This window comes from Weissella viridescens, assembly GCF_003862435.1.
GTDB classification, from domain to species: Bacteria; Bacillota; Bacilli; order Lactobacillales; family Lactobacillaceae; genus Weissella; species Weissella viridescens_A.
Window position 1 is genome coordinate 57,672 of sequence record NZ_RHGY01000004.1, and the last position, 57,671, is coordinate 115,342.

At 43.0% G+C, this 57,671-nt stretch carries 55 protein-coding genes (2 of these 55 cut by a window edge); 2 read left to right on the forward strand and 53 right to left on the reverse strand.

Annotated features, from left to right (window positions below; all coding sequences use genetic code 11):
• Positions 1–48, reverse strand: partial view of a hypothetical protein gene (locus tag D3P96_RS04730; protein ID WP_124943234.1) — the 5' portion only. 168 nt of this gene lie to the left of the window's left edge; 48 of the gene's 216 nt are visible here — the first part of the coding sequence; it begins with the start codon at positions 46–48; the stop codon falls past the left edge of the window.
• 184 nt (positions 49–232) lie between these two features.
• Between D3P96_RS04730 and mscL the strand changes: the two genes are divergently transcribed.
• Both mscL and D3P96_RS04740 read left to right on the forward strand, forming a co-directional pair.
• On the forward strand, positions 233–655 hold the full coding sequence (gene mscL / locus D3P96_RS04735) for a large conductance mechanosensitive channel protein MscL (RefSeq protein ID WP_124943235.1): 423 nt from the start codon (positions 233–235) through the stop codon (positions 653–655).
• A gap of 156 nt (positions 656–811) precedes the next feature.
• Complete coding sequence (locus D3P96_RS04740; RefSeq protein ID WP_124943236.1) at positions 812–1,456, forward strand: deoxynucleoside kinase; 645 nt, start codon at positions 812–814, stop codon at positions 1,454–1,456.
• A 32-nt stretch (positions 1,457–1,488) separates the two neighbouring features.
• On the opposite strand, the gene D3P96_RS04745 is transcribed toward D3P96_RS04740, so the two are convergent.
• The 52 genes from D3P96_RS04745 to rsmH all read right to left on the reverse strand — a co-directional run.
• Positions 1,489–2,535 (reverse strand): NlpC/P60 family protein, encoded by a 1,047-nt coding sequence (locus D3P96_RS04745; protein WP_124943237.1) that lies wholly within the window; start codon positions 2,533–2,535, stop codon positions 1,489–1,491.
• A gap of 277 nt (positions 2,536–2,812) precedes the next feature.
• Positions 2,813–4,330 carry a glycerol kinase GlpK gene (gene glpK, locus D3P96_RS04750; protein ID WP_124943238.1) on the reverse strand — a complete coding sequence of 506 codons (1,518 nt, stop codon included), beginning with the start codon at positions 4,328–4,330 and terminating at the stop codon, positions 2,813–2,815.
• Between the two features lie 67 nt (positions 4,331–4,397).
• Positions 4,398–4,583, reverse strand: coding sequence for a 2-hydroxymuconate tautomerase (locus D3P96_RS04755; RefSeq protein ID WP_057746224.1), 186 nt, complete (start codon positions 4,581–4,583; stop codon positions 4,398–4,400).
• A gap of 148 nt (positions 4,584–4,731) precedes the next feature.
• The gene (rplS, locus tag D3P96_RS04760; protein WP_057746219.1) at positions 4,732–5,085 is read right to left on the reverse strand and encodes a 50S ribosomal protein L19; all 354 of its coding nucleotides are present in this window, start codon (positions 5,083–5,085) and stop codon (positions 4,732–4,734) included.
• Positions 5,086–5,205: 120 nt separating this feature from the next.
• Positions 5,206–5,952 carry a tRNA (guanosine(37)-N1)-methyltransferase TrmD gene (gene trmD / locus D3P96_RS04765; RefSeq protein WP_124943239.1) on the reverse strand — a complete coding sequence of 249 codons (747 nt, stop codon included), beginning with the start codon at positions 5,950–5,952 and terminating at the stop codon, positions 5,206–5,208.
• Position 5,953: 1 nt separating this feature from the next.
• Positions 5,954–6,460, reverse strand: a complete 507-nt coding sequence (gene rimM / locus D3P96_RS04770; protein WP_124943240.1) for a ribosome maturation factor RimM — start codon at positions 6,458–6,460, stop codon at positions 5,954–5,956.
• A 111-nt stretch (positions 6,461–6,571) separates the two neighbouring features.
• Positions 6,572–6,844, reverse strand: coding sequence for a 30S ribosomal protein S16 (rpsP, locus tag D3P96_RS04775; RefSeq protein WP_057746211.1), 273 nt, complete (start codon positions 6,842–6,844; stop codon positions 6,572–6,574).
• A gap of 98 nt (positions 6,845–6,942) precedes the next feature.
• Positions 6,943–8,391: a signal recognition particle protein gene (gene ffh, locus D3P96_RS04780; RefSeq protein ID WP_124943241.1), complete on the reverse strand. Its 1,449-nt coding sequence runs from the start codon at positions 8,389–8,391 to the stop codon at positions 6,943–6,945.
• A gap of 4 nt (positions 8,392–8,395) precedes the next feature.
• The gene (locus tag D3P96_RS04785) at positions 8,396–8,737 is read right to left on the reverse strand and encodes a putative DNA-binding protein (RefSeq protein ID WP_124943242.1); all 342 of its coding nucleotides are present in this window, start codon (positions 8,735–8,737) and stop codon (positions 8,396–8,398) included.
• Complete coding sequence (gene ftsY / locus D3P96_RS04790) at positions 8,738–10,096, reverse strand: signal recognition particle-docking protein FtsY (protein ID WP_124943299.1); 1,359 nt, start codon at positions 10,094–10,096, stop codon at positions 8,738–8,740. It lies immediately after the preceding gene.
• A 452-nt stretch (positions 10,097–10,548) separates the two neighbouring features.
• On the reverse strand, positions 10,549–14,073 hold the full coding sequence (smc, locus tag D3P96_RS04795; protein ID WP_124943243.1) for a chromosome segregation protein SMC: 3,525 nt from the start codon (positions 14,071–14,073) through the stop codon (positions 10,549–10,551).
• Positions 14,074–14,088: 15 nt separating this feature from the next.
• Positions 14,089–14,796 (reverse strand): ribonuclease III, encoded by a 708-nt coding sequence (gene rnc, locus D3P96_RS04800; protein WP_124943244.1) that lies wholly within the window; start codon positions 14,794–14,796, stop codon positions 14,089–14,091.
• 109 nt (positions 14,797–14,905) lie between these two features.
• Complete coding sequence (locus D3P96_RS04805) at positions 14,906–15,148, reverse strand: acyl carrier protein (protein WP_124943245.1); 243 nt, start codon at positions 15,146–15,148, stop codon at positions 14,906–14,908.
• A gap of 12 nt (positions 15,149–15,160) precedes the next feature.
• Positions 15,161–16,201, reverse strand: a complete 1,041-nt coding sequence (gene plsX / locus D3P96_RS04810) for a phosphate acyltransferase PlsX (RefSeq protein ID WP_124943246.1) — start codon at positions 16,199–16,201, stop codon at positions 15,161–15,163.
• 80 nt (positions 16,202–16,281) lie between these two features.
• Positions 16,282–18,321, reverse strand: a complete 2,040-nt coding sequence (recG, locus tag D3P96_RS04815) for an ATP-dependent DNA helicase RecG (RefSeq protein WP_124943247.1) — start codon at positions 18,319–18,321, stop codon at positions 16,282–16,284.
• Between the two features lie 69 nt (positions 18,322–18,390).
• Positions 18,391–20,073 (reverse strand): DAK2 domain-containing protein, encoded by a 1,683-nt coding sequence (locus D3P96_RS04820; protein ID WP_124943248.1) that lies wholly within the window; start codon positions 20,071–20,073, stop codon positions 18,391–18,393.
• A gap of 26 nt (positions 20,074–20,099) precedes the next feature.
• Positions 20,100–20,462: an Asp23/Gls24 family envelope stress response protein gene (locus D3P96_RS04825; RefSeq protein WP_057746184.1), complete on the reverse strand. Its 363-nt coding sequence runs from the start codon at positions 20,460–20,462 to the stop codon at positions 20,100–20,102.
• A 138-nt stretch (positions 20,463–20,600) separates the two neighbouring features.
• The gene (rpmB, locus tag D3P96_RS04830; protein WP_057788503.1) at positions 20,601–20,801 is read right to left on the reverse strand and encodes a 50S ribosomal protein L28; all 201 of its coding nucleotides are present in this window, start codon (positions 20,799–20,801) and stop codon (positions 20,601–20,603) included.
• A 142-nt stretch (positions 20,802–20,943) separates the two neighbouring features.
• Positions 20,944–21,597, reverse strand: a complete 654-nt coding sequence (locus D3P96_RS04835) for a thiamine diphosphokinase (RefSeq protein WP_124943249.1) — start codon at positions 21,595–21,597, stop codon at positions 20,944–20,946.
• A complete protein-coding gene (gene rpe, locus D3P96_RS04840) occupies positions 21,597–22,256 on the reverse strand; it encodes a ribulose-phosphate 3-epimerase (RefSeq protein WP_124943250.1) in 660 nt (219 codons plus the stop codon). The genes D3P96_RS04835 and rpe overlap by 1 nt, the downstream gene beginning before the upstream one ends.
• Positions 22,257–22,279: 23 nt before the next feature.
• The gene (gene rsgA, locus D3P96_RS04845; protein ID WP_124943251.1) at positions 22,280–23,194 is read right to left on the reverse strand and encodes a ribosome small subunit-dependent GTPase A; all 915 of its coding nucleotides are present in this window, start codon (positions 23,192–23,194) and stop codon (positions 22,280–22,282) included.
• Positions 23,195–23,242: 48 nt separating this feature from the next.
• Positions 23,243–25,024: a Stk1 family PASTA domain-containing Ser/Thr kinase gene (pknB, locus tag D3P96_RS04850; RefSeq protein WP_124943252.1), complete on the reverse strand. Its 1,782-nt coding sequence runs from the start codon at positions 25,022–25,024 to the stop codon at positions 23,243–23,245.
• A complete protein-coding gene (locus D3P96_RS04855; RefSeq protein WP_124943253.1) occupies positions 25,024–25,764 on the reverse strand; it encodes a Stp1/IreP family PP2C-type Ser/Thr phosphatase in 741 nt (246 codons plus the stop codon). Before D3P96_RS04855 ends, pknB begins: the two co-directional genes overlap by 1 nt.
• A 23-nt stretch (positions 25,765–25,787) precedes the next feature.
• A complete protein-coding gene (gene rsmB / locus D3P96_RS04860) occupies positions 25,788–27,161 on the reverse strand; it encodes a 16S rRNA (cytosine(967)-C(5))-methyltransferase RsmB (RefSeq protein WP_124943254.1) in 1,374 nt (457 codons plus the stop codon).
• Positions 27,154–28,107: a methionyl-tRNA formyltransferase gene (gene fmt, locus D3P96_RS04865; protein ID WP_124943255.1), complete on the reverse strand. Its 954-nt coding sequence runs from the start codon at positions 28,105–28,107 to the stop codon at positions 27,154–27,156. Before fmt ends, rsmB begins: the two co-directional genes overlap by 8 nt.
• A 53-nt stretch (positions 28,108–28,160) precedes the next feature.
• Positions 28,161–30,581, reverse strand: coding sequence for a primosomal protein N' (gene priA / locus D3P96_RS04870; protein ID WP_124943256.1), 2,421 nt, complete (start codon positions 30,579–30,581; stop codon positions 28,161–28,163).
• A 120-nt stretch (positions 30,582–30,701) separates the two neighbouring features.
• Positions 30,702–31,718: a class I SAM-dependent methyltransferase gene (locus D3P96_RS04875; RefSeq protein ID WP_244919064.1), complete on the reverse strand. Its 1,017-nt coding sequence runs from the start codon at positions 31,716–31,718 to the stop codon at positions 30,702–30,704.
• A 72-nt stretch (positions 31,719–31,790) separates the two neighbouring features.
• A complete protein-coding gene (locus D3P96_RS04880) occupies positions 31,791–32,030 on the reverse strand; it encodes a hypothetical protein (RefSeq protein WP_124943257.1) in 240 nt (79 codons plus the stop codon).
• A gap of 80 nt (positions 32,031–32,110) precedes the next feature.
• A complete protein-coding gene (locus D3P96_RS04885) occupies positions 32,111–32,533 on the reverse strand; it encodes a hypothetical protein (protein ID WP_124943258.1) in 423 nt (140 codons plus the stop codon).
• A gap of 167 nt (positions 32,534–32,700) precedes the next feature.
• Positions 32,701–33,087, reverse strand: coding sequence for a type II secretion system protein (locus tag D3P96_RS04890; protein WP_124943259.1), 387 nt, complete (start codon positions 33,085–33,087; stop codon positions 32,701–32,703).
• On the reverse strand, positions 33,087–33,407 hold the full coding sequence (locus D3P96_RS04895; RefSeq protein WP_185696093.1) for a competence type IV pilus major pilin ComGC: 321 nt from the start codon (positions 33,405–33,407) through the stop codon (positions 33,087–33,089). The genes D3P96_RS04890 and D3P96_RS04895 overlap by 1 nt, the downstream gene beginning before the upstream one ends.
• A complete protein-coding gene (locus D3P96_RS04900; protein WP_124943261.1) occupies positions 33,407–34,366 on the reverse strand; it encodes a type II secretion system F family protein in 960 nt (319 codons plus the stop codon). Before D3P96_RS04900 ends, D3P96_RS04895 begins: the two co-directional genes overlap by 1 nt.
• On the reverse strand, positions 34,363–35,214 hold the full coding sequence (locus tag D3P96_RS04905; RefSeq protein WP_124943262.1) for an ATPase, T2SS/T4P/T4SS family: 852 nt from the start codon (positions 35,212–35,214) through the stop codon (positions 34,363–34,365). Before D3P96_RS04905 ends, D3P96_RS04900 begins: the two co-directional genes overlap by 4 nt.
• A gap of 97 nt (positions 35,215–35,311) precedes the next feature.
• Entirely contained in the window at positions 35,312–36,766 is a 1,455-nt protein-coding gene (locus D3P96_RS04910; RefSeq protein WP_124943263.1) for an NCS2 family permease, read from the reverse strand.
• 245 nt (positions 36,767–37,011) lie between these two features.
• The gene (locus D3P96_RS04915) at positions 37,012–37,734 is read right to left on the reverse strand and encodes a YebC/PmpR family DNA-binding transcriptional regulator (RefSeq protein ID WP_124943264.1); all 723 of its coding nucleotides are present in this window, start codon (positions 37,732–37,734) and stop codon (positions 37,012–37,014) included.
• 111 nt (positions 37,735–37,845) lie between these two features.
• The gene (recD2, locus tag D3P96_RS04920; protein ID WP_124943265.1) at positions 37,846–40,341 is read right to left on the reverse strand and encodes an SF1B family DNA helicase RecD2; all 2,496 of its coding nucleotides are present in this window, start codon (positions 40,339–40,341) and stop codon (positions 37,846–37,848) included.
• Complete coding sequence (locus D3P96_RS04925) at positions 40,322–41,041, reverse strand: tetratricopeptide repeat protein (protein ID WP_124943266.1); 720 nt, start codon at positions 41,039–41,041, stop codon at positions 40,322–40,324. The genes recD2 and D3P96_RS04925 overlap by 20 nt, the downstream gene beginning before the upstream one ends.
• Before the next feature lie 21 nt (positions 41,042–41,062).
• Positions 41,063–41,725 (reverse strand): histidine phosphatase family protein, encoded by a 663-nt coding sequence (locus D3P96_RS04930; protein ID WP_124943267.1) that lies wholly within the window; start codon positions 41,723–41,725, stop codon positions 41,063–41,065.
• Between the two features lie 118 nt (positions 41,726–41,843).
• On the reverse strand, positions 41,844–44,639 hold the full coding sequence (gene ileS / locus D3P96_RS04935) for an isoleucine--tRNA ligase (RefSeq protein WP_124943268.1): 2,796 nt from the start codon (positions 44,637–44,639) through the stop codon (positions 41,844–41,846).
• A 273-nt stretch (positions 44,640–44,912) separates the two neighbouring features.
• A complete protein-coding gene (locus D3P96_RS04940; protein WP_124943269.1) occupies positions 44,913–45,557 on the reverse strand; it encodes a DivIVA domain-containing protein in 645 nt (214 codons plus the stop codon).
• Between the two features lie 11 nt (positions 45,558–45,568).
• Complete coding sequence (locus D3P96_RS04945) at positions 45,569–46,366, reverse strand: RNA-binding protein (protein WP_124943270.1); 798 nt, start codon at positions 46,364–46,366, stop codon at positions 45,569–45,571.
• Positions 46,367–46,380: 14 nt separating this feature from the next.
• On the reverse strand, positions 46,381–46,641 hold the full coding sequence (locus D3P96_RS04950; RefSeq protein ID WP_124943271.1) for a YggT family protein: 261 nt from the start codon (positions 46,639–46,641) through the stop codon (positions 46,381–46,383).
• A gap of 14 nt (positions 46,642–46,655) precedes the next feature.
• A complete protein-coding gene (locus tag D3P96_RS04955) occupies positions 46,656–47,093 on the reverse strand; it encodes a cell division protein SepF (protein ID WP_124943272.1) in 438 nt (145 codons plus the stop codon).
• A gap of 10 nt (positions 47,094–47,103) precedes the next feature.
• Positions 47,104–48,360, reverse strand: a complete 1,257-nt coding sequence (gene ftsZ, locus D3P96_RS04960) for a cell division protein FtsZ (protein WP_124943273.1) — start codon at positions 48,358–48,360, stop codon at positions 47,104–47,106.
• Between the two features lie 25 nt (positions 48,361–48,385).
• Positions 48,386–49,789 (reverse strand): cell division protein FtsA, encoded by a 1,404-nt coding sequence (gene ftsA / locus D3P96_RS04965; RefSeq protein WP_124943274.1) that lies wholly within the window; start codon positions 49,787–49,789, stop codon positions 48,386–48,388.
• A 123-nt stretch (positions 49,790–49,912) separates the two neighbouring features.
• Positions 49,913–50,968 carry a cell division protein FtsQ/DivIB gene (locus D3P96_RS04970; RefSeq protein WP_124943275.1) on the reverse strand — a complete coding sequence of 352 codons (1,056 nt, stop codon included), beginning with the start codon at positions 50,966–50,968 and terminating at the stop codon, positions 49,913–49,915.
• A 27-nt stretch (positions 50,969–50,995) separates the two neighbouring features.
• Positions 50,996–52,093 carry an undecaprenyldiphospho-muramoylpentapeptide beta-N-acetylglucosaminyltransferase gene (murG, locus tag D3P96_RS04975; protein WP_124943276.1) on the reverse strand — a complete coding sequence of 366 codons (1,098 nt, stop codon included), beginning with the start codon at positions 52,091–52,093 and terminating at the stop codon, positions 50,996–50,998.
• Entirely contained in the window at positions 52,093–53,445 is a 1,353-nt protein-coding gene (murD, locus tag D3P96_RS04980; RefSeq protein WP_124943277.1) for a UDP-N-acetylmuramoyl-L-alanine--D-glutamate ligase, read from the reverse strand. The genes murG and murD overlap by 1 nt, the downstream gene beginning before the upstream one ends.
• Positions 53,446–53,542: 97 nt before the next feature.
• Positions 53,543–54,538 (reverse strand): phospho-N-acetylmuramoyl-pentapeptide-transferase, encoded by a 996-nt coding sequence (mraY, locus tag D3P96_RS04985; RefSeq protein ID WP_244919065.1) that lies wholly within the window; start codon positions 54,536–54,538, stop codon positions 53,543–53,545.
• Between the two features lie 12 nt (positions 54,539–54,550).
• On the reverse strand, positions 54,551–56,737 hold the full coding sequence (locus tag D3P96_RS04990; RefSeq protein WP_124943278.1) for a penicillin-binding protein: 2,187 nt from the start codon (positions 56,735–56,737) through the stop codon (positions 54,551–54,553).
• Position 56,738: 1 nt separating this feature from the next.
• Positions 56,739–57,113 carry a cell division protein FtsL gene (gene ftsL / locus D3P96_RS04995; protein WP_124943279.1) on the reverse strand — a complete coding sequence of 125 codons (375 nt, stop codon included), beginning with the start codon at positions 57,111–57,113 and terminating at the stop codon, positions 56,739–56,741.
• A 15-nt stretch (positions 57,114–57,128) separates the two neighbouring features.
• Positions 57,129–57,671: the 3' portion of a 16S rRNA (cytosine(1402)-N(4))-methyltransferase RsmH gene (gene rsmH, locus D3P96_RS05000; protein ID WP_124943280.1), read on the reverse strand. 402 nt of this gene lie beyond the right edge of the window; 543 of the gene's 945 nt are visible here — the last part of the coding sequence; its start codon lies beyond the right edge, outside the window — the gene reads right to left on this strand; the stop codon is at positions 57,129–57,131.

Sequence of the window (57,671 nt, forward strand, 5' to 3'; positions counted from 1 at the left end):
ACTTAGCAAGGTTAGGATACAAAAACCCGCATAAATCAATCCACGCATGTGTTCCCTCTTTTCTTTTTTCAATTATCTCTTCTATTTTACATGAACCTTTCATAAAACCATAACGATTAACAAACCGATTTTTTCTTTTAACAGAATATTAAAATCTGATGATTTCACTGGTTTTGTGTCATAGGCATGCTAAAATAAAACGATTCATCAAATCTTATTGAGGGAGTTTATTATGAAAGCATTTATTAAAGAGTTCCGTGAATTCATCACGGATGGCAACATCGTCGACATGGCCATTGCCTTTATTATGGGAGGCGCCTTACAAGTTCTCCTAAAAGCATTGGTTGATGATATTTTCATGCCCATTATTGGTATCTTTACCGGGGCCGTTTCCTTTGCCGATATTGTCTGGAAAATTGGGCCAGCCCAAATTAAAATTGGTAGTTTCATCTCAGCTGCAATTACTTTCCTCTTAACTGGTCTAATTATCTTTATTATGGTTAAAGCCATGAACAAGGCCCGTGCCTTAGCTGGTAAAACCAATGATGATCAAGAAGCCGATGAAGAAAGTGAACTGGATGTTTTGCAAGCAATTCGTGATGAACTAGCTGAACAAAACAAGGCTTTAGCCGCAACAAAAGCTGATCAATCATAACCAATCCCCATTAGCGAATCCGAAATTCGGATTCGCTTTTTTAACCTCCTCTCAACAAAAATTGTCAAGAATTGCATTCCACGATTTTATTAGCTAAGATAGTTAACGGCAAGTTAGTCGAACAACTAACCAAATCCTAAAGGAAGAAGGACAATCATGGTGATTATCACAGCTGGAATGATTGGCGTTGGTAAAACAACATTAACAGATTTAATTGCAAAGCATATGGGAACGGAGGCCTTTTTTGAACCCGTTGGGGATAACCCTGTGCTCCCACTTTACTATGCAGATCCTAAACAATACGGTTTCTTACTCCAAATTTATTTTTTAAATAAGCGCTTTGCAATGATAAAGCGTGCCTTAGCCGACGATAATAATGTTCTTGATCGTTCAATCTATGAAGACGCGTTATTTACCCAAGAAAACCATCGGGAAGGTAATATTTCTGACGCTGAATTAGACGTCTACATGCAACTACTCGACAATATGATGGCAGAATTACAAACGATGCGTAAAAGCCGCCCTGATTTGATGGTATTTGCAAATGCTGATTTTGATACCATTCTGTATCGGATTAAAAAGCGTGGACGTGACTACGAACAATTTGAAGATAACGCTGAATTACGTGACTATTACTACAAGATGTGGTCAGCCTACCAAGACTGGTATGAATCATATGATGCATCCCCTAAGATGATGGTTGATTTACAAAAATATAATTTAGAAGATCCCGAAAATCAAGCAATTGTCTTAAAGCAAATTGATGATCGCCTTGCTGAATTAGATGCACAAAACCAATAAAAAAAGTCTCTCAATTGAGAGACTTTTTTTATTTAGTCAATTGATCCGACAAAACTAGGTGCCGTATCTGGATTAGCTTGGGTTCCCGTTACAACTTGATCTTGACCAATGTAAACACCCGCTTGATAAGAGGTTCCATGATCACCCCAAAAGACTACATCACCTTGCTTGGCCACATCATGCAATGGTGCCCCATTTAAATCTTGAAGGTTGAAATAAGCTTCTTGTTGGGTCGTGTTATCGGGAATACTTTGCCCCGTGGCTTGTTGATAAGCTTCTGCCACCAGTTGACCTGAAGTTTGGACATTGCCAGCTGCTTGGGTTGCAACAGCGGCTTGTGCCATCGCAGCGCCGGTTGCTGTTGTAGGATTTACAACATTGGCCTGACTTTCCGTTACAGCTTGAGCCACATCACCAGTTTGATCAAGACTTGCTTGATTTGATTCTGGTGTTGCAACGCTATTTTGATCAACTTCTGGAGTGGCTACACTTGCCGATTCTGAAACGGCTGGTGCTTGTGAATCAGTCACACTTTGTGTTGGCATCGCTTGATCAGTCACATTAGATGTTGCCACATCACCTTCTGCATCATTAGTTGATGTTGCATCAGCTGCACTTACAGCAGTTTCAGAAGCGATTGATGTTTGTTCTGACACTGCTGGCGCAGTTGCGGCCATAGCTGAAACAGGTTCAGTTTGTGCTGTTTGTGCACTTACAGATTCCGTTAAGTCAGCGTGTGCATCGGCACTAGCCGCCTTAGCCGCCGCTTGAGCTTGTTGCTCAATTTCAGCGTCTGATGTTTGACTGTCTTTATCCTTACGGACCTCAGTCCGGCTGGCTTTCATTTGCTTTGAATCCGCAGCTTTAGCTTGCACTTGCGTTGGTTGCTTAACATCACCCACTAAGGCTTGTAAGGCTTGATGCACAGGATCGCTTGCTACGGCTTGCTTTGCGGCTGGGCGTTCATTTTGTTCTAAGCGACTCATTGCGGCTTGAACTGATGGTACTTGGGTTACACCAACCACACCAATTGCGCCAATTACACCACTCACAAGTAATTTATTTGTCTTTTGTCCCATTTGTCCTACCCCTTAATCTCATAACTATCTGCCACTATCATACCGCATATTTGCGCTTATTTTGTAGTGAATTTTGGCTGTCATTTTCGCAAATTAAGTTATACTTAACAGAAAAAACAGTGTTTGCAAATTCATTTATTTGTAACAGGCTTATAAAAACGTACAGCAAAAAGAAAAACGACCAATTCATAATCTGTAACAGGCTATGTTTGGTCGCTTATCATCCTAAAGACAGAGTTTAAACTAACTTTACGATATTTGTAACAAAAACTTAATATTATGAGAAATCATCTTGCAGTGGAAAAGTTTGGGCCGCTGCAACTGCTTTTTGCCAACGGTGATAGGTTTTCGCCATTTCTTCGCGTTTTGTCGCATCCGGCCTTTTAATATCAACTGCACTCAGTACTGGTAAGTCGGCCAAATCTCGCCAAAAACCAACACCCAGCCCAGCTAAAAAGGCAGCGCCAAGGGCTGTAGTTTCTAATTGTTCTGGTCGTTGTACTGGGAGTTGGAGTAAGTCGGCTTGGAATTGCTGCAAGTAATCATTGACCGCAGCGCCACCATCCGTCACTAAATGATCCATTTTTAAGTCCGTATCATTTTCCATGGCCAAAATCACATCATTGGTTTGGTAAGCCAATGATTCGACCGTGGCGCGAACAATGTCTGCTTTTGTCGTTGAACGCATAATACCAAACATGGCCCCTCGGGTTTGTTGATCCCAATATGGGGCTCCTAATCCGGTAAAGGCTGGCACCACATAAATAAAGCCTGGGTGTTGAACCCGTGATAATTGTGCAAGATCTGAGGTTTCACGAGCACTTTTAATTAATTCAAGACCATCACGTAACCATTGGATTGCTGCACCTGCAATAAAGACAGATCCTTCAAGCGCATAGGTCACCTCACCATTTAAACTATACGCAATCGTTGAAAGCAATCCATTATTAGAAGTTGCAATCTTATCACCCGTATTCATTACGATAAATGAACCCGTCCCATACGTATTTTTAACATCTCCTACCTCAAAGGCCCGATGCCCAATCAAGGCTGCCTGTTGGTCACCGGCAATCCCAGAAATCGGTACTTGTAGTCCAAAGAAGACATAATTAGCTGTATGACCATATACATGCGCTGAATCTTCAACGCGCGGCAAAATGGCTTTTGGAATATTGAATGCCGCTAATAGTTCTTCATCCCAACTTAAGGTATGAATATTGAATAACATTGTTCGCGAAGCATTCGTATAATCTGTCGCGTGAACCGCACCATTGGTTAGTTTGTACAACAACCACGTATCAATTGTTCCAAACAAAATATCACCACGTTCGGCTTTTTCACGCGCGCCAGGAACATGATCCAACAACCACATAATTTTTGTCGCTGAAAAATAAGCATCGATCCATAACCCAGTTTTGTCATAAATCCATTGGCTATAGTCTTGTGCCTTTAATTGTTCCGCAATCTCATCACTTTGCTTAGATTGCCAGACAACGGCTGGCGCAATTGGCTCACCTGTCAAACGATCCCACATGACCGTTGTCTCACGTTGATTTGTGATACCAATTCCAGCAACTTTATATGGCTCAATGTTGGCTTCTAGCACAACTGCATTTAACAGCTGTTTGGTATCATCCCAAATCACGTTCGCATCGTGCTCTACCCAACCGGGTTCACGGAAAATTTGGGGTAATTCGCGTTGGACCTTAGCGACTGCTTGGCCGGACTGATCAAAAAGAATCGCACGAGTACTCGTCGTTCCTTGATCAATTGATAAAATATATTGTTCTGACATACGTGAAGCTCCTCAGTCATGACGATAAAAAAAGATGGCTCTCACACCACCTTTTACTACAGTAAATTTACTTTTCTGAACGAAGGGTTCCGCCATCCATGAAACGGTCGGCACGCATTTCGTCAACAATCACTTTAATGGCAGCCCGGGGTGCCCCAGTGTTCTTTTCAACAGCATCAGTAATATCAGACATCATTGCCTTCAATTGTTCTGGTGTACGCCCTTCAACAAGTTCTACGTGTACAAATGGCATGATTATTCCTCATTCTTTCTAATTGGGTTCTTGCATTAAATTTATCACTTGTTTGTTAGAATTTCAAGTTTGACCACTGTATTTTAAATAAAAAAAAGAGACTAGCCATTGCTGGTTAGTCTCTTTTAATTGGCGATTGCCAAGATAATTAACGACGTGCTTCAGGAATACGAGCAGCCTTACCTTGCAATGCACGCAAGTAGTACAACTTGGCACGACGAACGCGACCATGACGGACTACTTCAATCTTATCAACACGTGGTGAGTGCAATGGGAATGTACGTTCCACACCAACACCACTTGAGATCTTACGAACAGTATAAGTTGCTTGGATACCAGCGCCACGACGCTTGATAACAACACCTTCAAACAATTGAACACGTTCACGTGAACCTTCGACGATTCGTGCGTAAACACGAACAGTATCACCAGCACGGAATTCAGGAATGTCCGTACGTAGTTGATCAGCAGTAAGCTTTTCTAGCAATGCATTTTGACGCATAATTAATCTCCTCATCAACAATCATTCACCATTCGGCCAGCGGATTATCGGGTTTTATTTTTTGGTGAAAACACCAATAAGTAATATAGCATACTCTATCTCAATTGACAAGGTTGCCCGCTACTTTTCTACCCGCTCAGCTTCTTCTTGTTTCACTTCACGTAATAGGCGTTTTGTTTCGGGCGTAAACTGGTAATGCTCCAAAAGGTCTGGGCGGCGTAAATAGGTCCGGCGTAAGGCTTCCTTTTGTTTCCATTCGGCGATTTTAGCGTGATTGCCTGATGTCAACACAGCGGGCACCTGCATGCCACGAAAATCAGCGGGGCGCGTATACTGTGGATATTCAAGGAGTCCTGTTGAGAAGGAATCATCCACAGCTGACATATCATCGCCAAGCGCATCTTCGAGTAAACGAACTGTTGCATCAATGACGGTCATAGCCCCCAGTTCACCACCAGTCAACACAAAGTCACCAATTGAGATTTCGTCGGTAACCAATTCACGAATCCGTTCATCATATCCTTCATAATGTCCAGCAATAAACGTTAAGTGATCTTCCTTCGCAAGTTCTTCGGCTTTAGCTTGCGTGAACGTTTCGCCAGCTGGATCCATGAGAATCACGCGCCCACGATTACCAGCTTGGGCTTCAACGGCATCCATTGCATCAAAAATGGGTTGTGGCATTAATAGCATACCTTGCCCACCACCATAGATCTCATCATCAACTTTATTATGTTTGTTGGTTGTATAATCGCGAAAATCAACAACGTTAAAGTCAACGAGTCCTTTATCAATCGTCTTACCAATAATTGATTCGCGCATTGGTGCAAACATATTTGGGAATAAACTCAATACATCAATTCGCATCTTAAATTTCCTCAAGTTGGTTCACGAAGACTTGTCCAGCATCCAAATCAACATCCAACACAACTTGTTTGATGTTTGGTAAGAGCAAATCCTCAGCACCCTTCTTTTTTACGACCCAGACATCGTTGGCAGGGAGTTCCATAATCTCACTCACCTTACCCAATGATGTTTGCGTAGCTTGATCAATCACTTCAAGCCCGACAATATCGTGATAGTAGTATTCATCATCTGATTCTAATTCAGCGACTTCTGTTTCATCAACAAATAAATCGTGCCCTTTAAATTGTTCCACCAAATTAATATCTTGCATGTCTTCAAATGACAACAAAATAAATTGCTTGTGGGGACGCACTGTTTTAACGGTAACCGTGGTTGGTGTCTTGCCATCAATGACAAGTTGTTCGCCAACTTGGAAGCGTTCCTCAGGGAAATCGGTAATTGGAATCACCCGGACTTCACCTCGAATACCATGAGTATTCACAATTTTTCCAACCTTAAATAAGCTCATATCAACCTCTTTTCAACTGTTCTATCGTGTTCTAAGTATACCATGCTTTATTTTCTAAAAGAAAACAAAAAAGGAGCGACCACAAAGGGTCACTCCTTTATCACAAACTAATTACTTTGAGTACTTAGCTTCGTGATACTTTTGCATGATGCCAGCATCTGACAACATGTTCTTAACAGTATCTGAAGGTTGAGCACCCTTGTTCAACCATTCCATGATAGTCTCTTCTTCCAAGTGAACAGCATCTTCTTCAACCAATGGGTTGTAAGTTCCAACTGTTTCAATAAAGCGACCATCACGTGGTGCACGTGAGTCAGCAACAACGATACGATAGAATGGGCGCTTCTTTGATCCCATACGCTTCATGCGAATTTTAGTAGCCATGTATAATGTCCTCCAGTAATTTTTCTACAGGTAATAATATAACAGTTCTCAAGTATCCTGTAAAGTGTTTTTCCTTTACAGTTTTAAATTTGTCGTTTTTACTTACTACGCTTCTTCTTGTTCTTCTTCACACGACGGGCCATTTGCTTCATGGCTACGTTGGCCATCTTACCTTGAAGACCACCGCCAGCGCCGTTTCCGCCGCCCATGCCCATGGCTCCCATCATTTGTTCCATACCATTGACGTTACCATTCAAAACTTGCCCCATCATCTTCTTCATTTCATTGAATTGCTTGATCATGCGATTCACTTCAACAATTGGACGACCTGATCCAGCGGCAATTCGGCGACGACGTGAGGGACTCAACAAATCTGGGTTTTCACGTTCAGCCTTAGTCATTGAGTACACAATCGCCTTTAAGTGTTCCATGTCCTTAGGATCAATTTGCACATTCTTTAGGGCTGGATTGTTGGCCATTCCAGGAATCATCTTAATTAAATCTTCCATAGGTCCCATATTTTGAACTTGTTGCATTTGATCCAAGAAATCATTGAAATCAAAGGTACTTGATTTCATCTTTTCCATGGTCTCTTCAGCTTGCTTTTCGTCGTAATCCTTTTGGGCTTTTTCGATTAGGGTCATCATATCACCCATACCCAAAATACGACTTGCCATACGATCAGGATAGAAGACGTCTAAGTCATCCATCTTCTCACCTTGACCGACGAACTTAATTGGCTTACCCGTTACGGCACGAATTGAAAGGGCAGCACCACCACGTGTGTCACCGTCTAACTTAGTTAAGGTTACCCCAGTAATGCCAAGTCGATCATTAAAGCCTTCTGCTGTTTCAGTCGCATTCTGACCGGTCATGGCATCGACAACCAACATAATTTCATCTGGTTGCGCAATTTCTTTAATGTCTTCCAATTCTTGCATCAATGGTTCATCGATTTGCAAACGACCAGCCGCATCAATAAAGACGTAGTCAGCCTTTTCTTCACGAGCCTTGTCTAATCCTTGGCGAACGATTTCACGTGGGTCAACATCTGTTCCCATCTCAAAAACAGGGACATCAATTTGTTCACCAATAGTTTGCAACTGTTGAATGGCCGCTGGACGATAAACGTCGGCTGCAATCATGAAGGGACGTGCGTTTTGTTCCTTCTTCAACTTATTAGCTAACTTACCGGCCGTGGTCGTCTTTCCAGCCCCCTGTAGTCCAACCATCATAATAACCGTTGGAATCTTCGGTGACTTGTTCAGTGGCACAGCCTCTTCACCCATCATTTCAACCAATTCATCATTCACAATTGAAACAATTTGTTGGGCTGGGTTTAAGCCTTCTAAGACTTTGGCTCCCGCTGCCTTTTCACGTACATTTCGGACGAATTCCTTAACAACGGAATAGTTAACGTCGGCATCAAGTAAGGCCATCCGAATTTCGCGCATGGTATCGCGCAAATCCGCATCGGTAACCTTTCCTTTACGACGAAGACCCGAAATGGCATCCTGTAATCTTTCTGTTAATCCTTCAAAAGCCATGGTTCTACTCCTCTTCTAATGTGACTAATTGGTTTGCGCGTGCTTGTAATTCGGCATCAGCTGGGTAATGTTCTGCAATATACTGTTGCATGTTTTCAGCTGCTGCTTGTCGTTTTTGAAAATCCGCGTATAAGTGCAACTTGGCCTCATAATTCTCCAGTAATTGCGTGCTACGCTTAAGATTATCATACACGGCTTGTCGCGAGACTTGAAATTCGTCGGCAACCTCACCTAAGGAAAGGTCATCAGCATAATACAATTCCAAATAATCATTTTGTTTTTTGGTTAGCAAGGGTTGATAAAAATCAAATAACGCATTTAAGCGTGTGGTTTTGGCAACTTCCATTTACTTTGAACCCTCAAGTAAACGCCCAAAGAGGCCCTTAACAAAGGCATCTGCATCAAATGGTTGCAAATCTGTTACCTTTTCACCGACACCAATCCACTTAACCGGTAAGTGCAATTCATTTCGAATTGGTAGGATAATCCCACCCTTTGCCGTTCCGTCAAGCTTGGTCAACACGATACCAGTCACATCGGTTGAATCCTTAAACAAGCGTGCTTGTTGCAAAGCGTTTTGTCCGGTCGTGGCATCAAGTACCAACAATACTTCTTGTGGCGCTTCTGGAATCTCACGTTGGATGATGCGCTTCATTTTAGCCAACTCTTGCATCAAGTTCACGTTGTTTTGCAAACGCCCAGCGGTATCGACAAACAAAATATCAGCATTTTGGGCCTGTGCTTGTTTGACACCATCATAGACGACTGAGGCGGGATCAGAATTTGCAGCTCCTGTAACCACAGGAATCTCGTTTCGATTTCCCCATTCAACTAATTGCTCAGTTGCCCCAGCTCGGAATGTATCGGCCGCGGCTAAGACCACATGCTTGCCTTCTTGCTTATAGCGGGCTGACATTTTTCCAATCGTCGTCGTTTTTCCAACACCATTCACACCCACAAACAAAATCACCGTCAAGCCGTTGGGGTTCATATGCATACTGGTATCTTCATCGACACCTTGACGTTCATATAAATCAATGAGCTTTTGGATAATGACCTTTGAGACATCATCTTGACTCTTGGCATTCTTTAGCTTCACCTCATCACGAAGTTCATCAGTGAGGGTAACCGCAGTTTGTGCACCCACATCGGCACTAATTAACGTTTCTTCCAAGTCATCAAAGAAATCTTCGTCAACTGAACGGAAGTTTGACATGAAGTGGTTCCAACGATCAGACCATGTTCGACGAGTCTTACTAAGCCCTTGATCTAAATCATTTTCTGCGGTTTGTTCAACTGCTGTTTCATTGACTTCACTTGCTGCATCGGCTGACGCAGACGCTGACAATGATTGACTTTCTGAAAGTGAATCAGCATGTGCTTGCGACTCTGAAGCCACAACTGAAGTTGAAAATGAAGCTGATTCGGCTAATGCAGCAGCTTCAACTTGACTCATTGAAGCGACCAATGACAATTCAGCTGAAAGAGATTGACTGTGGTCTTGCTCATCTTGTGCTAACTTTTGTGCATGCTTATGTTCTAAGTCTCGTTTAGCTGTTGCTTCCAGTTCAGCTTCATTAATTGCCTGGGCCGCATCTTGAGAAGCAGAAACGGACAAAGATAGACGCGCTGACACTGAAGCAGCATGCGCTTGTGATTCTGAACTCACCACTGAAGTTGACAATGAAGCTGATTCAGCTAACATTGCTGCTTCGACTTGACTGGCTGAGCCCACTAATGATAATTCATCTGATAGAGAGTCGGCGTGCGCTTGTTCAATTGAATCTGATACAGATGTAACATATGCTTGTGATGCTGACTTTGCGGCGACTTCTGATGCCTCTTCAGCTTCTGACATTGATGCTGAATCAGTTGCCATGTCAGCCTTAGCTTGGGCAATTGATGCTTGGGCAGCTTGTTGCGCAACCGTCGCGTCCAATGCTTCTGCTTCAGAGACGCTTAATGATTCAGCAGGGGTCGTTGAAGCTGATAATACTAACTCGTGTGAATCAGCGATGGCTTCTTGTTCTGCAATTTCATCCGTGACATATTTAATATCCACTGCCATATCTGGCTTTGGTTGTAAGACCTCAACTTTAACTTTTGGCTTGTGTTTCAAAAAATCAAATAATCCCATTATGCCTATCCTCTCTTATTTCATGCGTCATTCAGGTTGACTGAGACCATGGTCGACACACCAGGTTCTTGCATCGTTACGCCATACAAGACATCACAGGCAGCCATCGTTCCTTGACGATGTGTAATCACAATAAATTGGGTTTCTTGTTCCACAGACTGTAGGTAGTTGGCAAAGCGATCAACATTGGCTTCGTCCAACGCTGCTTCCGTTTCGTCCAAAACAACAAATGGAACCGGACGAACGGCTAAAATCGCAAATAGCAAACTAATCGCTGTGAGGGCCTTTTCGCCACCCGAGAGCAAACTCATCTGTTGGAATTTCTTCCCCGGCGGCTGGGCCTTGATATCAATACCCGTCTCCAATAAATTATCTGGTTGTTCCAAATAAAGCTTGGCTTGCCCACCTCCAAACATTTTAACAAATATTTGTTCAAAATGTGCATTTACTGCGTCAAACGTTGTCTTAAAACGTGTCTTAACCTCTTCATCCATCTCAGACATTGTTTCTGATAAATCATCGTGTGCATCAAGTAAATCTTGTTTTTGCTGACTTAAGAAAGCGTAACGTTCCTTTACTTCTGCGTATTCGGCGATGGCATTCATGTTTACATCACCAATGTCATCTAGACCCCGTTTCAACAACTTCAACTGATCTTTGATTTCTGGAAGGGTCTCACAAGTTGCAGCCGTTTGTGGTTCATAATGTACCGCATAGGTTTCTTCAAGTTGCGTTTGTCCCTGTTCAATCCGTGTTTGGAGTCCGGTTTGCCGAGCGGTCAATTGATTCAAAGTTGCTAAAGCATGTTGTTGTTGCCCTTGCATCTGCGCAATTGCTTGTTCTTTTTGCTCCAGCGAACGTTGCTGACTTTGTAGTGCCGTTTCTATCTCGGCTAACTGGGTCACTAATTCTTCCCGCGCAGTTTGGTTGGCTTGATATTCCGTCGCAATCCGTTGATTGACGTCTGCTTGATCCAAACTCAAATCTTGGAGCTGTTGTTTCAATTGCCTTTGGGCATCAGCGTTCGCTGTGAGTTGAGCGGTCAAATTAACGACCTTCTCTTGGGCATGCTGTTGCTCAGCTTCAGCCGTTTTTTGGGCTAATTGTACCTTCACTAAGGCTTGGTTCGCGTCATCAAGACTTTGTTGTAACGCAGATATTTGTGTTTGCGTTGATTCCAAATCTTGATTAATCCGATCATATTCCTGTTGCGCCGTCTGGATTTGGTTTTGCAGGTCTTGTGCATCTTGATTTTCATCTACACCCGCTAACTGCATGTCATACTGCAAACTTTGTCGCTGCTTTTCTAAATGTGACAATTCTTGTTGCGCATTTTGTAGCGTAGCTGCTTGTTGTTGATGCACTTCCGTGAGTTGAATAACCAGGTCTTGCTGATTTTTAAATGACTCCGTTAGCTGCGTTAAATCCGTTTGATCCGCTTTAACCGTTGCCTCTAAAGTCGTTACCTCTTGGTTGAGTTCCTTGAGTTGATGTGATAACTCGGCGAGCTCATTCTTCTGGGTCAACAATCCTTGTTGTTGGTTGCGACTAGCACCACCAGTCATTGACCCACCTGCATTAATGACCTGACCGTCAAGCGTCACGAGACGCACTCGTTGGCCTAAAGCCTGGGCCATTTGATTCGCATGGTCTAGCTCATCCACCACCACGGTTGTCCCGAGCAATTGTTGTTTAATTTGCTTAAACTCAGCTTGCATCTCAACCAAATCAGCCGCCGTTCCTAAGAACCCTGGCTGAGCCTGGGCTGTTTGTAAAACATTCGGTGCGAGTTGACGCCCTTTAATCGTCGAAACCGGTAAAAAGGTCACCCGCCCGAGACGATTTTTGCTCAAATATTGAATCGCATGTTTCGCCGTGGTTGGCGTATCAACAATGACCTGTTGTAACGCTGCTCCCAAAGCCGTTTCGATGGCTAACTGGTACTTGCCATCAACTTGAATGCATTCAGCGACGACACCCCGAATCCCAGGAAAGGTTTGCCGTTGTTTCATCAACTGTTTAACCCCTTGATAATAACCATCATATTGTTCATTTAAGCGTTGGAGAGACTCAACCCGAGCTTGCACATGTTGTTGGGCTTGAAGTCGTTCATACCACTTTTCACGATTTGACTGATACTGGTGTTCAACAGTTTGACCTTGCGTTTGCTGTTGGGCTAATTTTGCCTGGGCTTGTTTTAAATCGGCTTGGGCTTGTTGCGCTTGTTGTTGCGCTTGTTCAACATCGGCCTGCGCCACTTGCATCTGTTCGGTAAGTGTTTGATAGCGTTGTTGATAACGATCTGTTTGGGCATCAGCACGTTGGTGTTCTTGTTGTGCGAAATGCTGATTATTTTTAGCCGTCGTCAATTGTTCAAGTGCCGTCACTAACTCTGGTCGTAAATCTGCTAACTGTTTTTGCAAAGTGACGAGTTGGGCTTGATCATCCGGACGCATCAATGCTTGCGCTTGGTCGTTTAAGGCTGCTAGCTTTGCATCAGCCTCATCGGCAGTTGCTTTGGCTTGGTCCAGTTGCTGCTCTAAATCCGTTGCCGCCGTTTGGCGCTCCGCCAAAGTTTGTGTCGTTGTCGCCACTAACTGCTTTTGATTTTGTTCACGCTCAGCTTGCAACTTTTGTTCACCGGCCAATGCTTCCACCCGTTGCGTCACTTCAAGCAAGTTTTGCTGAGCACGCTGTTGGTGTTCTCGTTGATCAATTAACGCGAGCTTTTGTTGTTGCAATTCAGTTTGCGCTTGTGACAAAGTTTCTGCTAAATCTTGCTGTTGGGCTGACTGTTCATCCCGCTCTTGGGTTGTCGTGCTAAGTGCCTTTTCCCATTGGGTTAACTCAATTTGGAGACGGGCTTGATCCAACTGTTCAAAAGCTTGTTTTTGATTTTTATAATCTTGCGCTTTAGCACTTTGTTGTGCTAATGGTTCAAGGCGTTGCTCAAGTTCATATAAAATATCAGTGACGCGAGCGAGATTATCTTGCACATCAGCAAGTTTTTTACCGGCTTGCTGTTTATTTTGTTTATATTTATAAACACCCGCAACATCTTCAATAATAGCTCGGCGATCTTCCGCTTTGGCACTAAAGATATGTTCTACACGTCCCTGCGAAATAATTGAGAAACTCTCATGTCCCAATCCGGAATCCATAAACAACTCTTGAACATCCTTTAGTCGAACTTGTTTTCCGTTCATCAGATATTTAGAGTCGCCATTGCGATACAATAGGCGTTTAATTTCAATTTCTGAAAAATCTGAATTTAAATAATGATCTTGATTATCAAAGACAATGCCAACTTCAGCCCGATTTAAAGGCGCTCGGGTTTTTGTTCCACCAAAAATAACGTCAGCCATCTTATCACCGCGCAGACCCTTAGCCGATTGTTCACCCATTACCCAGCGAATTGCTTCAATAATGTTTGATTTACCCGATCCGTTTGGCCCAACAATCCCCGTAATCCCGGGCATGAAATCGATTTGCGTCCGATCGGCAAATGATTTAAAGCCTTGCATTGATAAAGATTTTAGTTTCATAGTTGTGTCCCTAATTTACTTTGTTTCAGCTGCTGCCGTCAGCTGTTGATAGGCAGCCCGAGCAGCATCCTTTTCAGCAGCCTTTGTTGATTTACCTTGTCCAGTTGCAAGCACTTGTTGATTGACCATCACTTCAACTTCAAAGATTTGGTCATTATTGGCCACTGGTTTCTCTGAAAGTTTTTGATATTTAATCTCAACTGGTCCATCCTTTTGCAGATATTCTTGCAACTTTGATTTGTAATCCACAAATTGTTCAAAAAAGCCTTCATCAATCTTGGCAAATAAAATTTGGTCCAAAAAGCGCATCACGACTGCCTGACCTTGATCAAGATATAAGGCACCAATGAAAGCTTCCCAAATATCTTCTAACAAAGAATCACGTTTTCGAGCACCTGATAGCTCTTCACCGCGCCCTAAGCGAATGTAGCGATCGAGATGTAACTCGCGTGACAAAGCTGCAAACGAACGCGTCTGTACCATTGCAATACGCAACTCTGTCAATCGACCTTCATCCCAATCTGGAAAACGTTTAAACAAATAGACGGCTGTTGATTGTTGCATCACAGCATCCCCTAAGAACTCTAAACGTTGATAATCATTTCCTTCAACCTCAGGATGTTCATTTAAATAATTTGCTTGTGTTAATGCTTCTTGGAGCAACTGTTCATTTTCAAAATGTAAGTCATATTGACTAGCCAATTCTTGCTCTAATTCATCCATTTTTATTCTGCCCCCTTTAAATTTCACATAGTCTTTATTATACCAGATTTTCGTGCTTTAAGCTGAAACAAAAGGCACCAACAGCTTATGCCATTGGTGCCTTTTTTCATTATTTTGAATGTGCGATCACGAAATCTGCAACATCATCGATTGTTTGTAATTGCTCGGCATCCTCATCCGAAATGGCGGTGTTAAACACATCTTCCATTTCTAAAATCAATTCCAGAAAATCAATCGAATCAGCATCGGTCACTTGCATCAAATCACTTGACCCCGATAAGGTCTGCGGATCAACTTTAAAATGCTTCGCGACAAATTGAATCACATCATCAACTGTCTGTTGGCGCTCCATGCTGACCCCTGTTTACTTTTTTTCTGTCTTCGTTGACAGCTCATCTTTATGGGAAGTAACGTATGCTTCAACCTTATTGGTCAAATCAGCATCAGAAATCTTTTGAATTTGCTTCAACGTTTGGGCCACTTCATACGCACTTGATGAACCGTGCGTTTTAACAACGGGCGCTTTAACTCCGATAACGACCGCACCACCGTATTCAGAATAATCCAAACGTTCAGCAGCCTTCGTCAAACTTGGCTTTAGTAAAAGACCACCCAACTTAGCTTGCAAGTTTCCATCAACAATCGTGTGCTTAACCACTGAAAGGACACTCTTGGCAGTACCTTCGATGGCTTTCAAGGTCGCGTTTCCAGAAAATCCATCAGAAACGACCACATCAGCGGGTCCTTGTAACAAGTCACGTGATTCAACATTTCCAATGAAGTTCAAATTGCCGGCATCACTACCATGTTGCAAGAGTTGATGCGCTTCTTTGTGCAATGGATCACCCTTATCAGGTTCACCACCATTGTTGAGCAAGCCCACCCGTGGTGTATCAAAACCAAGCACTTCACTCGCATAGAATGAACCTAAAATACCGTATTGGTAAAGGTGGGCCGGCTTATTTTCAGCATTGGCCCCAACATCCATCATCACAAAGACTGGGTGTGGTCCCTTTAAGGCTGGCATCACAGACATCAACGCCGGACGATCAACACCCTTAATGCGTCCAACAATGAAAATAGCTGTAGCTAATACAGCACCCGTATTTCCAGCTGAGAAGAAAGCATCTGCTTCACCGGCTTTAACAGCCTCAGCCGCCATAACCAGTGAACTGTGCTTCTTGGTACGCATGGCTTTGACAGGTTCTTCAGCCATTTCAATCACTTCATCAGCTTCGATGAATTTGATTTGGTCAGTATTCTTAATCAACGCCTTTAATTGATCAACCGGACCATACAATTGGAATTCAACATTGGGCATTTCATCCCGGGCTTGTTCGACTCCATTTACAATAGCTTCTGGTGCGTTATCGCCACCCATTGCATCAATCGCAATTTTTAACATGTCTTGCTTCCTCATTCATTTTATATATTTTGTTCAATATTTAAAAACAGTACCTACCATTATAAAATCTTTTGGGTCCATTAGTCAAAGTTTCGGTAACGAGCCATCGTCTCGTCCAATAATTCCACTAACGTCTTAATCTCTGGATCTTGGTCCCAATCCGGTTGAGCCACTAATTCAATCGCCTCTTCTTGGGCAATCGTCATCATTTTTAAATCATGCACTGGATCACCAACTTTAAACTCTGGTACACCTGACTGGCGTTTTCCCAGAATATCTCCAGATCCACGTAACTCTAAATCTTTTTGGGCTAGCACAAAACCATCTGTTGTTTGGGTCATCACTTCCATGCGTTCAATACCATACTGTGTTTTGGGATCACTCACGAGGAAGTTATATGATTGACGTTCACCTCGACCAACACGACCACGTAATTGATGCAATTGTGACAATCCAAAGCGATCGGCATCCAAAATTAACATGACACTGGCATTTGGCACATCGACCCCCACTTCAATCACGGTCGTTGAAACCAGTACTTGGAACTGATTGGCCTTAAAGTCAGCCATGACCTGTTCCTTCTCCTGATTTTCCATTCGCCCATGCAAGAGACCAACCTGATAAGCGGGCCCAAAGACATCAGCAAGTTCGCGATAGACAGCCTCCGCGTTTTGAACGTCCAATGTTTCTGATTCTTCAATTAATGGTGTCACAACATAGGCCTGCGCACCGCTTGCTAATTCAGTTTTAATGAATTCAAGCACCTTTTCATAACCATTATGCCGAACCCATTCGGTTTTAATCGTCTTTCGTCCAGCAGGGAGTTGATCGATAATCGAGACATCCATTTCACCATAGGCTGTAATGGCCAAGGTTCGGGGGATTGGTGTCGCCGTCATTGCTAAAATGTCAGGATTCATACCAATCTCACGTAACTTTGCGCGTTGCTTGACCCCAAATCGGTGTTGTTCATCAATAACTGCTAGCCCTAAATTATGAAACAATACATCCGGCTGAATCAATGCATGCGTTCCAACCAAAATATCGATGTCACCGGCAATTAAATCTTCCAGAATTTGGCGTCGGGCGGCAGCCTTGGTTGAACCCGTTAATAGTTCTACACGTACATCTGTATCAGCAAAGAAATTCCCCAGCGTGCGTGCATGTTGTTGGGCCAATATTTCAGTCGGTGCCATAAGCGTTGCCTGCATGCCAGCGGTAATTGCCCCATACATGGCTAAGGCAGCGACAACCGTCTTTCCAGATCCCACGTCCCCCTGTAAGAGGCGATTCATATGCTGTGGGCGCCGCATGTCTCTTAAAATCTCATTGACCACTCGCTTTTGCGCCGCAGTTAATTCAAATGGCAAAGTCGCAATAAAGTGTTTCAAAGCCTCATTGTCAAAGTTAACCGGACGCCCTTGATTTTGGCGATCCATTTGTTTAATTAATTGCAACCGCATCTGGAAAATAAAGAATTCTTCAAAAGACGCCGTTCTGCGCGCTGCTTGCGCCGTTACAGCATCAGTTGGTTGATGCATGTTTTTAATCACTTCTCCATGGGGCATAAGCTGATACCGGCGTCGAATTGCTTCGGGAATCAGCTCTTGATCTAATAAATCAGCATACTTATGCAGTGCCTGAAAAACAAGCTCTTTAATCGTCGACTGGCGAATTTCTTTAGAAGCAGGGTAAACCGCCTGCATGTCATTCTCTTCTTCATTTAAAATGACTTTCATGCCAGTCATTCGCTGCTTTTTTTGTTCATAAGTCCCATAAACGGCAATTTCATTTTGAATTTCAATTTTTTGGGCGATCCAAGGTTGATTAAAAAAGCTAACCTGAATCGTTTCATGTTCGATTGATAGCCGAAACGTAACCATTACTTTCTTATAACCAAAGCGTCGCACGACTGGCGCTGACGATACAATCCCTTTAAAAGTTACTTTTTCACCATCTGCCGTTTGTGATGGTAATTTCTCCGCTAAATCGTCATAACGGGTCGGGTAATAAGTTAATAGATCTTCTATTGTATAAATATCTAAATGATTGAGCGCTAGTTCACGCTTGGGACCCACCCCAGTTAATTGGTCGACTGAATCCATTAAACTTTTTGGCATTGGGCCCTCCTTTCAAAAAAAAGAGCTAGCATCTGCTAACTCTACTTTAATGTTCATTGCGAATGACTGTTATTCAACCGACAACAAAATTGGGTATAGTGGTTGTCCACCATCATGAATTTCAAATTCTAATTCATCATCGAGGGTTTCACCATAACTGACAATGGCATCAGCCAAATCAGAATTACCTTCAAGACCAAAATAAATGGTTACTAATTCTGAATCATCATCCAACATCTTCTCAAGTAAAGCCTTTGCGGCGGCTTCAATATCAGCATTTGGCTTGGCGACAACAATCTCACCATCCAAAATTCCGATACTGTCGCCATCATGGATTTCTAATCCCTTAATGTTGGTATCACGCACAGATGTCGTTACTGAACCAGACTTAATATCACCAATTGTCGCCGTCATTGCATCAGCGGTTTGATCTAATTGTCCTTCAGGATTGTATCCCAAAACCATCGCTGTCAAACCTTGTTGTTGCGTCTTCGTACGCACAACAGCTGTTGGCATGTCGGTAAGCTCAATTGCTTGGTCAGCTGCCATAAAGATATTGCTATCGTTAGGCAAAATAATCACTTGCTTAGCGCCAGTACCATTCACGGCAGCAACTAAGTCAGCTGTTGATGGTGCTTGTTCACCATCAAGGACTGTGGTTACACCAGCATCCTTAAAGAGTTTTTGCATTCCTTCACCAGTCGCAATTGTCACAACGGCTAAATCCTTAGACGCCGCTTGTTCTGCTTCTGCTTCACGTTGCTTATCTGCCTTTTCGGCAGCTTCAGCTTGTTGGTTACGCATGTTATCGACTTTAACCTTACGCAATGAACCAAAATGGGTTCCCCATTCGATCACAGCACCTGGGTTTTCTGTGTGTACGTGGACCTTCACAACTTCATCATCATTGATGACAAGCAGTGAATCACCCAAACCGGCTAAGTAATTATAAAAAGTGTCATAGTCAAAGTCTTTATCGTATGTTGTTCCCTGAGCGATATCGACCATGATTTCAGTACAATAACCATACTTGATGTCTTGTGGATCAAGATCACCTTGAACACCAGCATTGTGCATTGATTGGATCATGGCTTCTAGTCCAGCATTATCCACATTACCAGATGTCATTTCTTCACCTGACAATGCGCCATAAAAGGCTTGGAATACAATCACAAGTCCTTGCCCCCCAGAATCAACAACACCGACTTCTTTCAAAGCAGGCAACAAATCTGGCGTCTTTGCCAAAGCCTTTTCAGCGGCATCTAATGTCTCGTGCATCACTTCGACAACATCATCTGTTTGCTTAGCTGCGCGATTAGCAGCAGCAGCAGCCTCACGAATGACCGTCAAAATTGTTCCTTCGGTAGGCTTCATCACAGCCTTATAAGCTGTTTCTGCTCCACCCATCAAGGCATCCGCGAAATCACGGGCTGAAAGGGTCTGCTTACCATCAACTGAATTGGCGAACCCACGGAAAATTTGTGAGAGAATGACACCTGAATTACCACGTGCCCCCATCAACAGCCCCTTTGAGGTTGCCTTAGCCAAACTACCCAGACTTGTATCATCTTCAGCACGTTCGTACTCAGCACCACTTGCCATTGATAAGGTCATGTTTGTACCTGTATCACCATCCGGAACAGGGAAAACATTTAATTTATTGATTTTTTCTGCATTATCCTGCAAAGCGCTTGCTGCAGAATTAATCATCTTACCAAATTCAACATTGGTAATTTCTGTTAGTACTTCCACAATCTTAACTCCTTATCGTTACCGTTTTAATCTTCAAGCATACGGACGCCTTGTACCGTCACATTAACTTCTTGTGCCACAATACCTAACATCACATTTAAATCATTTTTAACGCGGGCTTGAACACTCTTTGAAATTTCAGAGATTTTCATGCCGTAACCAACAATAATGTAAACATCAACGATTACACCATTATCTGCTTGACGAACAACAACACCTTTTGCGAAGTTATCTCCATTCAAAATCTGGTTGACACCATCACGAACTGGGGTTTGACTAGCCATACCAACGACACCATAATTATCTGTCGCTGCACCGCCAACAATTGTTGCGATTACATCATTTTCGATTTCAATTGTTCCTTGATTGATTTGAATCTTAACTGCCATGTTGTTTGACCTCCGTTTGAAACTGTCACCATGCATTGCCTAGTAACCTGTCGATTATGTCACGTTCTTAACTCATTCTATTCTAACAGGTTTCTGGTGATAAAAGAAAAAAGCCACCATAATCGGTAGCTTTTTTAATTAAACACGCTCAATTGTACCGTTCTTCAAACCAGCCTTCAAAGTACGAGCTGATAGGTACACCTTCTTAGGTGCTGAACCGTTAATCTTAACCGTCACTTTTTGCAAGTTTGGCTTCCAGCTACGACGACTTGAGTTAAGGGCGTGTGAACGTTGGTTACCAAAGCGAGTACGCTTTCCGTTGACTGCATCAACTGCCATATGTTTACCCTCCAATCTTAAGCTCTCTAAATTTTTTAGTGCTTTTATTTACTTGAATAATAATACCAAACCACTCGCACTTGTGCAAGGGTTTTGTGTAAAGTATTTTTACTTTACACAATTTTCACCAGATGCAGACGGCTTAAATTTCTGCATCCCGGCTTTGAATCACTGCTATAATGCCCGATTCAAAGCTAAAATGATTTGTCTCACCCACAAATTCATTTGATGACCACGAGTAAGGATTTCCACTCCATTGCTGTAAAGGATACTTTTCATCAATGAGTGTTAAGTGTGTTACCGGAGTTAATGGCATGAATCCAAGGTACTTCATATTCGGACTTTTGTGAAGCGTATGCTTGCCCGCTTCATAAAACGTTATTTCATTGTAACGATCAATTAAACGAACTTTTGATCGCAATGATTGAAATTTAGGATTCGTAAAAATCCAAACATTCGAGAACATTTGATCCATGCGACCACCAGTGGCCCCATAGATATCAATACGTTCCACATCATACAGGTGGTCTAAAGTTGTTAACAAAAGTTCCGTGTCCGTCTGGTTTTGATCTGTCTTAGTTACAACATGGGCAACTTGTTGGAAAACATCGTCCTGTTCCGCCTTTGACATCGAATCAAAATCTCCGACAACCACTTCTGGTTGATACCCCAAAGCTAGTAGCCGTAAGGCACCTCGGTCAGCCGCTGCCCACCTTCCAGACAGTTGTCCTTGTTTGAGCTGTTCTGGCCAATCCGCTTCTGGTCCGCCTACTAAGACTTGAAAGGCATCACCCATTAGTCAGCCGTCACTTCCTTAAGACGCGCAATCTTCGCGGCTGGGTCCACCTTATCGTAAACATATGAACCAGCAACAGCCACTGTTGCACCAGCATCATAGGCAAGCTTGGTTGTTTCATCATTGGCGCCACCATCAATTTGAATATCGAAAGTGTAGCCGTTATCACGCTTGATTTGTGCGAGCTTTTCAATCTTCTTAAGCATTGATGGTAAGAACTTTTGACCACCAAAACCAGGGTTTACGGTCATAATCAAAACTTGATCAACCATATCCAAGACCGGTTCAATCAATTCAACTGCAGTGCCTGGATTGATAACAACTTCAGCCTTAACGTCGTTATTCTTAATCATTTGTAGGGCACGGTGGATATGTTGTGTTGCTTCATATTGCACCCCAATAATATCTGAACCAGCTTGTGCAAATTCATCAACATAGCGTTCTGGTTCTTCAACCATCAAATGTACATCCAATGGCAAATTGGTCACTTGCTTCAATGCCTTTACCCAACCTGGACCATATGAAATTGATGGCACAAACATTCCATCCATCACATCAACGTGTAACATATCTGCGCCAGCCGCTTCGACTAACTCAACATCACCTTGCAGATTCAAATAATCAGCTGACAAAATTGATGGTGCAACTTTAATTGACATATCCATAACCTCTTTTTCTAGTTTTAATGTTTCTTATCATGTTTATTATAAACCGGACGACGGCCTTCAATCAAATCATAAAACATCTTATAGTTCTCATAGCGTGAAGCCATAATTTCACCCATCTCAACGGCGGGTTTGACCGCACAACCTGGTTCCTTCAAATGGACACAACCGCGATACTTACATTCTGGGCTGTATCGATTAAATTCACGGAAATAGTGCGTCAATTGATTGGCTTCCATATCAAATACTTCAAACGCAGAGAACCCAGGTGTATCCGCAACCAGACCACCATACATTTCAATCAGACCCACTTGTCGTGTTGTATGCTTTCCACGCATAAGCGTTTCAGAAACAACACCAGTGGCCAATTCTAATTCTGGAACCAGATGATTCAACAAGGTACTTTTCCCCGCTCCAGTTTGGCCCATAAAGACGGTTAGCTTATCTGGCAAAAGCCCCCTAATTTCATCTAAGCTCGCATCATCAAACGAAACTTCCGGGAAAATCACATGATAGCCAGCCCGTTGATACCCCTGCGCAACTTCTAACAAGTAAGCCCGGGTCTCATCTGAGATTAAATCAGTCTTTGAAAAATAGATAACTGGTTCGATGTGTCTTTCCTCAAGCGCCACCAATTGCCGATCAAGCAAATTACTTGAATATTCTGGGATTTCAACTGAAGTCACCACAATGGCTTGATCAACATTGGCCACTGGTGGTCGTACAAGTGAATTACGACGATCATCAATGCTTAAAATGTAACCATCGTCCGCTTGCGTTGCTGAAAACACAACAAAATCACCGACTAGTGGTTTCACATCTTTCTTGCGAAAATTGCCTCGAGCCCGTGCTCGAAACACTTCACCAGTATCGGTTCTAATATCATAAAAACCGGCTAACGATAACTGAATTTGTCCATGGTATTCTGGCATGTCTACCTCTTTCTCTCTTTAATCACTAGATCCGCCAACTGTTCCCGGCTAACTTGCTTTTTCACTAACACTTGAACTTGATTGCGATACTGAACTTGATTGCGGTACTGAAGTTGATACATCAGGCTCTGATGAAGTGTCCGTTGGCTCTGAGCTCTCACTTGAGGTGCTTTGTGAAGGCTCCGGTGTGGAAGTCTGCTGACGTTTTTCAGATTTAGACGCGCCGACTGATCGATTGCTTTCATTTGAAACAACTTCAGAATCTTCTTCACTTTTTTGTGTATCCTGAGGCAAATCTACTTTCTCTGGTCCCATGGATACGACAAAATTAACAGTCGTCTTGTTGGGAACGACTTGTTTATCAGGGGCAATACTTTGCTTAATAATATACCCGACTGGGACAGATTCACTATGTTCATGACTAGTTGTCACGGTATAGCCTTTCGCCTTTAACCGATCTGCGACGGTCTCATAGGCTTCATTACGATAATCACCAAAGCGAATCTTACGCTCACCCTTAGAAACCACCAAATTCACCTTCGCGTTGCGTTTAACATGCGTTCCCGCCTTAGGATCAGCGGCTATCACATCTCCATTTTTAGTGGTATCAGACCGCTTATAGGTAATTTTTCCTGCCTTTAAATTAGCCGCTGCTAATTCATCTTTTGCAGATTGTACCGACATATCACGCACGTCTGGGACAGTCGCTTCCTCTGGCGTTTGCATACCATAAATCGTCATCCCAATGGCAAAAGCAACTAATACCACTAAAATGCCAACCAGCCAAACTCGCTTCTTTTTATAAAAGGGGTTCTTCGGTTGAACGCTTTTCGGCACGCTCGTTATCTTTGCATCATCGTTGGTGCGATCAATAGCCATAATTGTGGCCGTTTTTTCAGAAAGCTTATGCTCATTGGCAGACGTTTGTCCATTGATAGTCGGAATAACTTTTGTCGCCTCAGTTTCTGCCTCTGCCGATGGACTAACCCAACGCGCTTCATTCACGCGATCTGGCGATAGTGCCGTTGCCAAATCCATACGCATGGCATTTGCTGAATCATAGCGTTCAATAGGATTTTTCGCTGTGGCTTTTAGAATGACGTTTTCCAAAGCTTGTGGAATGCGTGGATCGCTATCACGTACAAGTGGCATTGGATCAGTCGTGTGTTTAACAGCTACCGCAACTGAAGTTTCACCGTCAAATGGGACTTTTCCAGCTAATAATTCATATAGCATGATTCCCAAAGAGTAAATATCACTTTGTGGCGTTGCGGGTTCTCCGCGCACCTGTTCCGGTGCCATATAGTGCACCGATCCAATTGCCATATTCGTTTGCGTCATACCAAATGAAGATTGCGCCCGTGCAATCCCAAAATCAGTGATTTTAGCGGTACCATCGACCGTCATCAAAACATTTTGTGGCTTTAAATCACGATGAATGATGCCATGATTATGGGCTTCTTGCACCCCACCCAAAACTTGTCCCATAATATCGACAACCTTAGTCAAAGGTAATGGGAAGTTGTCCGTTTCATAGCGTTTCAAATCAGGCCCAGAAATATATTCAGTCACCAAATATTGATTACCATCTTCATCACCGTAGTCATAAACTTGAGTAATGTTAGGGTGAACCAGTTCTGTGGACGCGCGAATTTCATTTTCAAAACGTTTCTTGGCGATTGGATCATCCCGCATATCCAAGCGCATAATTTTCAATGCCACTTCCCGATCTAAAATTGTATCGTAAGCGCGATAGACATTCGCCATACCGCCTTCACCAAGTGGTCCGAGAATTTTATAGCGACCACCGATTACTTGATCTGTTTGCATTAGGCTTCCCCACTTTCTTGGTAACCTAATAGCACCGTCACATTGTCGCTTCCACCGGCTGCGTTCGTTTTTTGAATCAATGCCGTTACAGCATTCGACATTGACGTTGCTTGCGTTAACGTCTCATAAATTGTTTGATCATCTAAATGTTTTACGAGACCGTCGGTGGTTAACAAAATTTCATCTCCTGGTTGTAACGCAAAATCAAATAGGTCAACTTCAGTTGCCTCATCAACCCCCAGTTGTCGCGTTAAAACATTGCGACCACCATTAGCGCTTGCTTCATCAGGTGTCATTGAGCCGGCTCGCACCAACTCCTGTGCTAAATTATGATCTTCAGTTATTTGAAATAATTGGGCATTCCGTAACATATAGGCCCGTGAATCACCTAGATTTCCAAAACAAATCTGGTCTGGGAAAATGACTGCTAACACAATGGTCGTCGCCATCCCTTCTAGTGTCCGGTAACGGTTTGCTGTTTCTAATATTGTCGCATTTTCTTGCTGGATGGCTTGTACAATCCAAGCTTTTGCGTCAGCAATTGTTTGCACATCTGCTTGTTGCCAAGCGTTCCCTAAATGTGAAACTGCCATATTTGAGGCGACATCTCCGGCCTGCTCACCACCGACCCCATCTGCCACTATTGCTAATTGAACACCCAACTGATTTTTAAAGGCACCAACATAATCTTGATTGTCTGCCCGGACTCTCCCAGTATCAGTTGCATATGCTATTTTCATAGCGACCTCCATCTTTATCCGTTCTATTTCTCAATACGTTCTAATGTTGCAATAAAGAATCCATCAGTGCCATATTGATCCGGCATAATGTGAATTAATTGTTGTTCGTCAACTATTGACAAATCTAATTCTACCATGCTTTTGGCAATTCTAAAATTAGAATGTGTGTCTAAGAACTTTTGGATGACATCATCATTTTCAAGGTTTACAAACGTACAAGTTCCATAGACCATTCGGCCACCGACCTTCACTTTATTCGCAACCGCATCTAAAATTTCGAGTTGGATTTTTTGTAAATGACGACTGTCGTCCAACGTCTTTTCATAGCGAATTTCGGGTTTGCGTCGTAATAATCCCAAACCAGAACAAGGAGCATCAACTAAAATCCGATCAAATGTTTCATCCTCAAATGCCTCATCCACTTTACGGGCATCAAGCGCATGCGCCTTAACCCGATCAGCAACGCCCAAACGATACGCATTTTCAGCGATGAGTTTCACTTTGTGATCATGAATGTCAAGAGCATCAACACTGCCACCCTGGTTAGCATCCAAATAGGTGGCAATTTGCGTCGTCTTACCACCTGGCGCTGCAGCAGCGTCTAACACGCGCATATCAGGTGCAATTTCTAAGCTTGGCACCATTAACATTGCCGCTTCATCTTGTAAGGTAATCAAACCAGCTTCAAATGCGTGTGAGCTAGCCGCATGCCCATTTTCAAGACGCAATCCGACTGGGGAAACGTCCGAACGTGTTACCTTAAAGCCTTCAAATTCTAAATCACTAATTGCTTCATCAACACTCGCTAAAGCTGTATTAACACGTGCTGATTGCGCTGGCGCTTGATTAATACTAGCAGCAATCTTTTCAGTTCGTTCGACACCGTATTGTTCAACTAATAAATCGATAATCCAAACTGGTAATGATTCTTGAATTGAAAGACGTTCCGTCGGATCTGAAATCGTGCTTGCATCTGGCAAACCCTGGCGATCCATCGCATGCAAAGTGCCAGTAACCATTCGGCGAATACCATCATGCCCACGCTTTTTGGCAATATTAATCGCTTCATCAAAAACAGCGCGCTTGGGTACCTTATCCAAATACTGCCATTGGAACAAAGAAATCATAAAGAGCTCACGCACCCATGGGTCTAGGCGATTAGGATTTTTAATAAACGGCTTGAGCCAGTATTCGAGCGTTAAACGATGTTGAATGACACCATAAACCATTGTTGTCATAAAATGAATGTCTCGTTCTGACAGATCAGCCTGCTTAATCATGGCATTTAATTCTAAGTTTGAATATGAACCGGTACGGACTTTTTCAAGCGTCCGCACGGCCATGGCGCGTGGATTTGTCTTTTCCCATTTACTAATTGCAGTTTGTTGTTTACTCATGATCGATTACCTGATCGCCTTCGTTGAATTTTGCGTGGCCGTTCAGATAATCTGAAACAGTCATTTTGGGTTTTCCTGCTGGTTGGAGTTCATCAATGGCCAACACTGTGTTTTGACCTGCGGCAAGCCACAGTTCTTTTTTCGTCTTCTTCACGACGGATCCCGCTGGTAGTTCGGTGGTTGCGTCAACCAGATGGGTGCGTTGAATCTTAGTACGAATACCATTCATTGTCGTATGTGCTGTTGGGAATGGATTTAATCCTCGAACATGATTATGGACTGATTGTGCAGTCGCGTTGAAATCAAGAATTTCTTGCGCAGGTGTGATATTAGGTGAAAAAGTCACTTGTTCAGGGTCCTGTGGTGTCCGTGAACTTGTACCGTCAATTAAGTGTGGTAAAGTTTCTAGCAACAAATCACGGCCTAGCTGGCTTAACTTCTCAAACATCTCACCAGTTGTGTCATTTTCACCGATGGCTAATTCAGCCTGACTAATAATGTCTCCAGCATCCATGGCTTTAACCATGTACATAATTGTGACACCGGTCTTGGCATCCCCGTTCATTACGGCATAATGGATGGGTGCCCCACCACGATACTTTGGCAACAATGACGCATGCACATTAATGGCCGCAATCTTAGCTGCTTGCAATAACTTCGTGGGTAAAAACTGTCCGTAAGCCGCCGTAATAATTAAATCAGGCCCACTGGCAATTAGGGTGTCTAACTCCGCTGAACCGCTTAACTTTTCCGGTTGGACTACGGGTAAGTCTAGCGCCACAGCCGCTGCTTTAACTGGCGTTGGGGTTAGAATCCGCTTTCGTCCAACGGGACGATCAGGCTGTGTCACCACTCCAATGACATCATAGGCATCATCTTGAGCCAGTGCTTGTAAAATTGGGACAGAAAAATCCGGTGTCCCCATAAAAATAATTTTCTTTGACATAGTAACTCCTTTTTAAAGTGCGTATGTATGTTAACCGTCTGATACTCAGATGGTTAAACAAAGTTGACCGGGTCACGATCAATGAGCAAGGTGACCTTTTGTCGTTGTAATCTTTGCCCTGCCTGCATTAACTCGTCTAGTGCTTCAAATAATTTAGCACTTTGCCGGTATTTAATGACAATGCGATAGACATATTTATTATTTAGCCGCGCCACTGAACCTGCTGAAGGTCCTAGCATGACCGTTTTAATATCAAGGTATGGTTTCAGCCAATCCGCAATCTCATATGCCACCCGTGCTGACTCAGCTTGGGACTCATGCAAAATTTTAAGCTGGATGGTGTAATAGTAGGGTGAATATTGCCATTCTTTACGTAAGGCCATCTCATACTGGTAAAAACCCTCGTAGTCATGCGTTTGGGCAAACCTTAACGCATAATGTTCTGGATTATATGTTTGCACAATCACTTCACCGGGCTTGTCCGCACGGCCGGCGCGTCCAGAGACCTGCGTTAACAGCTGGAATGTCCGTTCAGCCGCACGGTAATCGGGTAATGCTAAGGTCGTATCTGCATTTAGGACACCCACTAAGGTGATGTTTGGAAAATCAAGCCCTTTAGCAATCATCTGTGTGCCAAGTAATATATCTGCCTCGTGATTACCAAAAGCCTCCAACATGGCATCAGTGGCCCCTTTTTTTCGGGTCGTATCTTGGTCCATTCGTAAAACACGTGCAGCTGGTAGATACTGTTTGAGCATTGCTTCGACTTTTTGCGTCCCAGCACCAAATGGTCGAATCCGATCTGATCCACAATTTGGACAAGTTTTTGGAATAGGCTCCTGGTACCCACAATAATGACAAATGAGACTGTTCGTGACTTTATGCATCGTTAGTGCTAAATCACAGTTGATGCACGTTGGTGTATATCCACAATCGCGACAACTCACATAATTCGCATAGCCGCGCCGGTTGAGCATCAACACACTTTGTTCGCCACGTTCCAGGCGCTGTTGTAAAGCCTGTAAGAGTTCATCGGAAAACAAATCATCGGAACCTGATTTAATCGATTCACGCATATCCACTAACCTTACTGGTGGTAATGGTTGCGTTTGCACACGCTGCGTTAACCGCAACAGCGTGTACTGCCCTTGCTGGGCATGAGCGCGGCTTTCCAATGACGGTGTGGCTGATCCAAGTACTACCGTGGCACGATGATAAGCTGCCCGCCAAAGCGCGACATCCCGTGCATGATAACGTGGATTTTCTTCCTGCTTATATGAAGCATCATGCTCCTCATCCAAAATGATTAGTCCAATATTCTGTAACGGTGCGAAAATAGCTGAGCGGGCGCCAACAACGACTTTGGCTTCACCACGTTCAATGCGTCGCCATTCATCATAGCGTTCCCCATCAGAAAGTGCGCTGTGTAAAACAGCAACAGTTTCACCAAAACGACTTTTAACCCGGCGCACCATTTGGGGGGTTAAGGTGATTTCTGGAACAAGCATTAACGCTGTTTGTCCCTGAGCTAAAACAGTGGCCATGGCTTGCAAATAGACTTCCGTTTTCCCAGAACCAGTCACCCCCTCTAAGAGGTACGTCCGACTCGTTTTTTCGGATAGATTTTCTGAAAGGGTGGCAAAAACCTCTGCCTGTTGTTCAGTTAACGGTAAAGATTCCGTTGGCGCAATGGCAGACGTTAACTTAGGCAGACGATATTGTTCAATCTCACCTTTCATTAACCATCCGTTCGTCTCAGCTTTTTTTAGAGTCGCATAATCGACCCCAGTCGTATCAATGACTTCTTTTTGGGCAATCCAATCTTGAGGTGCTGACATCAAATATGTGAGCAGTCGTGCTTGTTTTTTGGCCGTTGGCCGTAAATCACGGCGAATGGCGTCATATTCTTCAGCCGTTAACAAGGGTTTTATCGCCGTGACCAATTTAATTTTGGCACGATTTCCCACCTGATAATGGATTGAGACTTGCCCTGTTCGTTCATATTTATGGAGGAGCGTAAGTAATTCAGGGGAGACGTGATCATCATCCAAAGGCACCTCAAAGCGATCTGTGAAAAAATCATGGAGGGGCGCATCGTTTTCCAACACTGTCTCATCCTGCAATTGAACGGTCTTCACATACTTGGCACGCATCACATTCGGTAACATAGCTTGGAGGACACTGATTTTAAAGGCAAAATTTTCACGTGCAACCCAATCGGCTAACTCGAGCATTTCCGCATTCAAAACCGGTGCCACATCCACCACTTCTGCAATCTCTTTTAACGCAACCGTTCCTTGATAGTCATCCTGAAGTCCGACAACAAATCCCTGGACTTGCCGTTTCCCTTTACCAAAGGGGACAACCACTCGCATCCCAGGTTCAATCATTGCCTGAAATCTATCCGGAATGGTGTAGGTATAGGGTTGATTCGTTTGCATCGTCGGTACATCTACAATAATTTGCGCAAACATTTGAACGTCCCCCTTTCCAGCTTTGTCTAGTACTCTATTGTAACAAATTTCGTTGATATCCCCTAATTTACAAAAAAACAGTTTAACATTAACGTGCCATGTTAAACCGTTTTTTCAATTTTAATGGCTGAGATGATTATCTGATAGCCACGTTTGCATTTGGTTGACGAAGTTCAAGTTCTCTTCTTTTTGTCCAACATCTGGCGCTTTAGCCAGCATAACTGGTTCGGCTTGAACGGCATCTGCACCTGGTTTTTGGACCATTAATAGCGCTTTACTAGATTTTTTATCCAAGAACAATTTGTCGGAAAATTGGATAAAGCCTTGGAAATAAATATCCTCTGATTGGAAATACTTCAACAATTGTGGCGCTTGTTCTGACTCAAACAAATGCGCTGGAACAATTAGCAAACCTAGACCACCAGGACGTAATGTCTGTGCCACTTTTTCAATCAGCAAGTGATGCACATAGGTCAACCCTTCTGTCATTTCCGTTTGGTAACCATCAGCAAGCTTTTGTGGATAGTACCCAACCGGCAAGTCGGCCACGACTACGTCCATTTGGTCAGTTAAATCAGGCGTATCGGCAAGGGCATCTTGATGGTCTAATTGCCAATCTAAGCCTAACAATGCGGCAACGCCACTGGCAATGGTGATGAGTGTGTCATCATTTTCAACACCATAGTAAGTTGTGGCATCTCCCCGTTGTTGTAAAGCCAAGTTAACGGTTGCCAGCAGATTACCAGATCCGGCCGTAATATCTAATACCCGACTGGGTTGATCTGGATTCAAGAATGCCTCAACAAAGAAGGTTACCCACATCCCAATCGCATCCGGAGTGACTTGGTAGTTTCCTTGCAATTGATCCTCTTGCATGGTTGCGACTAGCACAAGTTGTAAGACTTGACGCTTTTGTTCAGGGGTTAGTGCATTAAAGTCACTTTCCTTTAGCGTTTGACGCACAAACTTACGATTTTCTTGATTGAGTTGGGTAAAGGCATCATCATTTTGGTGATTCAAACCTTCCAAAACAATAATTAAGGCTTCAATCGCCGGTAAATCTAATTGTTCAGCTAGACGCGTTTGGGCGGCTTGCATTTTCTTGATAGCTAATTCAACAGCTTCATACATGGGCATTTATCCCTCCATTTGTTTCTCATTTTAGAATACCATTATACGAGCTTCTAGTCTAAATTGATAGTCACTCGCTTATCTCGGACGATAAATCGTCACCTGTGTTGCATCAGGTGCGACAACGTGATAAGCATGATATTCTTTTCGGTAAAAAATGCGATACCCCTCTTTTTCAATATACGTTGGAAATGGTTTTGATAATTTCTGAATCAGTTTTAGAGCTTGTGTCTTATGGTGCCAATGCTTTTGTTCCATCATGGTTAGACGCTTTGTTTGTACAAACCCATTTTGTAATTGATACCCTAAAAAGCTCATCCAAAAAATCCAAAATAAAGCCAGTTCAAAACAAAATCCAAAATAAAGCCAGTTCAAAACAAAATCCATGCCGCCTTTTCTTAAATGTGAACTTCTTGGACATCCGATTGCCCCTCTTGCTGGATGACTGTCATTTGAAAACTAGCTTTCGACATTTGCTTAAAAGTGATTTTCTGCACGTGATTTATTAACACGAAGTGTCCACCCGTTTGTGCAACACTTACCAGGGCCTGTTTCTTTTGTTGCAGTGTATACACCATCCCGCGCGGATGCCGAATCCTAATTTGATGTTCTTTGACACCGAGAATGACGCCCCCACCTAGCATGTGTTGTAAATGCTGGACCACCACAAAATTCGCTTGTTGTTGGTGGTATTTACGTTGTTGCTGGCGCCAAGTTGCTAGGGTCTGCAGTTCATGGTCTACACAGACTGCCAGGCCCTGCAAAATGATGAGCCCGCAGACCAGCTCAACCAATAAACTACCTTTTCTGTACTTGTACATACCAATCCATTTCTTTTTTTAAATAGGCTTGTCTGACCTTCTGACACGCTTGGCGCGCCTGCCGGACCTGTCGTGCCTCTTGCCGTATGGCGTTGCCAAGGGGTAAGACAATCCCAATAACCAATAGTAAACATAATAAACATTCACTTAAAACATATCCTGATCGTTTAACGCCAAACATAAGTCCCACCTCCAACCTGAAAGACGAGTCGTTTGCGCGCCTTTGTTTGTGTATTGAAAAATGCTAATGTGCCACCCGTAATTGCGTGTGCACGGACTTCAATGCGCGGTGACCAGTAATTCTCCCAGTTTGGCGGCAGGGCGATTTTGACGCGATTCACATAAATTGCATTATTTTCCGTACAAACTTCAAAGGGATGTCCCGTGAGGCTTGATTGAAAACGTGCGGATAAGAAGCACTGTTCAAATTCATGTTCAACCGTGGACCAAGACCGGCTAAATGAACCATGAAAAGCTATGGCTAACATTGCACAGATTATCACGCACCCTACCAATACCTCCGCTAACATAAAGCCGGATCGCTTCGCAGCCATCAATCTGGACGTTTAACTTGGTCACCATGCAGGGTTAGTTTTTCACGACCAAATTGATCAACCTGCGCTTTGGACATAAACCCATGTTCTAACAGATTAGGCAGGGTCACCTCATATCCAGGATATTGTCCTTTAAACAAATCAATCTGATTTTGGACATGGTGGCTAAATGCTTCGCTTTGCTTACGCTCAGCAAATTGACGAATGCGATGTACATTCGGTAAAACTAAAATCATCAACAAACTCATAATAAAAATCGTTGTAATCACCTCAATTAAGGTGAACCCGGCCCGCTGCTTTAGTTTAAATAATGTCTTCATCAAAAACGCTCCTCGAAATTTTGATAAGTCGGTAAAATAAACTCTCCATATAGGGCGACGATACATCCCCCAATTAGGACAAATAGTAATGGTTGAAGTAATTGTAAATACAATTCAATTTTTTGTTCCACGGTTAAGTTTAAATCCTCAGCCAAAACCAATAATTCCGCACCAACTTGCCTAGCTGGATGTCCTGATTCAAATAACGTCTGAACTGTCGCTGGTAAAATCGGCATACATTTTAAAACGCCTACGAGTGGTAAGCCTTGTTCTAAAGCTGAAACCACCGCTTGATTAATCAACTTGCCAGACTTGGACTGAAGTAAGTGATGGTGTGCCTGTAAATACTTAAAAATATCGGTTAACTGAATCCCGCCTTGTAAGAGACATCCAATCTGAAAACAAAGTTGTGCTTGGAATCTTAATCGCCAAATTTTACCAATATAAGGTAACCGCATTAAAACATTAAGCCAATTAAAATACACGCAACATCCTAAACTCAAGCAAATGCCTACCACAACACTCGTCCCACCTATCAAAATCGACCAAAGCCGATCCGATTGTGTTAAGGTCATCGAAAAGTATGCGGTCATGCCTAAAATAAGTCCGAAGAGACAAATGGGATACGCAGCTAACTGCCAGAACTTTTTCACATGTTGTGCATGCCGACGTTCGCGTTGCCCCAGTAACTTTAAAAATCGTTGTTGTTGCCCATGGAGTTCAACTAGGGTCAGTTCATCGACGATGGATTGTTGAACAAACCGAGCCAAACTTTCTGAAAGTAATTTGCCCTTTGCCAAGTCAGCCATAATCATTTCTAAATCTGGCCTCCACTTTGGACAGCTTCGTTGGATGAGTTCCAATGCAGTTTGTAAATCAAAGCCATTTTCTTGCAAGCGACTCAACCGACTAAAAAAATCAGCTTGACGTTTGCGTGGCCAAAGTCGTCGATATTTCATACCTTTTCCTTTAAAAATTGATAACGAAATTGTAAATGCTGCCCCTGTCGTGTTTGAAAAGCCTGGCCGGTGAGCGCTTGATTGAGGTCACCAGCTGTAATGCCTAAGTTCAAGAATCGTTGACGCAGTTCATCCAAACCGAGCGCATGGATTGTTGTCAGAATCAAATGACCACTTAAGGCTGCTTCAATGACTTGAGCTGCCGTTTGTGCATCCCGAATTTCCCCAATGACAATGACTTGGGGATGGTGCCGGAGGGCTAACTTAAATAACTGCGCATACGTCATCCCCGCTTGTTCATTGACTTGTAGTTGCAGCACCGCAGGTTGCATAATTTCGACGGGATCTTCAATCGATAAAACAACGCGATCAGCTAAAAAATGTTGTACAAGATACGCTAACGTTGTCGATTTCCCTGCACCCATTGCACCGCCAATCACCCAAAGTCCCGTATTATGACGCATCCGCTCCCCAAAAGTTTGAATAGCTTCATTTTGTTGCAAATAGGCCTCGATATGTTGCAAGGGGTAAATAACTCGAATCACCATGGTTTCCGCTAAGGTATAATCGCCGACTGTTGAAACGCGTAAATGAACTGTCTGTTTTTTTACCTTAACTGTCCAATGCCCCGCTTGCGGCCTCCGACATTCAGCTAAATCCAAATGGGCTTCATATTTTACAAAGCGAATCAAAGAGCGCCCCACTTCAATTGGTAATGCAGGGCGTTTTAAATATCCTTGTGCTGTTAACATCCCCACCGTCATTTGATGATTATGCGCCCTCAGATAAATATCCGAGGCATTTCTTTCGACAGCAACTGACAGCATGTCCGAAAAAATTTCAAACATTGTTGGTCTCTCCTTCCCAATTAGGTTCACCAATAAAGACGTCACATCACGAATTTTTTTCAAAAAAAAAGTGCCCTAAGGCACTTTTTTGTTTAAATTAATTTAATGCGATGGAAACGAAATTCAACACGAACAAAATCGTAATAATCCACAAAATTGGACTAATTTGCTTGAACTTCCCCTTGATTGACTTAATCAACACATAGAAGATAAATCCGGCAGCAATTCCATAAGAAATTGAGTAAGAGAAGGCCATGAATGCGGCCGTAAAGAAGGCTGGAATGGCAACTTCCAAATCATCCCAATCAATTTGTGTAAACTCATTCATCATTGAGATTCCCACAATAATCAAAATTGGCGCTGTTGCCTGACCTGGGATGACACCAACTAGTGGTGCCGCCACGATTGAGAACAAGAATCCGATTGCCACAACCACTGAAGTCAACCCAGTCCGTCCACCGGCCTTAATACCGGCGGTTGATTCAATAAAGGTTGTCGTATTTGAGGTACCAAAAATACCGGCAAACATCGTTGCAAAAGTATCCGCAACCAAACCACGGTCCATTTTAGACTTGAAGCCCTTGCCATCGTAGAATTCCTTTTGATCTTCCTTCGTGAAGATTCCAGAAGAAATTTCTGTTCCAATAAAGGTCCCAATGGCGTCAAACAAACCTGACAAGCCCATCGTGAAGACAGTTAGCACAACCACTAAAATATTCTTCGGTGTGGTAAACATTGACCACAGCCCATCCTTACCCAGCGCTTGACCGAAAATGTCGCCAAAGTCTTTGAATGTCGTCCCAAATGAGCCTAGGGCATCAACGTGCGTATTCGTTACACCCATTGGAATTCCAATCAATGTTGTAATGATCACGGAAATCAAGAACGCTCCTGGAACATTTAAGACCACCATAACCACCAAGATAATAAATCCAATCAAAGCCAACAAAACTGGTGCAGAGTTAAATGTTGTAATTTCTGGCGTTACCCCACCATTTGCCAACATGCTATTGATTGACTTTACCGCCATACCAGGTGTGTATGGCTTATTATTGATTGACGTAATGTTAGAAGGATCGATAATAAAGTTCAAGAATCCTGCATTCTTTAAACCAATGTAGGCAATGAACAGTCCAATTCCAGCAGCAATCGCGTGTTTGATCTGATCTGGAATAGCCTTAACAATTGCTGAACGCACCTTGGTTAAGGTAATGATTACATCGACTAGCCCAACTAAAAACACCATCCCGAGGGCTTGCTTCCATGTAAAACCAAGACCAAATACGATCGTGTAGGTGAACATGGCTTGCATCCCAATTGACGGGGCAATCGCATATGGTAAATTAGCGAACAAACCAATGATTAGCGTTCCAGTAACCGATGTCAAAATGGTCGCTAAGAACACACCTTGGCTTGGCATCCCAGTCAAAGATAGAACAGCTGGGTTCAAAAAGATAATGTAGGCCATTGCGACGAATGTCGTTAGCCCGGCAATCACCTCAGTTTTCACATTGGTGTGATTCTCCGACAACTTAAAAAAACGTTCTAACATAATACCCCTTCTCCTACGGTTGACAGTCATTGACACCCTTGTCACGACATAATTCGCGGAAAATAAAAAACGACACAAGAAAAATCTCATGTCGTCTCTGGTACCTTTTTCACGGATGAGTCTGTGGCAAAACACGTTAACGACTTATCAAACTATTTAATAAACTATATTTATAGAATAGTGCTTTTTTTTAGAAAGGTCAATAAAAAAAGATGTGATTCTTATGAATCACATCTTTTTAAAGCTTATTCAGCAGTTGTATAAACAGCTGAAACATCATCGTTATCTTCTAATTCGTCAACCAAATTAGCCAATGTTTCTTGCTTGTCTTCTGGAACTGCAACTGGGTTTTGGGCAATCATGGTTACTTCAGCAGTTTCAAAGTCGTAACCCTTCTCTTCCAAAGCAGCGCGAACATCCTTGAAGACCTTTGGATCTGTATAGATTTCGAATTGGTCATCGAAAGTCTTCAAATCATCAGCACCAGCATCGATGATATCTTCAAACAATTGGTCTTCATCGATATCAGTATCTTCTGTACGTTCGATTTCCAAGTAACCCTTACGGTCAAATTGGAAGGCCACTGAACCTGATGTACCAAGTTCTCCACCGAAGTGCTTGAAACTAGCACGAACAGATGAAGCAGTACGGTTAGTGTTATCAGTCAAGGCATCAACAACAACCCCAACTCCAGCTGGTCCGTATCCTTCATAACGCAATTCTTGGTAGTTGGCACCATCAGCACCAGAAGCCTTATCCAACGCACGTTGAATATTTTCCTTAGGCATGTTGGCAGCCTTAGCTTTATCCATTACCAAACGTAAAGCGGCGTTTGAATCTGGATCAGCACCACCTTCTTTAGCAACTGTATACAAGTCACGTGATAACTTTTGGAAAATCTTACCACGCTTGGCATCTTGGGCGTTCTTACGTCCTTGAATATTGTGCCATTTACTGTGTCCTGACATATCAAAAACCCCTTTTCATTTAGCTATTTATTCAATTTATTACTCTGTTAGCTTTATCGCTTTTACAATAAAATGCATAGAGTGCCAAATTGTCACAATTGTAGATTAATTTTAACGCTTAAAATCAGCTGGTGTCAAGCCATCCATCCCAATGTTTGGATCAATTTCCTGATTTGCAATTAATTTTGCCGTTAAAATGGTTGTTTTAGGTGTTGTGGGTGTCACAGGAGTCATTTTATCCGGTTCAGGGTCTTTCGTGACGGTGACCGTTTCAACTGTTTTTTGCGACTGTGGCTCACTCCTTTTTTGAGTCACGTCAGCCTGCTTTGGTCCCTCACCGTGACTCAATTGCGCTAAACGCTCTTGAAGTGTTGTATGTCGCATAATGCCTTCGGTTTGCGCCGCTTGAGCAAATGCTGATTGTTCACCTAGCAAGACAAGCGATTCGCTCGCACGTGTAATCCCGGTGTACAACAAATTCCGCTGGAGCATTCGTGAAAATGGTCGCACCATTGGCATAATCACAAGCTTGTACTCTGATCCTTGGGCCTTGTGAATCGTTGTGGCATAGGCTAACGTCAATTGATTTAAGTCTTGGCGTGCATAATCCACATCCCCGGTATCAAATGATACACTGACCAGATCTTTCTTTTCAGTATTCGCCTTATCTTTGGCCAACAGAATTGTTTGGATGTATCCAATATCCCCGTTAAAAACGTTATTTTCGGGATCATTGGTTGTTTGCATCACTTTATCACCAACTCGCAAGACATAAGCATTATCGCCCATATTCATGGCAATTTCGCGTTTTTTTGGACTCGCTGGATTAAAGATGTTCTGGGCAATCATATTCAAGTGATGAACCCCTGCTGGCGTTTTATACATGGGCGAGAGAATCTGCATATCTGCAACAGAAAAACCTTTATCACGCCAAGAACTCGCTACCTTTTCAATGAGTTTTGGTACTTGTTGGGCATTGGCATTAAAATACGAGCGATCGGCTTTTTGGGCCGTAAAATCATCTGGTAAATGCCCTTGTTTGACTGTTTGCGCAAGCTCGATAATGGTTGATCCTTTGCCTTGACGGTAAATCACTTCAAGTTCGCGATAGTTCAAAAGGCCACTCGCCAAAATATCATAAAAGACGCGCCCTGGTCCGACAGAAGGTAATTGATCTTTATCGCCCACCAAAATCACTTGCATCCCCATTGGCACTGCCTTCAAGAGTAGCGCAAACAACTCCGTGTCCACCATCGACATTTCATCAATAATCAGCAACTGTCCTTCCAATTCCTCGACATCTAAATCACGTGCTGTTTCACGTCCTGTAATTCCTAGCAACCGATGAATGGTTGATGCTGGCATTTGTGTGGCTTCTGATAAGCGCTTAGCCGCTCGACCCGTTGGAGCTGCCAGTAAAATACTGTCAGAAATCTTGTCTGCCGTCATGCCCTCACTTTGGGCCAATAAACGAAAGGTTTTGACAATCCCATTTAAGATTGTCGTCTTTCCCGTTCCTGGTCCCCCTGTGAGAATAAAGAGATGACTGGTTAACGCCGAAATAATGGCATCCGTTTGGTTATCATCATATGCAAAATCATTTTGCTTGGCGACGCTGGCCACTTTTTTCACCACGGCGGCCCGCTCGAACTTTGCTGTCTTCATGCGGGTTAACCGAATCAATTTATCTGCAATATCTTTTTCTGCCTGATAGACTGACTGCAGATATAGATGATCACCTTCCGCAATCACATCACCTTGTTCGGTTAGCTTGAGTAATGCCGTTTGGATGTCACTGACCGGTACCGGTTCGCTCTGGCCTTGTTCAAGAAGCCGTTGTGCTTCTTGTAACAACTGTTCCAATAAAATATAGGTATCTCCTGAGTCAAAAGTTGCACGATTTATAGTCGTTAAAACCGCCGCCTCAATCCGACGTTGGTCATCTGGTTGAATACCTTGTTCTGCTGCAATTTGATCGACTCGTTTAAAGCTAACACCATTAATATCGGCCACTAACTGATACGGATTCTCTTTTAAGACTTGCAAGGTCTTGGCTTGGTATTTTTCGTAAATCTCATTGGCTAAGTTTGACCCAAAACCAAAATTATTCAGGGCAATAATCGTTCGCTCCACACCATCTGCTTCTTGGAGGCGTTTCACTAAAGTTGCTTGCACTTTTTCAGACAAGCCAATTGGGGTAAGCACACTTGCATCATCTAAAATCTGATCAATTGCGGTGGCACCAAGCGTATCCACAATCTTCGTGGCACTGGCTTTACCTACCCCTGGAAAACGATCACCTGATAAATAATCAATCACTCCTTTTGCCGAAGTAATGGCTTCGCGCTGATAGTTTTCGGCTAAAAACTGTTCACCGTAGCGTGCATGCGTGGTAATGCGCCCGGTAAATGTATAGTCACCACCGATTTGAATATCACCAAAACTACCCGTTACGGTCATTTCTTCCTCGTCGTAATCAAAATTCGCCGATTCAATCCGGACTGCTAATACTTTATAAAAAGAATCCTGGGCGGCAAAAACGATATTCTCAACTGATCCAACGAGTTGCGGTTTTTCATTTGCCCCATCATTCAGTTGGTTGACCATCAGCGGTTTGCTCTCCTTGTTGCTTGTTGACAATGACTTGATGTAAATCATCTAATTGCTGTGTTTTTTGTTTAAATGTGGCAGCGTCCAAAGCCTCAGCATGCGTAAACCATGTGTTTTGTGCATCTGGATTGGCCACTTGTGCTAATAATCCACGCCCGAAGTTAGCCTCAAAATCATCGGCATCGAGCGTCAAAGCTTGCTCGAAGGCAGTTTTAGCCTCATCAAATTGATCTAAAGCCAACCAAATATTCCCCAACAAGTCAAATGCAGCGACATCCTGGGCATCTTGCTCTGTCCCCGTTACGGCAAATGCTAAGGCTTGTTTGTAGTTCTTTTGGGCAAACCAATCTTGTGCTTGCATCATCGTCACGTCATGGGCTAATTCTGGTAATTGAACCAGTTGAAAGTAGTTTTGCGCTTGCGCATAACTACCAGCTGCATAATAAACATTTCCCACACTATAAGCCAAATACGCTTTAGCTTCTGCGTCCGCTTCAAAAAGCGACAAACTCTTGAGACCCAATTCTTCGGCCTCCACAAAATTTCCGGTAGCGGTCAAGACATTGACTAAATCAGCATAAGCTTGCCAATTATCGGGTTGTTCTTCAATTTCTTTAACCAAGCGTCGCATGTCAGCTTGTTGCTTGTCATCTTCCGTTTGCTCTGCGTTCGTTTGTGGATTTGTTTGGTTTTGCATGTTCTTCAACCTCTTTTCGTTTTACACGGTATTTGTTTCGTCTTGTGTACCACCTAAATAACTGACATCATTACGGACCAATTCGCGATAATGCTCCCCATCATCAGTTTCTAAAATCGACGTACTAGTATTACTTAGGCCACCTTCTTTGCGGACATCAGCTAATGGCACTTGTAAGAGCGCGCCCATTCCAGCAGTTAATGCCATGCCATGGCTAAAATAAATCAAATTGACATCAGGACCACCATATTCATGGACGGTTGCTTTAACATCTTTTACAAAACGTTCTTGAACTGCCTCAAAGCTCTCAGCACCAGGAACTTGCTTGGCATCAAATAAATCTGGTTGGTGTCGATACGCTTCATGCATGTCATGGTATTGCGCCTTCACATCTTCAAAGCGCATTCCTTCCCAGACCCCCATGCCGAACTCCTTTAAACCAGGCAGTAAGGTCAATGGGACATCTTGATGCATTTCCTTCAACGTCGCTTCAGCAGTGTCGACAGCACGTTTAATGGGGCTGCTAAACGCATGCTTAAACGGAATCGGTGCCAAGTGATGGGCGAGTTGTTTAATTTGTTCATATGATTCAGGTAAGAGTGGTGAGTCACCATTTGCCCCCTGGAATCGGCCTTCTTGGTTCCATTCGGTTTTGCCATGTCGGATAAAATATAATTTTGTCATCTGTTCACTCCACTCCTGAATTTTTTCTAATATCCCCATTATAAGCGTTCTGAAGCAAAACCTCAGCCTTTTTTTAGAAAATAAAAAACGTCTAACCGAAGTTAAACGTTCTTTATGATTAGTCTTCCAATCCTTCAACAACAGCTTCAGGATAATTGGCACGGACAATTTCTGCTTCATGGGCTGACAACATTGGGAATGTTGGATCAGCACCAAGATCAAGATGGTACATCCGATCACGCGGTGAAACTTCACCGGCAGCATGTTCTACCTTAATGCGATAATCATCGTATTCTGGTGCGTCATCGGCATCAACAACATTTGCTAATGTCAATTGTGAAACCATCAAAATGACACGAATATCTTGTCCCAAACTGTCAACCAACATTTGTTGATCGTCAGTAAGGTAAAGTGTTACGGCAGCCTCAGAAGGCTTACCAATCAACTTTTCATCACGTGCAACTTCGAGCGCCTTATTTACGGCATCACGAAGTGACATGAATGCTGTCCAGCGCTTGATTAATGGTGTCACATCACCTAACTCTTCCACAGCTGGCATTTCCGTCAAGAAGGCGTAATCTCCAGCTTCATGTGGCAAGTAATCAAAGATTTCTTCCGCTGTGTGTGGCAAAATTGGCAAGATCAACTTGTCCAAATCAACCAAAATGCGGTACAAAACCGTTTGCAATGAACGACGAGCATGCCCATTTGGTGCTTCAACATACAAGATGTCCTTAGCAAAGTCCAAATAGAACGCTGACAAATCAACATTAATGAAGTTAATTAACAACTTGTACACTTGTTGGAAATCATATTCATCATAGGCACGACGCATATCACGAACTAATTCATTAAAGTGCGCGAAGAAGTATTGATCAACCGGCGTCAAATCACGGTAAGGGACTGCATTTTCCATTGGATTGTAATCTGATGTGTTTGAAAGCAAATAACGCATTGTATTACGAATCTTACGGTAAACTTCTGAAGTCTTACTCAAGATATCTTCTGAGACACGCACATCACCAGATGTATCAACTGAAGTGACCCATAAACGAATAATTTCAGCTCCCATCTTCTTGGTGATGTCATTTGGTGACACCGTGTTTCCGATTGACTTAGACATCTTATCACCGTTACCATCTAACGCAAATCCTTGTGAGATAACGCGACGGTATGGTGCGCGATCATGAATCGCCACTGATGTAATCAATGATGAATTAAACCAACCACGATATTGGTCAGAACCTTCCAAAACCAAGTCTTCAGGGAATGAAAGTTCCGGACGTTGCGCCATTACCGCAGTGTGTGATGAACCAGAGTCAAACCAAACATCCATGATGTCAGTTTCCTTCGTGAATTCACCGTTTGGTGAGTGCTCATTTGTGTACCCTTCGGGCAAAAGATCCTTAGCATCACGTTCAAACCAGATGTCAGTTCCGTTTTGCGCAACTAAATCAGCTACGTGATCAATGATTGGTTGCTCCAAAATGGCTGTTCCATCTTCAGCATAGAAGATTGGCAATGGAACACCCCAAACACGTTGACGTGAAATCACCCAATCACCACGGTCACGAATCATGTTTGCAAGACGCTTGTGACCCCATTCTGGTTGGAAATTAACATCATCCAAACTATCCAAAATTTCTTGACGAATAGGTTCGATTGAAGCAAACCATTGTGGCACAGCACGGAAAATAACTGGCTTTTTCGTACGCCAATCAAATGGGTAGCTGTGGGTAATGTCTTCTGCCTTAATCAAGGCATTGTTTTCTTCAAGTTTCTTCAATGAAATGGCATTGGCATCATCATAGAAAACACCTTCAAAATCAGGTCCAGCCTCTTCAGTCATGTAACCACGATCATCAACGTTCATGATAATTGGCAAATCATACTTTTGACCGATGGCAAAGTCATCTTCACCAAATCCAGGAGCTGTGTGAACAAGTCCAGTTCCAGCATCAGCTGTCACGTGATCACCATTGATAACCAAAATGTCACGATCCATGTAAGGGTGTTGTGCCATCATGCGATCAAGATCACTTCCTTGAACCGTCTTCACAACTTCATAATCGTCACCCCAACCATAAGATTGGGCAGCTGAGCCAAGCAAGGCATCGGCCACGACGAACTTACGGTCTGAACCAGCTGGTTGGACCACATCATACTTAAATGATGGGTTAACCGCAATGGCTTCAGATGCGGGGATTGTCCAAGGTGTCGTTGTCCAAACAATGAAATACGTATCGTTATCAAGAATACCCTTACCGTCTTTAACGCGTTCTGCGAATGAAACAGACGTTGATGTCACATCATGATATTCAATTTCAGCCATTGCCATGGCTGATTCAGAAGACCATGACCAAAAGACTGGCTTCTTACCACGATAAATCAAGCCACGCTTGGCCATCTTACCAAAGACACGCAATTGTTCAGCTTCATATTGTGGTTGCTTAGTTAAGTATGGGTGATCCCAATCAGCAGAAATACCCAAACGCTTAAAATCAGCCATTTGTGTCTTCACTTGCTTATCAGCAAATTCAGCCGCCATCTTACGCCATTTAACAGGACCAGCTGCTTTACGGTCTTTACCGGCCTTCGTTAATTGTTGTTCAATTGGTAGGCCATGTGTATCCCAACCAGGAACAAATGGTGCATAATAACCACTCATCGACTTATAACGGACGATAATATCCTTAGAAATTTTATTCATCGCGTGTCCAATGTGGATATTTCCATTTGCATATGGAGGTCCATCATGCAACATAAATGATGGCTTCCCCTCATTTAATTGTTGACGCTTTTCATACACTTTATTTTCAAACCAATCGTTTTCACGTTCAGCTTCTTTTTGAGGCAAATTCCCACGCATTGGGAACTTCGTCTTACCAAGATTCAACGTCTCTTTGATCTTCATGCTTGAACTCCTTTCAAATAAAAAACGTCCCAGACTGAATGACTTCAGTCCGGGACGTTACTAGTAACGTGGTACCACCCGTTTTCACGATTATAATAATCGTCTCAACGTTTATTCATCTGTTTACTTTACCTACTGATAAATATTTTGCGGAACTATTCTAGACTCACACCATGCTCTAGATCGCTGTTTAGCATACAAAATACCGTTTGGTTAGATAACTTTAATAAGAATAATACCTAAAAAACAACTATCTTTCAAGTTATTTTTTAACTATTGTAAATCAGGCATCACCACAAATGTTTCAGTTTGCGCACTATCTGAAACTGAAGCATCTGGATCATCAACAGGCGTTGCGCTAGCACCTTCTTCAACAACAGCTGGTGCAGCGTCCTCTGCTTCAGCTGGTTGCGCAGCAACTTCCTTTTGGAATTCTTCCCAACCTTCTGTGTTCATCAAATCCATTTGGGCGCTCAACAAACCGGTGATGCGCTCCTTGAAGGCAGCCATTTCACGCTCCATGGCATCGTGATGTGCAACCAAATCATCATTCTTGCTTTGGCTTTCTGAAAGCAAGTTATTTGCTTTTGCATTTGCTTCCATCACAATCTTTTGCGCTTCAGTTTCAGCTTGTTGCAATGTTGCTTCAGCTTCTGCTTCAGTTTGCTTCTTCAAACGATCAGCCGCTTCTTGTGCAATCAAAATTGATGAGTTAACTGATTGCTTCATTTCTTCAACTTGAGAAGCATTTGAATCAGCTTCGACTAATTTTGTACGCAAAGCTTGGTTTTCTTGCATCAAATTATCGTAATCTACAGCAATTTGATCCAAAAAGTCTGTAACTTCAGCCTTATCATACCACTTGTTTGAACGTGTGGTAAATTGTTTTGAATGAATCTCTTGTGGTGTAACTGCCATCATTAAAACTCCTATCTATTTTTCAATTTTGCAACGGACAACTTATGCTTATCCTTACGGGTTAACCCGTTATCGCTTAAAACCTGTAATCGACCATAACCACGCGTAGAAATTAAATCCCCCGCAGCTACTTCAAATTCAGCTCGTTTTTGAACGGCCCAATTTAACTTAACCAGCCCATTTTCAACTAATGCCTTCGCTTGACTTCGCGTTAACTGAAAAGCATTAGCAATGACCGTATCTAATCGTAGGGAGCTCGTTAGAATGTCATCTAACTCCCAATTGAGGGTTGCTCGAATGGCCAAGTCAGGTGCGATTGGTTCAAATTGAACAGGTACTTTACCAAATCGTTCAATATGTGTTTGTACATACTTGGCAACGACATGAGTTGCCACCAACTGCCACTGCCCAGCACCATCCGTTACGATGTCACCGACCGATTTACGTTCAATGCCATTATGCATTAGGCTGCCAAGAATCGTACGATGCTGCATTTCTAAAAATTTATGCGGATAATTAATCTGCAAAAGTTGTAAATCAAAGTCGGCCAGCGTCACTTTATCAGCTGAAATGTAACATGGTAAAAATAAACCACGTTGCATTTCAGCATTTTCAAAAATACCGTTGGCCATAAATTGAACATCGTCAATGCGGTTAGTAAGTGTCGTCACGATAAACCGTTCGCGCGGATTTAAAAATGGTGTTAACACCATGCGATATTCCTGACGACATTGCATTAACCAATCTTGAACTTGTTGAACAAAGGGTTGTTCCTCACTGCGAAAATGCTGTGAAAGATCTGAATTCATTTGCAAGCCTCACCCTACATACTTTGCGCAAGCGACATGATTCCGTATTGCGCGGCTTGTAATAAAATCAAGGCAATAATCGCACTAAAATCAATCATTCCCAGTGGCGGTACAATTCGTTGAATTGGCCCAACCACTAAATCAGCAATCTTGGCAATAAAAATCCCAAACTTACTATCACGTAACGCCGGAAACCAGCTCATCAAGGCCCAGATGACAATAATCCACTCTAGTCCTTGTAGCAAATACGCTAAAATCATAAGGACTGTGCTCATATCTGACTCCTTGCTTAATTACCGAATTGTTGTCCAACATTTTGTGAAATCGTACCTGAGATTTCAAAATTATGTGGTGTTGCCACAAAAATTTGATCCCCAACCCGTTCCACATCACCATCAACTGCAAATGTTGCGCCAGCAATGTAGTCCAACACACGCAATTGGTTGCGTTCATCAATTGAACTAAAGTTAACGATTACTGCTTCACCTTGTAAAATTTGGGTAGCAATCGTTTGTGCATCAGCATATGTACGAGGTTCATACAACGCAATTTTTGCCGCACTGTTTCGCTTACCATCTAACTTCAAAACGTTGGCACGTGGGTTTGTTTTTACTTTACTATCTGTGTTGTCTTCAGGTTGTTGAGCATCATCAACATACTCATCCCCAACCTCATCTTCATAATAATCATCAACACCAAAAAAATCTTTGAATTTATTAAATGCCATTCAGTATCACCTACTTTTCGTCGCGTTTGTTCCAGCTAAAAAATGCTGGACGATCAATTTCATCCTCATTTGCAACTGGTTGTTGGCTTGATTGTGGTTCGGCCGGTTGGGCTGCTTGTTGTGGTTCTTGCGTAGCCGGTTGAGCACTTTGATTGTTATTAGCCATATTCCAATTTGCAAACGGATCTGCTGGTTGTTGTGGTTGTGAAGGTTGAGCGGGTGCAGCAGCAGGTTGTACTGGCTCACTTTGTGCATCAAATGGACTTGTTGCATTAGTACCACCAACATTAATTTCAGGACGTGGTGTTTGCGTCTTATCAATACCTGTTGCAATCACAGTCACGATAATTTCACCATCCATGTCTTCATCAATGGTAGTTCCAAAGATAATATCAACATCGGTACCAGCGGCTTGAGCGATTGTTTCTGAAGCTTCTTGCGCTTCAAACAATGACATATCAGCACCACCCTTGATTGAAAGCAACACATTTGATGCGCCTTCAATCTTAGCTTCAAGCAATGGTGATGCAATCGCCTTGCGTGTGGCTTCAGCCGCACGGTTCTCACCAGAAGCTGTTCCGATTCCCATCAAAGCAGTTCCTTGGTTGGCCATGGCTGTCTTCACGTCAGCAAAGTCCAAGTTGATGATTCCAGGCTTAGTAATCAAGTCTGAAATACCAGAAACCCCTTGCAACAAAACGTCATCAACCATCTTAAAGGCATCCATAATTGGCGCTTTCTTATCAACAATTTGAAGTAAGTTGTTGTTTGAGATCACAATCAATGTATCAACGTTTTCTTTCAAGTTTGCAAGACCTTCAGCCGCAGACTTACCACGACGAGGTCCTTCAAATGAAAATGGACGCGTAACAACACCAATTGTCAAAGCCCCTGAATCTCGGGCGATTTTAGCGACAACGGGAGCCGCCCCGGTTCCAGTTCCACCACCCATACCAGCAGTGACAAAGACCATGTCAGCACCAGCAAGGGCTTCAGAAATTTCTTGTTCGCTTTCTTTTGCAGCAGCTTCCCCAACTTCAGGCCGTGCTCCAGCACCTAATCCACGAGTTGCCTTTGATCCGATCTGAATCTTTACTTCAGCAGAAGAACGTTCGAGGGCTTGGGCATCAGTGTTAGCGACAATAAAGTCAACTCCTTCAACACCTTCATTTACCATGCGGTTGACGGCATTTCCTCCACCACCACCGACACCAATAACCTTAATTGTTGCACCGTATTCTTGATTTGTATCCATTTGGAAATCCATATTGAGCTCCTTGTATTGCTAGTATCTATTCAAAGAATTCACGAAAGAATTCACCAATTCGTGATGATTTCTTATCTGAATCACGTTTATCTACGACATCATCTTCATGACTTAATTCAACTTCCACATCTGAACGATCATCAACTGGACGTACTAGTTGTGGGCGCTTTTGAACAGGAGCTTGCGGTTGTGCAACCGGAGCTGTTCTTGCGCCAGTCAGACTTGCGGTTGAAGAATCAACTGCTGCCTGTCCCAGACTTTGGATGGTTAAACCATACAAAGCTTGCTTAACAACCAATTGAATGGGAAGTTGTTGAGCTGCAGACTGAATGACCGCCCACGCATTGGCAAAGCCAGGATGATGAAGCCCGATATCATTGGGCGCAAAACTTTTCGTTTTAACGCCTAAGCTTGCTTCAACAGCATCAGGCATACCACTGAGCGCAGCCGTACCGCCAATGAGGGTCACCCCACCTGGCAGTTGTTGGGCATTCACCATGTTCAACTTTTCACCTAACTTACCCAAAATTTGATCAACGCGCGCCTCAATGACTTCCGCGAGATACTTTTGCGTAATTTCTTCCGGTTCCGTTTGTCCCACACGCTGAATAACCAATTTCTCTTGTTCATCTGCTAAGCGTGTTAATGCCACCCCAGAATCAAGCTTGAGCATTTCGGCTTCATATCCACCTATTGATAACACATTACTAATATCACGCGTAATGTTATCACCACCGGCTGGAAATGACGAAATAAACTTAATTTGGTTGCCTTGCACAACAGCAGCCGTCGTTTGACCAGCCCCCATGTCTAGCAGAATACTACCAAATTCTTGTTCTGCCTCAGATAAAACCGTCTTGCTTGTTGCTAAAGGTGTTAAGACACAGTCACGGAGGTTTAATCCGGCTTTAGCAATTGCCATTTTCAAGTTACCCAAAATATGCTTTGGGGCCGTATAAGCAATTGCATTCATGGCTAACCGCATACCAACCATATCATTTGGATCTTGGATGCCATCAAAATCATCAACAACAAAGTCAAGTGGTACCAAATCGATAACTTCACGATCAGCTGCCACTTGGCCCTTAATGATTTCATGCACGACAGCCTCAACATCTTGATATGAGATATGTTGTGAGTCTTGAACCGTTATTTGTCCACTTAGTCGACTAATTTGAATATTTTCAGCTGGCAATGCTGCAACAACTTCTGTAATCGGTTGTCCAGCTTGCTCATTAATTTGTGCCATTGCTTGCCGAATATCAGTTGCGGTCGCATCAATATCCACAACAACGCCTTTTTTTACGCCATGTGAAACAGAACGCCCAACTGCATTGATATTCGCTTGTTGATTGCGCACATCAGCAGCCAAGGCTTTAACCGTATTGGTTCCAATATCCAAACCAACAATTAATCCATGATTGGCCATATGTCCCCTCCTTTGACTGAAATTAAAAGTCATTAAGATATATAAACATTTCCTTAAAAGAATACCATACTTAGGGTCTTTCTTCTACTTTTCAAACTAAATTCGTTTAATTTCGTTTAAAAGTTAAAAGTCCTGTTGATACCCGTATGCACCTACTTGTAAATCAATAATTGTTTTTTTCTTGTCAGCGCCTTTTTGATTAGCTTTAAATTGCGCTGCAATTGATGGATAATACTTCAATTTTTCTGAAACATCACTCGCATTAATAAGTACTTCGTTCCCGTCATTCATAAAGAGCATCAAGCGCTCTGGATTAAGTTTAGTTGGCGACCAAACCACATCTGAGATTGAACGACGAATTGGCCCGTTGAGCTTTCCCACTTGATGGCTGACTTTTTTTAGTTCCTTTTGATTGTTTGGAAACTTCTCATAAATCGCATACTGATCGCTTGGACGTGTTTTGGCGCCTTCCCCAATCACATCACCGTTATCCAACAACGTCTGGTATCCCAATTCCGTTCGCAGATACCCCACTTTAGGATGTTCTTTGACTTGGACTTGAATGGTGGTTGGATTTTTGATGGTTAAGGTTAGCGACTTAATTTGCGGATTTGCTTTTTTCGCATTTGTTTGAAAATAGCTACTTTCGTTAGCAGTTAAAAAGGTTGATTGTCGTTTTCGTAATTGCGCTGCCTGTAAAACCTGGTTAGCCGTTAAATCATCATTGCCGACCACTTGATACCGCTGAACTTGGGCTGCGGGCGAGACTAACCAGCCAATCACAAGCGCTAAGAATATGAATAATATCATAACGCCAAGCCCTTGCCATTGATTTCGCGTTAAACGATCAAAGCGCTTTGGCGTTTTAAGTGTGGCAGTATCCATTGCAATATCGTCTGGAATCTCCTCAGGGAGGTCGTCGTTAATGACATTACCCAACCCCTCTTGTCGAATTTTATTTTGCTGCCTGTGCATTGATTGACGCATATTCTGCCAGACAGAAGGTTGCTTAGCCACTTTATGTTTCTTTGTTTTGGGCGATTGTGTTTTCGCTTTATGCTTGGGTGGCGTAGCTGGCCCATCAGATTGACTTGATGATCCAGTTACACCATCCGTTAACTGGTTTAAATGTTTTTGAATATCAGCCGTCGATGGCTTTTTCGGATCATCGGTTGTCATCTGTGCTACCCTTTCTATCGTTTCACGTTATTGAATGACTTTTTCAATTAAATTGATGAATTCATCTGCGGCATCAGGCACCCCAAGCTTCTTTGAATGCTTAGCCATATCTGTTCGGAGCGTATTGTTCGTCATAATTTGATCAATAGCTTGGTATAGCGTTGTGCCACTAAGGACATCTTCCGTTACCATATCAGCAGCCTGAGCATCAACGAGGCTCTGTGCATTTTTAGTTTGATGATCATTCGTCACATATGGACTTGGAATTAGGACCATTGGCTTTCCCAAAGCTGTTTGTTCCGCGATACTTGTCGCACCGGCACGTCCAACCACCAAATCGACCTTTGGCATCAACTCTGGCATGTTGCTAATGTATGGCACAACCGCAACATTAGCTGCTGGTGCAACACCTTGTTCGGTCAACGCCGTTTGCACATCATCAAAGCGCTTCTTACCTGTGGCAAAAATCACTTGATAATCAGACGTATTGAAAGCTGGCATTGCTGAAACCATAGCCGCATTTAGCTTTGGTGCACCTTGTGAGCCACCAAAAACAAGGACAGTTGGTGTTTGAGGTTTAAGACCCAAAGTTGACCAATCAAACTCACCCTTATTTTGAACAACTTCTTGGGCCCGGGGGTTTCCTACTAATTCTGCTTGACCAGGCTTAAAAGCTTCAATTGCATCCGGAAAGGCCACGCCGACCTTCTTAGCCTTACGCGCCAAGAATTTGTTTGTCACACCAACAACCGAATTTTGTTCATGAATCACCGTTGGAATTTTCAACAATTGTGCAGCATATAGAACGGGTCCAGAAACATACCCACCGGTTCCAACGACTACATCCGGCTTAAAGTCTTTCAACATCTTACGAGCATCTTTTGTTGCCGTTAAGAAAAGGTAGACTGTCTTAAAATTATTAAAGGTAATCGCACGATCAAACCCTTGCACGTCAACCGCCTTAAAATCGATACCTGCTTTAGGCACGATGTCTTTTTCAAGCCCGCGTTCACCACCGATATAAAGCACTTCGGTTTTTGGTTCACGTTCCTTTAAACGATTAACTGTCGCCAAGGCTGGATAAATATGTCCGCCCGTTCCACCACCAGATACAACAATACGCATTATTTTACCTCACTTTGTGTTTTCGCAGCATAGTCTTGCACTGCTTGAATAAATAGGTCACCACGCGTCTCAAAATTTGGATATTGATCCCATGAGGCTGCAGCAGGTGATAGTAACACGACATCACCTGGCGCGCTCATTTCAAAGGCAAGTGGCACCGCTGTTTGTACATCTTTTGTCTTTACAACTGGGATATTGGCTGCTTTGGCAACCGACATCAACTTGTCTGCCGTCTCACCAAATACAATCATCTGTGAAACATGGGCTTTGAGTGCTGGCAATAAGCGCATTTCATCATCACCGCGATCTAACCCACCAGCTAGCAAGACGACTGGTTGCTTAAAGCCAGATAAGGCACTTTCCGTGGCCTCAATGTCAGTGGCTTTTGAATCATTGTAGACAAGCCGGTCCAAATACGTACCAACTTTTTGAAGCCGATGCTTAACGCCTGTAAATTCGCTGAGGGCCGTACGCATTGCATCAACGGGAACCCCTTGTAATTTTCCGACCGCTATTGCAATCAAGGCATTTTCAATATTATGGTCACCGGCGACACCAAGCTCATCTGATGGCATAATTGCTTCATCTTTAAAATACAACCAACCATCAGCAAAGTAGGCTCCAGCCGTACTGTTGCCTTGTCTTGAAAATGGGATAACCTGCGCTGCGCTTTGTTGACTCAACTCACGCCACTCGGCTTTATCAAAATTCATCACTAAATAATCTGATGCAGTTTGGTTCTTTGTGATATTCATTTTTGCGGCAACATAAGCTTCGCGTGAACCATGATAATCCAAATGCGACGCATAAATATTGGTAATCACCGCAATCTTTGGCTTAAGATCAGGAACGCCCATTAACTGAAATGATGACAATTCCGTAATCAAGGTGTCGGTGGGGCGCACCGTCTTAGCAATTTCGCTGACCGGTGTTCCAATATTTCCAGCCACCCGTACATCATGGTCAGCTGTCGTTTGCGTACGTAAAACAGCTGCAATCATTTCAGTGGCAGTTGTTTTACCGTTCGACCCTGTCACTGCGATCCAATCCCCCTTGATATAGGGTTGCGCTAATGCGACTTCCACTTTAATGGGAATATGCCGTGCTTTTGCCGCTTGTAGAATTGGAATGGTATAAGGAATACCTGGGTTTTTAATGATTTGATTGACACCATCTAGTAACTGTTCATCTTGCGCTTGGGTAAATGTCACACCTTGCGCCTCCAGGTCACGTACTTTAGGATCTGAAAAATCCAACTTAGGATCTGAAACAATGACATCTTGTCCATCATCTAACAATAATTTTGCTGCCGCTGCACCAGAGCGTGCAAATCCAATTACTAACGTTCGCATATGCCTGTCCTTTCAAATTAACAAATGGCGGTCATCCCGAATCGGGAATTCATAATTTTATGTATGCAGGGCGCTAATTCCCCTGCAAGCGTAATGTTTAATTAAAGAAAATAAAGTACAAGATTGAGCCAAGGAGACCAACTCCCCAGAAGAGGAAGTCAACTTGCCATTCGTTCCATGGCTTTTCAACATTTCCGGTCAAACCACCTTTTTCAACACTGTGGTGAATTGGCGTAATTAAGAAAATGCGCTTTCCTGTCAAACGGAATGATGTGATTTGGATGATTACAGAAAGGGTATCAATCATGAAAACAATTCCGATTAACAAAATTGACCATTCTTTATGCAAGACAATCGCATTCATCGCTAACCCAGCCCCTAAAGCAAGCGAACCAGTGTCGCCCATGAAAATACTTGCTGGATAGTGATTAAAGACGAAGAAGCCAACTAGGGCCCCAATCATCAAGGCATCAAGTAACATGACCCCTGAGTTGGCTTGTTGCATCGCAATAATAAGGTATGACCCATAAGCAATAATTGCAAGCCCTGTGGCAAGTCCATCCAAACCATCGGTTAAGTTAGTTGCATTTGACCAACCCACTAGCCAAATAATGACAAAAATCGTGTAGAAGAAGGCATTGTGCAATGTTGGCAAACCAAATGGCATCGCCAAACTAAATTCAAAGCCACTCATGTGCAAGAGCACCACACCTAAGATGGCTGCCAAAATTTCAACACTCAACTTTGGTAAAAAGCGGAACCCTTCATCGCGATGGTTGAAGATTTTAATACTATCATCAAACCCACCCACAACGGCATATAAGAAGATTGCCAATAGGACAACCAAAGCGGTGACATCATAAGCCTTCATGAAGAAACCTAAAATGGCATAACCAATAATGACAACCGCGATAAACCCGGCCCCACCCATCGTAGGTGTTCCAGCCTTAGCCGCATGATCAGGTTCATTTTCACCTGATCGCATCACTAATTGTTCAATTTTCTTTTTCTTAAACCAATCCCGCAGGGCTGGGACAACAAACAACGTTGCTGCTAGTCCAACTAACAGGCCAACAAAAACAATCCACATCATTTAACTACTCCTCTATTCTACCTTTGGTTCTTTAAACTCAATTGTAATTTCATGTACGCCTTCATTTAGGCGGGTACCACCTTCAACTGACTGTGTTGCCACAAAACCATTTCCCTTGCTATTAATCTTAATCTTTGCAAGCTCAGCCCAAATCATGACATCATTCTTTGACCAACCATGCATATCAGGGACAACAATATTTTTACCTGTATTGATAAACACACGTTGCTGATTTAACATCCCCGTTTTACCGGCTGGACTTTGTGCAATAACTTTATCGCCATCACCCATCACGAGTGGATCCAAATGCGCTTGCTTGATCTTGCTGACAGCCTGCTTTTGACTCTGATTCTTAACATCAGGAACTTGGGTAAGTTGTGCTTGACTACTTACATCTTTATTATCACCTTTGGCCATCTGCAATGCTTGCGTCATGACCGGCTTAAAGACCCCAGCCATTTGCTTAGTGACTTGCCCAGGCACCTTTTTAGGTTTTTTAACCACAATGTACATCATATAACGGGGCTTGTCTGCCGGTGCCATCCCCATCCAAGAATGAATTTCTTGGGTGGGGTCTTGTGCATTCTGATAACCGGACGAAGTAGATACCTGCGCAGTTCCAGACTTACCCGTCGTCCGCACGCCATCTAAGGCATAATCATGACCAAGACCATCGCTGTTGTAAACAACTGCTTCCAATTGCTTACGGGTCGCCGCCGCAGTCTTGGGTTTAATCGGTTGACCAACCTTTTGACGTTTGGCTTCATAGACAACCTTTTGGGTGTTGGGATTAATAATCTTGCTAACCACATGGGGTTTAATCATCGTCCCGTCCCCAGCAATTGCAGTATAGGCCTGCATCATCTGCAGAGGCGTTGTTGCAATCGCTTGCCCAAAGGCTGTATTCGCCTGTTCAAACGGATAGCGGAATTGCATCATTCCGATATTTTCTTGTGGCAAACCTGATTTAGTTGACTTCAAGAAACCAAAATGACGAATATAACGCTGCCAGGTTTTGGCACCCATTTTTTGCTCAGTTAAGGCCATCGCTACATTGGAAGATAATCCAATCCCGCGATTATAACTAATTTGACCCCAACCTTGTCCATTGTTCCAATCCGTCACATTCTTTCCGTCAATACTTAGTGTTCCTGATCGATAAGTTGCATTCGGGTTCCAGTTATGTGTATCAATGGCAGCAGCTAACGTAATCCCCTTCATCACCGAACCAGGTTCAAATGAATTCGTTAATTCGTTTTGCCAATAATCACCAATGCCTTGTCCAGTTGTCGCATTATAGCTTGGACGCTGTGTTGAGGCCACAATATCACCAGTTTGTGTATCCATAACCACTGCTAAAGCTGATTCTGGTGCCATCGTATCATTAAGCACATCCATGCGCGTTTCAAGTTGCGCTTGTAACTTAGAATCGATGGTTGTATAAACATCTGAACCATTCACAGCTGGTTTTGACTTCGCGCGATTGGCATCGGTCTCATCAACAGCTGACGCCTTAATCCCGTTCCTTCCAGTTAGATTCTTATTCCAACCGGCTTCAATCCCACTATTCCCTTTGAGTTCGGTTAGTCCAGTTTTCTTGTCGTCAACATTTCCTGCTAACCCAATTAAGTTAGCAGCAGCGACCCCATTTGGATAGAATCGGGCTGGGCTCCCAACAAATGTCAGTCCTGGAATACGCTGACTCTTTAATTGTTTATACTTCATCACATCGAGCCGACTTCCGGCTGAACCAAACTGAACTTGGTCCCGCTTGGATTTACGACCATCAGCCAACGCTTTTTCGTATGTACTCGTTTTACCACCCAGTTCTTTAGCCAAAACTGAACTGACATGCTTGTCTTGCCCTGGCGTCACATACATTTTTTTACCATTCGGACCAACCTGTGATTTATCAAGGACTGCCACGACTGTATAAGAAGTCGTATTTTCAGCCATTGGATTGCCGTTTACATCAAAGATTTGACCCCGCTTAGCTTCATCAATACTTTGACTTTGATAAATCTGTTGCGTTGCTTTATCGAGTCGATGACCTTTGACATCTTTAGTGACAGCAATGTGTGCATAACGATATCCCAACACAAGCAACACGAGCATCGTTGAAGCCAACAAAACCAAGCCAGCTAATCGACTATTTTTATCCAATTGTTTCCAGATTCCGTGTCGCTTTTTTTGTGCCATTTTATTTTACATTCCTAACATTGTCATTATTCATTGTAAGGCTTTCTTGCTTAGCAACTTCACTCAACTTATCATTACTCGTCACTGTGCCAATTTCTTGACGTAAATCATTGTTGTCATTTTTAACTTGATTGAGTTGCGCTGTTACTTGATTTAAGTGACTGTTCGCTTTAGCCCCTTGATTGCTGACACCAATGACCATTAAAGCCCCAAAAACGGCAACTAAAATTGTTGCCCCAAGCATCGTTAAATCAAGGAAATTCCATTTTGGCCGCGCTAATGGAATACGTTTAACTGATTTTTTGGTTTTGCGTTTAGGTCGCGTCTGTGGTGTCGGATTAACAACCGGCTGATGATTATAATTTGTGTTCGCCATAATACAATCCTTTCTTTATTTTACGCGTTCAATAATTCGTAACTTAGCGGAATGCGCCCGGTGATTTTCATCCATTTCAAGGTCACTTGGCACAATTGGTTTACGATTCACTAATTTAAAATCAGGTTCCATTTCTTCCGGAATAACCGGCAACCCTGAAGGAATTTCTGGTAGTGAGGTTTTTTCTCTAAACATCGTCTTGACCAAACGATCCTCAAGCGATTGGAACGTAATGACCGCAATGCGACCATTGACGTTCAATAAATCTAATGCCTGTTGAAGAGAATCTTCGACGGCACCTAATTCATCATTCACCGCAATTCGAATTGCTTGGAAAGTCTTTTTTGCTGGGTGGCCACCCTTACGTCGAGCAGGTGCTGGAATGGCAGATTTAATGACTTCAACGAGTTCAAATGTCGTTTCAATCGGTGCTTCTTCACGTGTTCGTTCAATGGCACGCGCGATTTGCTTTGAAAACTTTTCTTCACCATACCGTGAAAAGATGCGCATCAAATCTTGAAATGACCATTCATTTACGATGGTTCGCGCGTTGAGCGT

Coding starts and splice junctions, on each gene's coding strand:
- D3P96_RS04890 (WP_124943259.1), bottom strand. CDS start 33,087: ATGGCTGCGAAGCGATCCGGCTTTATGTTAGCGGAGGTATTGGTAGGG.
- murD (WP_124943277.1), bottom strand. CDS start 53,445: ATGCGAACGTTAGTAATTGGATTTGCACGCTCTGGTGCAGCGGCAGCA.
- ftsA (WP_124943274.1), bottom strand. CDS start 49,789: ATGGCCAATCATGGATTAATTGTTGGTTTGGATATTGGAACCAATACG.
- rplS (WP_057746219.1), bottom strand. CDS start 5,085: ATGCGTCAAAATGCATTGCTAGAAAAGCTTACTGCTGATCAACTACGT.
- D3P96_RS04825 (WP_057746184.1), bottom strand. CDS start 20,462: ATGGCAGTTAAGATTCAAATCAATCAAGGAACAATTGAAATCGAAAAT.
- D3P96_RS04745 (WP_124943237.1), bottom strand. CDS start 2,535: ATGGGACAAAAGACAAATAAATTACTTGTGAGTGGTGTAATTGGCGCA.
- ftsZ (WP_124943273.1), bottom strand. CDS start 48,360: ATGGATTTCCAAATGGATACAAATCAAGAATACGGTGCAACAATTAAG.
- D3P96_RS04950 (WP_124943271.1), bottom strand. CDS start 46,641: ATGAGCACAGTCCTTATGATTTTAGCGTATTTGCTACAAGGACTAGAG.
- rpe (WP_124943250.1), bottom strand. CDS start 22,256: ATGTCAATTAAAGTTGCACCATCAATTTTGTCAGCTGATTATTTGAAT.
- rpmB (WP_057788503.1), bottom strand. CDS start 20,801: ATGGCAGTTGATGCAGTCAACGGAAAGCGTACTCGCTTTGGTAACCAA.
- ftsY (WP_124943299.1), bottom strand. CDS start 10,096: ATGTTAGCTGAATCAGCTTCATTGTCAACTTCAGTGGTGAGTTCAGAA.
- D3P96_RS04990 (WP_124943278.1), bottom strand. CDS start 56,737: ATGGCACAAAAAAAGCGACACGGAATCTGGAAACAATTGGATAAAAAT.
- D3P96_RS04875 (WP_244919064.1), bottom strand. CDS start 31,718: ATGCCCATGTATGAAGCTGTTGAATTAGCTATCAAGAAAATGCAAGCC.
- D3P96_RS04805 (WP_124943245.1), bottom strand. CDS start 15,148: ATGGAGCGCCAACAGACAGTTGATGATGTGATTCAATTTGTCGCGAAG.
- mscL (WP_124943235.1), top strand. CDS start 233: ATGAAAGCATTTATTAAAGAGTTCCGTGAATTCATCACGGATGGCAAC.
- murG (WP_124943276.1), bottom strand. CDS start 52,093: ATGCGTATTGTTGTATCTGGTGGTGGAACGGGCGGACATATTTATCCA.
- pknB (WP_124943252.1), bottom strand. CDS start 25,024: ATGCAAACAGATCAAGTAATCGGTGGTCGCTATAAAATTCTCGGACCA.
- D3P96_RS04755 (WP_057746224.1), bottom strand. CDS start 4,583: ATGCCATTTGTACACGTAGAACTTGTTGAAGGGCGTACACCAGAACAA.
- D3P96_RS04910 (WP_124943263.1), bottom strand. CDS start 36,766: ATGTTAGAACGTTTTTTTAAGTTGTCGGAGAATCACACCAATGTGAAA.
- rnc (WP_124943244.1), bottom strand. CDS start 14,796: ATGGATGAATTAGAGCAAGAATTGGCTAGTCAATATGACTTACATTTT.
- glpK (WP_124943238.1), bottom strand. CDS start 4,330: ATGTCAGAACAATATATTTTATCAATTGATCAAGGAACGACGAGTACT.
- D3P96_RS04915 (WP_124943264.1), bottom strand. CDS start 37,734: ATGTCAGGACACAGTAAATGGCACAATATTCAAGGACGTAAGAACGCC.
- rsgA (WP_124943251.1), bottom strand. CDS start 23,194: ATGCCAGAATACCATGGACAAATTCAGTTATCGTTAGCCGGTTTTTAT.
- ftsL (WP_124943279.1), bottom strand. CDS start 57,113: ATGGCGAACACAAATTATAATCATCAGCCGGTTGTTAATCCGACACCA.
- D3P96_RS04880 (WP_124943257.1), bottom strand. CDS start 32,030: ATGAGCTTTTTAGGGTATCAATTACAAAATGGGTTTGTACAAACAAAG.
- ileS (WP_124943268.1), bottom strand. CDS start 44,639: ATGAAGATCAAAGAGACGTTGAATCTTGGTAAGACGAAGTTCCCAATG.
- fmt (WP_124943255.1), bottom strand. CDS start 28,107: ATGTCAAAGAAAATTATTTTTATGGGGACACCGGATTTTTCTGTCCCA.
- D3P96_RS04955 (WP_124943272.1), bottom strand. CDS start 47,093: ATGGCATTTAATAAATTCAAAGATTTTTTTGGTGTTGATGATTATTAT.
- D3P96_RS04905 (WP_124943262.1), bottom strand. CDS start 35,214: ATGTTTGAAATTTTTTCGGACATGCTGTCAGTTGCTGTCGAAAGAAAT.
- plsX (WP_124943246.1), bottom strand. CDS start 16,201: ATGTTAAAAATTGCGATTGATGCAATGGGTGGCGATAACGCACCAGAA.
- D3P96_RS04785 (WP_124943242.1), bottom strand. CDS start 8,737: ATGGAAGTTGCCAAAACCACACGCTTAAATGCGTTATTTGATTTTTAT.
- D3P96_RS04925 (WP_124943266.1), bottom strand. CDS start 41,041: ATGCAAAACCAAACAAATCCACAAACGAACGCAGAGCAAACGGAAGAT.
- D3P96_RS04900 (WP_124943261.1), bottom strand. CDS start 34,366: ATGAAATATCGACGACTTTGGCCACGCAAACGTCAAGCTGATTTTTTT.
- D3P96_RS04930 (WP_124943267.1), bottom strand. CDS start 41,725: ATGACAAAATTATATTTTATCCGACATGGCAAAACCGAATGGAACCAA.
- rimM (WP_124943240.1), bottom strand. CDS start 6,460: ATGAGCTTATTTAAGGTTGGAAAAATTGTGAATACTCATGGTATTCGA.
- D3P96_RS04945 (WP_124943270.1), bottom strand. CDS start 46,366: ATGAATTCAGATCTTTCACAGCATTTTCGCAGTGAGGAACAACCCTTT.
- recD2 (WP_124943265.1), bottom strand. CDS start 40,341: ATGGTCAACCAACTGAATGATGGGGCAAATGAAAAACCGCAACTCGTT.
- D3P96_RS04855 (WP_124943253.1), bottom strand. CDS start 25,764: ATGAAAATAGCATATGCAACTGATACTGGGAGAGTCCGGGCAGACAAT.
- D3P96_RS04885 (WP_124943258.1), bottom strand. CDS start 32,533: ATGTACAAGTACAGAAAAGGTAGTTTATTGGTTGAGCTGGTCTGCGGG.
- rpsP (WP_057746211.1), bottom strand. CDS start 6,844: ATGGCTACTAAAATTCGCATGAAGCGTATGGGATCAAAGAAGCGCCCA.
- priA (WP_124943256.1), bottom strand. CDS start 30,581: ATGTTTGCGCAAATTATTGTAGATGTACCGACGATGCAAACGAATCAA.
- D3P96_RS04835 (WP_124943249.1), bottom strand. CDS start 21,597: ATGGGTGATGCCTTTCAAGTCTTAGTAGGCGGACCAGAAGCGGATTGG.
- D3P96_RS04970 (WP_124943275.1), bottom strand. CDS start 50,968: ATGACAACCGATGATCCGAAAAAGCCATCGACGGCTGATATTCAAAAA.
- smc (WP_124943243.1), bottom strand. CDS start 14,073: ATGAAACTAAAATCTTTATCAATGCAAGGCTTTAAATCATTTGCCGAT.
- mraY (WP_244919065.1), bottom strand. CDS start 54,538: ATGATGTGGATTGTTTTTGTTGGCCTGTTAGTTGGACTAGCAGCAACG.
- trmD (WP_124943239.1), bottom strand. CDS start 5,952: ATGCGAATTGATGTATTGAGTTTATTCCCAAATATGTTTGCACCAATG.
- D3P96_RS04740 (WP_124943236.1), top strand. CDS start 812: ATGGTGATTATCACAGCTGGAATGATTGGCGTTGGTAAAACAACATTA.
- D3P96_RS04940 (WP_124943269.1), bottom strand. CDS start 45,557: ATGGCAGTTACACCACAAGAGATTCATTCAAAACAATTTACCACACGT.
- recG (WP_124943247.1), bottom strand. CDS start 18,321: ATGCCAAAAAGTTTAATGGATTCAGTCGACCAATTAACTGGGGTGGGT.
- D3P96_RS04895 (WP_185696093.1), bottom strand. CDS start 33,407: ATGAAGACATTATTTAAACTAAAGCAGCGGGCCGGGTTCACCTTAATT.
- rsmB (WP_124943254.1), bottom strand. CDS start 27,161: ATGAGTAAACAACAAACTGCAATTAGTAAATGGGAAAAGACAAATCCA.
- ffh (WP_124943241.1), bottom strand. CDS start 8,391: ATGGCTTTTGAAGGATTAACAGAAAGATTACAGGATGCCATTTCGGGT.